This is a genomic window from Microbacterium hydrothermale, assembly GCF_004854025.1.
Classification (GTDB): domain Bacteria; phylum Actinomycetota; class Actinomycetes; order Actinomycetales; family Microbacteriaceae; genus Microbacterium; species Microbacterium hydrothermale.
On record NZ_STGM01000006.1, the window covers coordinates 1 to 56,518 of the forward strand.

The following is a 56,518-nucleotide window of genomic DNA, read 5'->3' on the forward strand; positions in this document are numbered from 1 at the left end:
GTCGACGATGGGCTTCTGCAGGGTGGGGTCGAACTTCTCGGGGCCCTGGGTGGTGACGGTGGCGCCTTCGGTCTTGGCTTCGGCTTCGATGCCGCACTGCATGGAGATGTAGAACTCATCCCCGGCGACGCCCTGCACGAACGCGATCTTGTAGCCCCCGTCGGAACCGCCCGACGCGCCGCCCGAGGCGGCTCCGCCCGAACAGCCCGCGAGGGTCAGGGTCGCCGCCATGCCGAAGACCGTCAGCGCGGTCGCCTTCTTGTTCCACTTCATTGTGATCACCGTTCTTGTTGTCGGGTTGGGTAAGGGGTTGTGAGGGAAGGATGCCGCCGCGGCTCAGCCGCGCCGACCTCCGCTGAGGAACTTGCGCCAGAGGCCTTGAGAGTTGCCGCGCGTGGCGGCGGTGCGGCGCACCTGGTCGACGTACACCGCCGTGATCAGCACCGCGCCCACAGCCACCTGCTGCCAGAACGGCTGCACGCCCGTGATGACGAAGCCGTTCTGCAGCACCGCCGGGATGAACAGGCCGACGACCGTGCCCATGATCGTGCCGACCCCGCCGAAGAGGGAGGTCCCGCCGATCACCACGGCCGCGATGACGTTGAGGTTGGTCTGCGACTGCCCCGCGATCGCCGTCGTGGAGAACTGCGAGAGAGACAGGATGCCGCCGAGCCCGGCCAGAGCGCCCGAGATCGTGTAGATCTTGATGAGCTGCGCGTCGACCTTGACGCCGACGCGGCGGGCGGCGATCTCGCTCGATCCGACCGCCAGCGTGTAGAGGCCGAAGCGCGTGTAGTGCAGCACGATCGCGCCGATCGCGACGACCACGAGGGCGATGACGCTGATGATCGGGACGCTGCCGAAGACGTTGCCGTAGCCGATCGAGACGGTCAGTACGGTGGGGACGTCGCGGATGTCGACGCCGCCGGTGAGGATCTGCGCGAGGCCGAGGGCCATGCCGAGCGATCCCAGGGTGACGATGAGCGGCGGGATCTTCGCCTTCGCGATGAGGAAGCCGTTCAGCAGACCCCAGCACACGCCGCTCAGGATCGCGACCAGGATGCCGACGACGGCCACGCCCCAGCCCTCTCCGCCGAGCGCCCGCATGACGATGGCCGCGACCACGCCCGAGAACACCAGGACCGACCCGACCGAGAGGTCGATGCCGGCGGTGATGATGACGTAGGTCATGCCCACCGCGAGGACCGCGAGGATCGAGGCGTTCTGAATGATGAGGCGGAAGTTGGTCCACTGCGCGAACGAGTCGGGCGCGATGATGCTGAAGACGATGATGATCGCCAGCAGGACGAGGAGGATCTGGAAGGCCTGCGTGCGGAGGATGCGGCGGACCGGGTTGACCTTCTGGTTGTCGTCGAACGTGCCGATCGCGACGGTCTCGGTGGGAGGGGTCGTGGTGCTCACTTCTGGTCGTCCTTCGTGACGGCGCCGGTCATGAGCCCGACGAGTTCTTCCATGGAGGTGTCCGCGGCCTGGATGTTCGCGACGCGGGTGCCCAGGCGCAGCACCTGGATGCGGTCGGAGACGTCGATGACGTGGGGCATCGAGTGCGAGATGAAGACCACGGCGATGCCCTTGTCGCGCACGCGCCGGATGGTCTCGAGCACGTTCTTGGTCTGACGCACGCCGAGGGCGGCGGTCGGTTCGTCGAGGAACACGACGCGCGAGGCCCAGTGCACCGCCCGGGCGATCGCGATCGCCTGACGCTGACCGCCCGACATCTCGCCGACGGGCGAGGTGAGGCTGCGCACCGTGGCGCCGAGTTCGTCGAACGCGGCACGGGAGGCCTTCGCCATGTCCTTCGTCTTCATGAAGCCGAGGGCCCCGGCGAGGCCGGGCCGGCGGATCTCGCGGCCCAGGTACATGTTCTGCACCGGGTCGAGGTGCGGGGCCAGCGCCAGATCCTGGTAGACCGTCTCGATGCCGAGGGAGGAGGCGACCTGCGGATTCGACATGTCGATCGGCTTGCCGTCGAAGCGGATCTCGCCCTCGTCGACCGCGAGGTTTCCCGACAGGGCTTTGACCAGCGTCGACTTGCCCGCGCCGTTGTCGCCGATCAGTGCGGTGACCTCGCCGGGGTAGACCTCGAAGTCGACGTTGTTCAGGGCGCGGACGGACCCGAACTGACGCGACAGGCCCCGCGCCTGCAGCACGGGCGTGGACGTGGTGGTGCTCATGAGGAAGCTCCTTCGTGGTGACCGGCGCCCCGGGCGGGGGCGTCGGAGAGGGTGACGACGAGGTCGGCCCGGTGGCGTCCGCGCTCGACGACGGCGGCGTTGCGCTCGTCGACCTCGCGGACCCAGGCGACGGCTTCGTCGTAGGGGTGGTCGTGGGAGAGGCGGCGGGCGACGAGGCGCTCGCGGCGCAGGTGCGCCTCGATGTCGAGGAACCAGACTTCGTCGAGGCGGGATGCCACGGCATCCCACCCGAAAGCGTCGTGCAGCAGGTAGTTGCCCTCGGTGATGACGAGCGGCACGTCGGCGGGCACGTGCACGGCCGAGCCGATCGACTCCTCCAGGGCGCGATCGAAGCGCGGGGCGTAGACCGCGTGACCGGCCCGGATGCGGTCGAGGAGGGCGATGTATCCGTCGACGTCGAAGGTGTCGGGGGCGCCCTTGCGGTCGCGGCGTCCGAGACGCACGAGCTCCTCGTTGGCGAGGTGGAAGCCGTCCATGCCCACCAGGACGGCATCGAAGCCGAGGGCGGCGAGCAGCGCGTCGCTGACGGTGGACTTGCCCGCGCCGGGGGTGCCGGCGAGTCCCAGAACGCGGCGCTCACCGGTCGCGACGAGAGTGCGCGCACGCTCGACGAGATCGTCGAGGTGCACGGTCGCGGCGGCGATCGGCCGAGCGTTCTGCGAGGTGCGGGTCACGGCGGTGTGGTCCTTCCGGGGACGCCGCACGTCGGAGTGCTGCGTCGATGAAGCGGTCCGGTGGAGGGCCCCACCGGTCGAACTCCGGTTACGGTAAGCCCACCGTGACACCGGTGTCAACACCCGTGACCAATTCGTCATGACACCGAAGTCATCCGCGTGATTCTGTGGTTATCATGGGCCGCGACGACACCGACGTCGTCCACGACACCGAGCCCGCGAAAGAGCCTCCCCATGACCGAATTCACCGACCGCACCATCCTCGTCACCGGCGCCGGTGGCGGGATCGGCGGCGCGACCGTCCGCCACCTCGTCGCCGCGGGAGCGACCGTCCTCGCCGCCGGGCGCACGGCCGACAGCGTCGAGGCGATCGCCGCCGAGACCGGGGCCGAGCCGGTCGTTTTCGACCTCGAGTCCGAGGACGAGATCCGCTCCGCGATCGAGGGCCGCGACCTCTACGGCGTCGTCAACTGCGGTGGCTGGGGCGGCGAGATCGCCACGCCCATGGACACCGACATCGACGTCTTCGACAAGGTCATGAGCATCAACGCGCGCGGCTCGCTGCTGGTCACCAAGTACGCGTCCCGAGAGATGATCCGCGTCGGCAAGGGCGGTGCGATCGTCAACGTCTCGAGCCAGGCGAGCCTCGTCGCCCTCACCGGACACATCTCGTACGGCTCGTCGAAGGCCGCCCTCGACAACATCACGCGCGTCTCGGCCCTCGAGCTCGGCGGATACGGCATTCGCGTCAACAGCGTCAACCCGACCGTCGTCATGACGCCGATGTCAGCGTGGTACTGGGGCCGCCCCGACATCGAGGGGCCCTTCCTCGAGGCGATGCCCCTGCACAAGTGGGCGACCGAGGACGACATCGCCGCCCCGATCGTGTTCCTGCTCAGCGACGGCGCCGGAATGATCTCGGGCGTCTCGCTCCCCATCGACGGCGGCTACTCGAGCCGCTGACCGGCGCGCCGGGAGGCTGGGTCGCCTCCCGGTCGTCGTGCTCCGCGGCGGGATCCAGGTGGATGCCGGGGCCGCGGGCCGGGCTACAGGCCCAGCGTGCGCTCCAGGAACGCGTTGCGGAAGACACCCCGCGGGTCGGCCTCGCGCGCGGTGGCGAGGAAGTCCTCGGCACGGGGGAGGGTGGCGCGGACGGCCTCGCCGGGCATGGTGAACGCCTTGCCCCAGTGCGGGCGCACGTCGAACGGTGCGAGGGCGGCCTCGATGTGCGGCAGCACCGCGAGCACGCCCTCGGTGTCGTTGCGCCAGGTGAAGTGGATCGCGAGCACGTCGCGCCGGTACGCGGGGCTCATCCACAGGTCGTCGGCGGCGACGGTGCGCAGCTCGGTCACCAGCAGCTGCGCGTCGAACGCGGGCGCGATCGCGCGGACCGCGGCGAGGGCGTCGCGCGCGGCGGTGAACGGCACGAAGTACTCGGACTGGATCTCGTCGCCGTCGCTCGGGAGCGCGTCGGCGCGGAAGTGCGGGAGCCGCGTGTGCCACGGCCCGGCCGACCCGCGCGGGGTCGTGTTGTCGACCGTGCGGATGCGACCGAGGTGGATGTCGTCACCGACCGGCCGGCCGCCGAGATCCTCGACCCAGGCCGGGGCCCCCGCGTCGTTCTTGGCCCACACCAGGTCGTGCGCCGGGTCGCCCCACGTCGTGAAGACGCTGACGCTGCGCGACCCGCCGAACACCCGCTCGGGGTCGCCCGCGATGTCGTCCCAGGCCACGCCGGTGTACGCCTGCTGGGTCACCTCGTACGTCGGCTCGGTCTGCAGCTCGACGGCGGTGACGACGCCGAGGGCGCCCAGGCTCAGGGCGGCCGCGCCGAACCACTCGTGCGTCTCGTCGATGCGGTGCGTGCGGCCGTCGGCATCCATGATCTCGACGGCCCGCACCGCGCTCGAGAGGTTTCCATTGCGCACGCCCGATCCGTGCGTTCCGGTCGCGGTGGCGCCCGCGGCCGAGATGTGCGGGAGCGAGCCGAGGTTGTGCAGCGCCCGGCCGTGCGCCTCGATCACCGGAGCGAGCTGCGCGAAGGTCACGAGTCCCTCGACCCGCACGCGATCGCCGACGAGGTCGACGCGCGTCGGCATCCGCTCGAGCGACACGAGAGCCGCCGCGGAATCGGCGATGTCGTTGAACGTGTGCCGGGTCGCCTGTACGCGCAGCGAATCGGCGGATGCCACGACCTCGGCGAGCTCGTCGAGGTCGGTGGGCAGCAGCACCTCGGTGGCGCGATAGCGATGGTTGCCCGACCAGGTGGCTCCGGCGGAACGCGTCTCGATCATGGAATCTCCTGGGGTGGGACGGGGCGGACGCCTCCATCCTGCCCCGTCCCACCGACATCGGGGCGGGCCGGCACCGGCTCCGCCGACCGCGGCCCGGGCCGACGCCTCTCCGCGCGCGGCCGGCCCCGGTCAGCGCGCGGGGAACAGTGCGGCCTCGAACACGGCCTCGGCCGCGCCGACGAGCAGGCGGTCCTCGCCCAGTTCGGCGACGGCCACGCGCAACCCCTCGGCGCACGCGGGGATCGTCTGCGCCCGCACGGCCCGATCGAGGCCGTCGAGGTCGAGTTCGGCGAGAGCGGCGAGGAAGCCTCCCAGCACGATCACCGCGGGGTTCATGACGTTCGCGGCATTGGCCAGGGCGGTCGCGAGGATCCGCCGCTGGCGCTCGGTCTCGGCGCGCACCGCGGCGTCGGAACTGCGGGCGAGGGCGTCGCGCAGGGCCGCGTCGTCGAGGGCGCCCGCTCCCACCGCGTCGAGCAGCAGGGCTCGGCTCACCTCGTCTTCGAGCACGCCGTCGGCGGCCCGACGGTCGCCGGGGTCGACGATGCCGGGACGGTTCTGGCCGAACTCGCCGGCGTACCCGCCTGCGCCGCCCAGGGGATTCCCGCCCACGATCACGGCCCCGCCGATACCGCTCGCGCCGCCGTTGAGGTAGACCACGTCGTGCACCCCGCGCGCGGCGCCGAACAGGTGCTCGGCCACCGCGCCGAGGGCGGCGTCGTTGGCGACGTGCGAGGGCAGGCCCGTGGCATCCGTCATCAATCCGGCGAGCGGCGCGTCGTGCCACCCGAGGTGCGGCGCCTCGCGGACGAGTCCGTCCCCGGCCCGCACAGGCCCCGGCACCGCCACGCCCACCCCGACCGGTCGCGCGTCGGCGAGGACGCCGCCCCGCCAGAGATCGAGATGGATGCCGACGAGCTCGGCGGTGCGCGCGGGGGTGAGCAGCGCGTCCTGGGCGAGGCGCTCGCGGACCACGATCGTGCCGTCGAGAGCGACCGCGCCGAGGTCGAGGGCGTCGACCTCGGGATTCACCGCGATCGCGACGACGCGCGGGTCGGGTTCGACGATCGGCGAGGGGCGTCCGACGCGTCCCTGCGTCTCGGACGCGCGCTCGACGACGAGGCCCGCCCGCTGCAGCTCTCCCACGAGATCGGCGATCGTCGAGCGGTTGAGGCCGGTCGCCTCGGTGAGGGCGGCGCGGGAGCGCGGGCCCTCGCGATGGACGGTGCGCAGCACGAGTGCCAGGTTGGCGCGGCGCATGCCGTCGCCCCGACTGCCCGCGGTGACCATCCGACCACTGTGCCATGCGCCGGACCGATTCCCACCCCGGGCAAAGCGCGCGGTGCCAGGATCGGAGCATGGACCTCTCCGGCATCCCCATCACGACCATCCGCGGCGAAGAGACGACCTTCGGCGACCTGACCGCCGGCAAGGCGGCGCTCGTCGTGAACGTCGCTTCGCGGTGCGGCCTCGCCCCGCAGTACGAGGCGCTCGAGGCGCTGCACAAGAAGTACGCCGACCGCGGGTTCACGGTGATCGGCTTCCCCAGCAACCAGTTCCTGCAGGAGCTCAGCGACGAGGACAAGATCGCCGAGTACTGCTCCGCCACGTGGGGCGTGACCTTCCCGATGTCGGAGAAGGTGAAGATCAACGGCCGCAACGCCCACCCGCTCTACAAGGAGCTCACGACGACCCCGGATGCCGAGGGCAAGACCGGTCGCATCTCGTGGAACTTCGAGAAGTTCGTCGTCGCCCCCGACGGTCGCGTGACGCGCTTCAGCCCGCGCACCCTGCCCGACGCCCCCGAGGTCGTCGCGGCGATCGAGGACGCGCTCCCGCGCTGAGGCCCGGCCCCGCCGCGCCCGGCCCCGCCCGCCTCCGCTCCTGCGGCTCCCGGCGCGCCCGGCCCCGGCCCCGGCCGCCGCTGCTCCGGCGGAGTCTCCCGACGCTCCGGAGCGGGCCGGGCCGGCGCGGTATGACGCGGACACGCGACCGGCCCGGGCCGCGGTCGGCCGGTGTCGGCGGTCTGCCCTATCCTGACCGGGATCCGACCCGAAGGAGTCCTCATGGCCGATGCCGTCGTCCTCGTCTCCGGTGGTGCCGCTGTCACCCCGTTCACCGACCCCGAGCGGGCGGCGGCGACGGGGTTCGCGGCCGGCAACACCATGACGGCGCTCCGTGCGCACCACCTCGACCGAGGGGTGCCCGTGTTCACGGCGCCCGCCCGCATCGGGGCGGGGACGGTCGAGCGGGATGCCGGGTGGCAGGGCTTCGACGACGTGCCTGTCGTGCTGTCGGACGCGGTCACGATCAACGCCGTCGGACGGATCGACGACGCCGGGGTCTCGCTCGCCGCCTTCCTGCGGTGGCTCGCCGGCGAGCAGGGGCTGGCGAGCATCGACCTCGTCGGTCACTCGATGGGCGGACTGTTCTCGCGCGCCGCGATCCGCGAGCTCGCGGGCGGCGGTCCGCGGGTGGAGCATCTCGTGACCCTGGGCACGCCCTGGGACGGATCGGTCCTCGGAGACCTGATCGACGGCGAGATCTCCGAGGCCGATGCCCAGGGCGACCCCGCCACCCTGCAGATCCTCGCCGAGGCCCGCCCGTACGCGGCCGCGAACTCCGAGGGGGCGGCCGCGGAGGTCTCGCGTCGGTACCTGCGCGGCTGGAACGACCGTCAGGTGGGCGTGCTCGACGGCATCCCGGTGACCGCCGTCGGTGCCGGGTACTTCGCCGCGTCGACCGCGCCGGCGCAGCTGTGGCCCCACGACGGCTTGGTCTCCCTCGCCAGCGGCCGTGCCGATCACGTGCCCTCCGCGGTGCTGCCGATCGTCGAGCGGCACGCGTTCGACGACCACGTGCACAGCATCTTCTTCGCCGAGGCGTTCGGTCTGCCGTGGGAGCGCGCGCTCACCTGGGACCCCGAGGTGTTCGCGGTGGTGGACGCGGCGCTCGGGCGCTGACGCGGGGGTGGACGCCGCGGCATCCGGGGTATATGTTGTGAGCACCAACAAAACCGACGGTGCGTCACCGCGCACCGGTGCGTCCATGCGAAGGAGCAGGAATGCCCACCCCCACCCGCGATGACAAGTTCTCGTTCGGCCTCTGGACCGTCGGATACAACGGCACCGACCCCTTCGGCGGTCCCACCCGCAAGCCGCTCGACGTCGTGCACGTCGTCGAGAAGCTCGCCGAGCTCGGCGCCTACGGCCTGACGTTCCACGACGACGACCTCTTCGCGTTCGGCTCGACCGACGCCGAGCGTCAGACCCAGATCGACCGCCTCAAGGGCGCGATGGAGGCCACCGGCATCGTGACGCCGATGGTCACGACCAACCTCTTCTCGGCCCCGGTCTTCAAGGACGGCGGCTTCACCTCGAACGACCGTCAGGTGCGCCGCTTCGCCCTGCGCAAGGTGCTGCGCAACCTCGACCTCGCCGCCGAGCTCGGCGCGAAGACGTTCGTCATGTGGGGCGGCCGCGAGGGTGCCGAGTACGACTCCGCGAAGGACATCCGTCAGGCGCTCGAGCGCTACCGCGAGGCCGTCAACCTGCTCGGCGACTACGTCACCGACAAGGGTTACGACATCCGCTTCGCCATCGAGCCCAAGCCCAACGAGCCCCGCGGCGACATCCTGCTGCCGACGCTCGGCCACGCGATCGCGTTCATCGACTCGCTCGAGCGCCCCGAGCTCGTCGGCCTGAACCCCGAGGTCGGCCACGAGCAGATGGCCGGTCTGAACTTCGCCGCCGGCATCGCCCAGGCGCTGTACCACGGCAAGCTCTTCCACATCGACCTCAACGGTCAGCGCGGCATCAAGTACGACCAGGACCTCGTCTTCGGTCACGGTGACCTGCACAACGCGTTCGCGCTGGTCGACCTGCTCGAGAACGGCGGCCCCGGCGGTGTGCCCGCGTACGACGGCCCCCGCCACTTCGACTACAAGCCCTCGCGCACCGAGGACGAGACCGGCGTCTGGGACTCCGTCTCGGCCAACATGAACACCTACCTGCTGCTCAAGGAGCGCGCCGCGGCCTTCCGCGCCGACCCCGAGGTGCAGGAGGCGCTCGAGGCCGCCAAGGTCGCCGAGCTCGCGAAGCCGACCCTGAACGAGGGCGAGTCGTACGACGACCTCCTCGCCGACCGCTCGGCGTACGAGGACTTCGACGTCGACGCCTACCTCGGCGGCAAGGGCTTCGGCTTCGTCCGCCTGCAGCAGCTCGCCACCGAGCACCTGCTCGGCGCGCGCTGAGCGTCGGAGGGACCCGGATGCCGCGGCATCCGGGCCCCTCTCCTCAGCGTTGAGTGTCCACGACACGCGGATGCGGTCGCGCGCGATTCGCGTGTCTTGGACACTGAACGGTGGTGGGGTGCCGACCCGGCGGGGCGGCGCTGACGGAACGGAGCGCCGGCCCAGAGTCGGGCGGCGCGGACAGAGGGAGTGAGCATGGCGCTCGTCATGGGAGTCGACTCGTCGACGCAGTCGTGCAAGGTGGTCGTCGTCGACGCCGAGACCGGGCGCGTGGTGCGCGAGGGGCGTGCGTCGCATCCCGCCGGCACCTCCGTCGACCCCGAGGCCTGGTGGAGCGCGCTTCAGGATGCCATCGCCCAGGCCGGTGGTCTCGACGACGTCGCCGCCGTCTCGATCGCGGGGCAGCAGCACGGCATGGTCGTGCTGGATGCCGAGGGGGCGGTCATCCGCGACGCCCTGCTCTGGAACGACACCCGGTCGGCGCCGGCCGCGCGCGACCTGATCGACGAGGTCGGAGCGGCGGAGTTCGCGGAGCGGACGGGGGCGGTGCCCGTGGCGTCGTTCACGGGCACGAAGCTGCGCTGGCTGCGCGACGCCGAGCCCGACAACGCCGCGCGCGTCGCGGCCGTTGCGCTGCCGCACGACTGGCTGACCTGGCGTCTGCGCGGCTTCGGCCCGGGGAATGCCGTGCTCGAGGAGCTCGTCACCGACCGCTCCGACGCCTCGGGTACCGCGTACTGGGGCGCGGACGGGTACGACGACGACCTGTTCGTGCGCGCCCTCGGCCACGACGCGGTGCGCCCGCGCGTGCTCGCGCCGTGGGAGAGCGCGGGCACGCTGCCCGGCGGGGCGCTCGTGGGACCGGGCGCCGGCGACAACGCCGGCGCGGCCCTGGGCCTCGGCGCGGGGGTCGGCGACGTGGTCGTCTCGCTCGGCACCTCGGGCACCGTCTTCGCCGTAGCCGACGCCCCCGCGCGCGACACCACCGGCACGGTGGCCGGGTTCGCCGACGCGACGGGAAAGTTCCTGCCGCTGGTCGCGACCCTCAACGCCGCGCGCGTGCTCGACGCCGTCGCGGGTCTGCTCGGCGTCACGCACGACGAACTCGGCGCCCTGGCGCTCGAGGCCGAACCCGGCGCCGACGGCGTGGTGCTGGTGCCGTGGTTCGAGGGCGAACGCACCCCGAACCTGCCGAACGCGACGGCGTCGCTGACGGGTCTGACCCTGGCATCCACCACTCGTCCGACGCTCGCGCGCGCTGCGATCGAGGGGATGCTGAGCGGTCTCGCGGTCGGCCTCGAGGCGATCCAGGCGCAGGGCGTCGAGGTTCGCCGCGTGCTGCTGATCGGCGGGGCGGCCGCGAACGACGCCGTGGCGCGCATCGCGGCGCAGGTGTTCGACGCCGAGATCGTCGTGCCGGCGGCGGGGGAGTACGTCGCTCTCGGTGCCGCGCGCCAGGCGGCGGGGGTGCTCGCGGGCGGTCCGGTGGACTGGACCGTGTCGACGACCCGCGCGGTCGATCCCGACCACCGCCCGATCATCCGCTCGCAGTACGACGCGGTCGCGGCGCTGCGCGCGACGGAGAGCTGACCGCGCGAATCGAGGTGGATTCGGCGAACCCGGATACGCCAGAGTAGGACAGGACCCGTCGACGCCTTGTAAGGGGGGCGTCGGCGGGTTCTTCGCGGGAGCGCTCCCTCAGGGTGTCGAGCGCCCCGATCAATCGCCGCGCGTTCGCGCATCCGTCCTCCCGGCGGGGGTCGCGACGACGGCGGTCCGCGCCCCCGCGTCTGCGCGCGTTCGCTCTTCCCCGAGGGGCTGAGTGAACCTCGGCGGCGTACTTCGAGCGCCGATGCGCTTCCCTGTCATCCATCTTGTACGTACAGACTGGACGATATGGACGTTACGCACTACGCTGACATCCAACGCGGAAGGGACCGCGGACGGATCGACCCGGGACGCCTCGCCGTCCCGCCTCCGTCACCACAACGGAGGGACTGCCCATGCCTTTGGTCAGCGGACACGACGTCATCCAGGAGTGCACGGCCCGCGGGCTCGTGGCGGGGGCGTTCAACACCACGAACATCGAGACGACCATGGGCATCATCGATGCGGTCGAGAAGGTCGGTGTGCCGACCTTCATCCAGGTCGCTCCGACGAACGTGAAGCTCTCCGGCTACGAGTACGTGTACGACATGGTCGCGCGGCGCCTGGCGGACACGACCGTGCCGGTCGCCCTGCACCTCGACCACGGCAAGTCGCTCGCGGCCGTCGAAGCGGCCCTGGCCGCCGATTTCACCTCGATCATGATCGACGCCTCGGAGGAGCCGCTGGCCGAGAACACCGCCACGTCGGCGACGGCGCGGCGCATGTGCGGTGCGTCGATCGCCCTCGAGGCGGAACTCGGCAGCATCGGCGGCAAAGAAGACGACGTCGCCCCGGAGTTCGCCAGCACGACGGACCCCGCGCAGGTGCCCGACTTCGTCGCCGCCGTCGGCTGCGACATGCTCGCGGTGTCGGTGGGCAATGTGCACGGGTACGCGCCGAACGCCCGCATCGACTTCGACCTCCTCGAGCGCGTGCGCGCGGCCAGTCCGGTCCCCCTCGTCATCCACGGCGGCTCGGGCCTGCCCGAGGAGCAGCTCGGCCGCCTGGCCGACTTCGGTGTGGTCAAGGTCAACGTCGCGAGCGACCTGCGCAACGCCATGATCCGCAGCTTCGGCGAGGCGTACGCCGCGAACCCGAACGAGAATTCCCTCATCCGGGTCTCCCTCGACGCGGTCGCGGCGATCTCCGACGTCGTCGAGCGCCGTATCCGCATGCTCAACCCCTCCCTCTGACGCGCATGACCCCCACGATCACGGTCGACATCGGCACGACGAGCATCAAGCTCTGCGTGTTCGACGGCGACGGCGCTCTCGTCGCCTCGCGACGCGTCGCGACGCCCACCGTCGGCGACGGGGTCGGCGAGGTCTACGACATCGAGGCGCTCCTCGACGCCGTCCGGGATTTCGTCGCGGGTCTGGAACCGGCTCTGCGTCGCGCGGTCCAGCGCATCGCGCTCACGGGCGTGGGTGAATCGGGAGGGCTCGTCGGCGCCGACCTCTCGCTGCGATCGCCCATGATCCTCTGGCACGATCAGCGCGGCGCCGCCCTGCTGCGAGACGTCACCCCCACCCAGCGGGAACGCGTCTACGCCGTCACCGGGTTGCCCGTCAACGCGAACTACGCGCTGTCCAAGGTCGCGTGGGCGCTGGCTCACGCCGAGGGCGACACCGGCGGCGCCCTGTGGCTCAACGTGTCGGAGTTCGTCGCCGCGCTGCTGACCGGGCGACGCTGGTCCGAGCCCTCGCTCGCCAGTCGCACCATGGCGCTCGACCTGCGCGAACGGCGCCCCTCGCGCGAGGTGTGCGCGCTCCTCGGCGTCGATCCGGCGATCTTTCCCCCGCTGCGTCCGGCGGCGCTCGGCGTCGCGATGGACCCCGCGATCGCGCGCACCTGGGGCCTCGACGAGGTGACGGTCCACGTCGCCGGCCACGATCACATGGTCGGGGGCGTCGGCGCCGACCTCCAGCCGGGGGAGATGCTCGATTCCACCGGGACCACCGAGGGGATCCTCACGCTCGTGCGCGATCCGCGGACGGATGCCGCCACCGCGGCCACCAAGATCGCGGGCGGTCTCGCCTGCGACGGCGAGTTCTTCACGCTCTTCGCCTCCATTCCGACGGGAGGCTCGGCCTTCGCGACGGTGCGCTCGCTCCTCGATCGCGACGAGGCGGAGGTGCTCGCGCTCATCGACCGCGCTCACCGTGCCTACCTCGACGACGAGATCGATCTCGGCCGGATTCCCCTGGTCCTCCCGCGTTTCCGCGGCAGCCCGCCCCCGGACAAGGATGCGAGCGCCCGCGGTGCGATCGCGGGCGTGGGCACCGACACCACCGCCGTCGAACTCGTGTTCGGGTGCTTCCTCGGGCTCGCCCGCCAATTCGCGGACGTCTGGGCCCTCTTCGGCGCGGAACTGGACCGCGTGAAGGTCATCGGGCCCGCGGCATCCAACCCCCTCTGGCTTCAGCTCAAAGCCGACCTGCTCGGCGCTCCGGTCAGCGCCGCCGGCGTCGACGAGATCGTCTCCCGCGGAGCGCAAGCGCTGGCGCACGGCATCCGCCGCCCCTGGGAGGACGCGCTCCCTCGCGAGATCGCTCCCGACCTGCGACGCCACCGGATGCTGCAGGACGGGGTCTCCTCCTCCGCCGCGCGCTGGGAACACCTGAAGGCGATGCCGGCGTGACCGCCGCACGCTCCTCCGAACGAAAGGCGCAGCGATGAGGCTCGTCGCGGGAATCGACTCGTCCACCCAGAGTTGCAAGGTCACCGTGCGCGACCTCGACACCGGGGCCTGCATCCGAGAGGGATCGGCGCCGCACCCCGCCGCGACGATCGTCGACCCGGACGTGTGGTGGTACGCCCTCCTCGACGCCGTGCACGCGGCGGGAGGACTCGACGACGTGCTCGCGGTGTCGGTGAGCGGGCAGCAGCACACGCCGATCTTCCTCGACGCGACCGGAACCCCCGTGACCGCGTCGCCCCTCTGGAACGATGTGGGCTCCCACCCGCACATGGTGGCGCTGAACGCCGAGCTGGGCCGGGACACCTGGATCCGGCGGACCGGTCTGCCCCTGACCCTGTCGGACACGGTCGTCAAGGCGCGCTGGTTGCGAGACGAGCTCCCGGATGCCGCCGCCCGCACCGCGGCCATCGCCGTGGTGCACGACTGGCTCACGTGGCGTCTGCGCGGATTCGGTCCCGGGACGGGGGGCATCGACAGCCTCGTCACGGACCGGTCGGAGGCGTCGGGGACCGGATACTGGTCCGGCGAGACGGGGGAGTACACCCCCGATCTTCTCGAGCACGCGTTCGGGCGCCAGGTCGTGCTGCCCGTCATCCTCGGCCCCCTCGATCGCGCCGGGGTGACGGCGGCCGGACTCCCCGGCATCCCCGCCGGCCTTCCGATCGGGGTCGGCAGCGGCGACAACGCCGCCGCGGCTCTCGCGCTGGGTCTCGAAGAGGGGGACGCCGTGCTGAGCCTGGGCACATCGGGCGTCGTCTACGCGCGGACGGCAGATCCGGTCCACGACTACGCCGGCTACGTCTGCAGCTACGCCGACGCCACCGGCGATCACCTGCCGATCGTCGCGACCCTGAACGCGGCGCGCAACCTGCAGGTCGGTGCAGAACTGCTGGGATGCACGCACGACGAGCTCGCCGAACTGGCGCTCGCGGCACCCCCCGGAGCGGAGGGACTGACGCTGCTGCCGTACTTCGAGGGGGAGCGCACGCCCGACCTCCCGCACGCGCGGGCGGCCGTGCTGGGCGCCAGCCTGTCGAACTTCACGCGCGCGAACATGGCGCGCGCGATCGTCGAGGGGACAGTGGCGAGCCAGGTCGCGATGCTGGACGCGCTCGCCGCGTGCGGCGTGCACTCGCGCAGGGTGCTGGTGATCGGCGGGGCGGCCAAGAACCGTGCCGTGCAGCGCGTGCTGGCCGAGCTCGTCGACCTGCCCCTCGCGGTGCCGTCGGCGGACGAGTACGTCGCCAAGGGCGCCGCGATGCAGGCGGCGGCCGCGCTCACCGGTTCCTTCCCCCGGTGGCCGGTGGAGACCTCTCCCGTGGCCCCCGCACCGCCCGCGCCCCAGGTCGTGCGGCAGCACCACGACGCGCAGATCGCCCTCGGCTACCTCGCGAGCGCTCCGTCCCCCACGCCCGCGCGCGTCTGAGTCGCGCCGCTAAGGTCGAGGGGAGGGCGCACGTCCTCGCTCCCCGGGAGGAATCGACGGTGACCCTGCGCGCACGCCTCCCCGTCGCGGTGGGCATCGACGTGGGCAGTACCAACACCAAGGTCGTCGCGGTGACCGCGGACGGCGCCGTCGTCGCTCGCGCCAGTCGTCCCACGCGGCGCGCCGGAACCGATCTCTCCGTCGACGCAGCCGCTCTGGTGCTCGCGATCGAGGACATGGTCGTCGAGGTCTGCGGCGACAGCCGCGTGATCCACGCCCTCTGCGTCGCCGGGATCGGGGAGGACGGCGTCCTCGTCGACGGGCTGCTGCGCCCGTTGACCCCCGCCCTGGCGTGGTTCGACCCGCGGCGTCACGCCGTCTTCGAGGCGCTGCGCCCCGACCTCGTCGACGACGACAGCTTCGACGTCGACACCGATCCGGTGCGCTCGCTCATCGGCTGGCGGTGGGCCCGGGCGCAGCCGGGTGTCGAGCGCGCCGCCGCGTGGATCGCCCTCACCGACCTCCCCGCCGTCGCCTGGACCGGCCGCGCCTTCCTCAGCGACACGCTCGCCCCGCGCACGGCGGCCTGGCGCAGCGGCGATCGAGCCTGGGATCGCGATCGCGTGGCCGTGTCCCTCGGCGACGACAGCCTGCTGCCGCCGGTCGTCCCCACCGGCGCGGTGGTCGGCGAGATCGTGTCGCCGGCGCTCCGCGCGGCGGGGGTGATGGCGGCGGATGCCATCGCCGTGGCCGGCGGCCACGATCACCCGATCGGAGGGTGGGGCGTGCAGCTCATGGTCCCGGGGGCGGTGCTCGATTCGATGGGCACGGCCGAGGTGGTGGTCGCTCAGTCGTCGTCCGCGCGGCGGCGGGGCGACGACCACGTCGATGTGGCCCCCGGCATCCGCGCCTCCGGCAGCACCCTGTTGCGCGTCGAGGAGTTGGCGCGCAACGTGCAATGGGCCTCGCGCGACGCCGAAGTGGGGCGCGCGATCCGGCACCTGTTGATCGGTCGCTCCGCGCCGCTGCCGCTGTGGGAGTCGGGCTGGTTCGTCCCCGGTCAGCGGGGCGGAGGGCAGCCGTCGTACTCCCCCGACGCGCCGAGCGATCCCCGGGCCCGCGCATCCGCGGTGCTGGGAGCTCTCGCGGTGGCTGGTCGCGACGCGGTGGACGCGGTGCGACGCGACGTCGGCGGCACGGCCGAGGTCCGCATGGCCGGGGGGTGGGTGCGCTCCCCGGGGTGGATCGCGCTGAAGGCCGCGGTGAACGGCGCGCCCGCGGTGCCCATCCTCGAGCCGGAGGTCACGGCCGTCGGAGCCGCGCTGCTCGCGGCGACCGCGCGCGGTTGGCGTCCCGACCCGGTCGACGCCCTCGGAGGCTTCGTCAGCGGGATGCTGGGGTGAGGCAGCTCAGCTCGCCGAGACGCTGACCTCGAGCGGGATGACGTCGGTGAGCACCCAGGTCTCGTAGTAATCGAACCGTGTTCCATCGGCCGCCCACGACGAGGAGCGCACGCGCAGCACGGGGTGGCCCGGCTCGACGTCGAGGTGCGCGGCGACCGCGTCCGGTGCGGCCAGGGCGTGGATGACCCGCTGCGCGCCGCTGCTGATGAAGCCCGCCGATCGGAGGTGACTGTTCAGCGAGGCCGAGCCGTCGAGCACGCCCGATTCGCTCGCGATCGTGCGTGCCACGTCGCGGGGGAACCAGTTCGTGCTGTACATGGCCCGGCGACCGTCGAGGGCCCGGACGCGCTCCAGCGCGAACACCTCGGTGTCGGGGCCGACGCGCAGGGCGTCCGCGACATGGGCCTCGGGCGTGACGTAGCCCGAGTGCACGACGGTGGTGGTGATGCCCGTGCGTCCGTGCCGCAACTGCGACTCGAGGAAGCCCTCCTGGACCGTCCACCCGGCCGTCTGGCCGGGGACGCTCGCGAACACCCCGCGCCGCGGGATGCGGTGCGCGTACCCGTCGTTCTCGAGCTTGGTCAGCGTCTGGCGCACCGTGGCCCGCGAGAGGCCGAACTCGCGGCAGAGTTCGAGCTCGCTGGGAAGGCGTTCCTCCTCGGCGATCTCGCCCTGGGAGATCTGCTCGCGCAGGATCTCGTACAGCTGCTCGTAATACGGCACGGGGGAGACCCGTTCGATCGTGTGCGCCACGTGATTCTCCTCGTCGTCGTGCGCATCGTCGCGCCTTCGTCGTACGTTTGGTTCTGACTGTACAGACGGTGCGGATACCCGATCCCGCGAACCCCCGAACCTTCGTCTGCTCGCATCTTCTGATTTGCGCTGTACATTCTGTACGTACAAGACGTACGATACGGGCAGGGCTTCGGTCCTGTACAGCGAAACCGCCATCTACCCCAGAGGCTTCTGCACTTCAGAGAGGAAGTACGCATGCGAACTTCACCCATCACCGGACTCGCCCTCCTCGGCGCCGGCGCGCTGCTGCTCGCCGGATGCGCGGGCGGTGCATCCGGCGACGCCGGCTCCGGATCCGGCGAGCCGGCCGACACCCCGCTGAGCTACTCGCAGCCCCACACCGACCCGTTCCAGAACGCTGAGAACGTCGGCTCCATGGAGCGCTTCGCCGAGCTCGGTTACGCCACCATCCCGGCGACCAACGCCGACCGCGACGCCGCCCAGCAGATCACCGACATCCAGACGCTCATCAACAAGGGCGCCAAGGGCCTGGTCATCTCCGTCGGCGACGCCGACGCGATCGTCCCGGCCATCGAGTACGCCAACGACTCGAGCGTCCCGATCGTCGCGATCGACGAAGCTCCCGCCTCCGGCAAGATCGCCATGATCGTCCGTGCCGACAACGTCCAGATGGGCGAGCTCGCCTGCGAGGAGATGGGCAAGCGCGTCGCGGCCGACGCGGTCGTCGTCACCCTCGACGGCGACCCGGTCACCTCGAACGGTCGCGATCGCACCAACGGGTTCAACGACTGCATGGCCTCGAAGTACCCGGGCGTCAAGCTCGTGAACGTCGCCACCGAGTGGGACCCCGCGAAGGCGGCATCCGGTATCGAAACCGCGCTGAACCAGTACGGCAACGTCGCGGGCATCTACAACCAGAGCGACGCGACGTTCTTCCCGACGATCCTCGACACGCTCAAGTCGGCAGGAAAGCTCGTGCCCGCGGGGCAGACGGGCCACATCGTGCAGGTCTCGGTCGACGCCAGCCCGATGGCGATGAACGCGATCCGCGACGGATGGCTGGATGCCGCCGTCGCCCAGCCGATGACCGACTACATCGACTACGGCGTCGACTACCTCACCCGCGCCATCAAGGGCGAGAGCTTCCAGCCGGGAGCCACCGACCACGGCAGCACGATCGAGGAGCGCAACGGCAACCTCGTCGACCTGCTGCCCACGCCCGTCGTCACCAAGGACAACGTCGAAGACCCGGAACTCTGGGGCAACAAGCAGTTCGCCCTCGACGCGTTCGGCGTCAGCAAGTAACCCGGCCATCCACCCCAGCGAGACGGAGACGTCATGACCATCCTCACGACCACCGTGCCCGCCATCCAGATCGACGGCGTGAGCAAGACCTACGGTGCGACGAAGGCTTTGCAAGACGTCTCCGTCTCGATCCTCCCCGGGCAGGTGCACGGCCTCATCGGGCGCAACGGTGCGGGTAAATCCACCCTGCTGCGCATGATCACGGGCCTCGAGACGCCCGACACGGGGACGGTGAGCTTCTTCGGAGAGGCGGCCCCGCCGGCATCCGACCCGAAGGCCTGGCAGCAGCGCGTGGCCTGCGTGTACCAGCGGCCCTCGGTCTTCGCGAATCTCACCATCGCCGAGAACCTCTTCGCGGGGCGCCTGCCCACCACCGGCGCCCGCGTCTCGTGGGCGAAGATGCAGTCCGAGGCCGAGCGGATCCTCGACGCGTGGAACATCCGCCTCGACCCGAAGCTGCTGCTCGCGGACGCTCCCATCGAGGAGCGTCAGATGCTCACGATCGCGAAGGCGCTCGAGGCGGGCACGCGCATCGTCCTGCTCGACGAGCCCACCGTCCAGCTCGAGGGCGCCGCCATCCGCCGCCTCTTCGACAAGGTGCAGGAGCTGCAGGAGGCGGGCGTCACCTTCGTGTTCGTCTCGCACTTCCTCCGGGAGGTCACCGCGATCTGCGACTCGGCGACCGTGCTGCGGGACGGGAAGCTGCTCTGGTCGCGCACCGGTGACGACATCCGCTCCGACGACCTCGTCGACGCCCTGCTCGCGGGCCAGGAGCAGCGTCGGCACCGTGCCGAGAACACCGCTCCGGCGCTCGACGCCCGACCCGCCGTGCAGCTGCGGGGCGCCACGGATCGGGAGGGGGCGTTCACGGACGTCACCCTCTCGGTCGCCCCCGGTGAGCTGGTCGCCATCGGCGGCGTGGGCGGATCGGGCAAGTACTCCGTGGGCGAGGCCATCGCGGGACTCCGGTCGCTCGGCAGCGGGGAGATCGTCGTCGCGGGGGATCCGATCCGCACCGGCGACGTCAAGGCGAGCCAGCGGGCGGGCATCGGCTTCGTCCCCGCCGACCGGCACAAGGACGGATACGTCCCCCAGCTCAGCGTCGCCGAGAACATGACCATGGGCGTCATGGACCAACTCGCCCCGCGCGGGTTCTTCTCGCCGCGAGCCCAGACCGAGATGTCGCGCACGCTCATCGCCGACGTGGCCCTCGTGCCGCCGGACCCGCGGCTCGCCGTGTCGGGTCTGAGCGGCGGCAACCAGCAGAAGGTCGTTCTGGCGCGGGCGCTCGCGCGCTCCCCGCGCGTGCTGGTGCTCATCTCGCCCACCGCGGGTGTCGACATCGCCGCGAAGGACGCCATCTACGCCCTGATGCTGCGGGCCCTGGCCGACGGCGTCGCGGTCATCCTCATCTCCGACGACGTCGAGGAGCTGCTCGTCAGCCCCCGCGTCCTCATCATGCGCGAGGGACGGATCTCGTCCGAACTCGCCGATCCCACCGAAGAAGACATCGTTCGAGCCATCGAAGGCCTGGAGTGAACACCGTGCGAACCACCGTCGTCCGAACCCCCGTCAGCACCCCGAACCCCGTGGTGCGCTCCGTCGTGAAGAACGTGCGCGAGCTGAGTGTCCTGCCGGGCCTCATCATCGTCGCGATCGTCGGAGCCCTCGTCAGCCCCGCGTTCCTGTCGGCCGCGAACCTCACGCTGATCCTGCGGCAGTCCGCCGAACTCGGCATCGTCGTGATCGGCCTGACCTTCATCCTCATCACCGGCAAGCTCGACATCTCCCTCGAGTCGACCGTGGGCCTGGCCCCGATGGTCGCCGCGTGGCTGATGGTGCCGGCCGCGATGGGCGGCCTGGGCTCCGAGATCGGGCCCGGGGTGGCCATCCTCGTCACCCTCGCGATCGGCGTCCTGATCGGGTTGATCAACGGCTTCCTCGTCGTGAAGGTCAAGCTCGATCCGTTCATCGTCACGCTCGCGATGCTGATCCTGCTGCGCGGCATCACGCTCGGCGTCAGCCAGGGCAAGACCCTCGCGGGCCTGCCCGAGGCCTTCCGCTACGTCGGTTCGGCGCGCTGGGTCGGCATCCCCGCGGCGATCTGGATCACCGGCATCCTGTTCCTCGTCGCCGGGCTCGTGCTGCGCTACACCGCGTGGGGCCGTGCGCTCTACGCGATCGGCGGCAACGCCGACGCGGCCCGCGCCGCCGGCATCCGGGTCGACGCCGTGCTCATCACCGCGTTCGTCGTGGCCAGCGCGCTCGCCGCCTTCGCCGGTCTCATGCTCGCGGGGCGTCTCGCCTCGGTCACCAGCGGCATGGGCGACAACCTCATCTTCAGCGCGCTCGCCGCGGCCGTCATCGGCGGCGTGCAGCTCAACGGCGGGCAGGGTCGCATCGTGGGGGCGCTCCTGGGCGTGCTGCTGCTCGGCACCCTGACGAACGTGCTCACGCTCGCCGGCGTCCCCACCTTCTGGATCAACGCCGTGTACGGTGCGGTCATCCTCCTGGCGCTGCTCGTCGGCCGCTGGGGCGCCCGCTCGAACGCGCACTGAGACCGAGCCCGCAGACGAAAGAAAGGACCGCGCACATGTCGGAATTCCAGGACATCAGTTCGACCGTCGTCGCCGAGTTGGGGGAGGTGTTCCGCCGCGTCCCGGAGGAGAACCTCGACGCCGCCCTCGACGCCCTCGAGAAGCACCAGCGCATCTTCGTGCTCGGCATCGGGCGGGAGGGGCTCGGCTCCAAGGCCTTCGCGATGCGCCTCACACACTTCGGCAAGACCGTGCACTGGGGATGGGACGACACCACGCCCGCGGTCACGGCGGACGACCTGTTCATCATGCCCACCGGGCCGGCGAACATCCCGCACCTGCACTACGTCGCGGAGCAGGTCAAGAAGACCGGGGCGACGCTGCTCGTCGCCACGGCCGTCCCCGACGGGCCGACCGCGCAGCTGGCCGACATCGTGCTGACGGTGCCCGCCCACACCTACGGTGCCGACGACCCGAGCGGTCTGGTCCCCACCATCCAGGCGATGGGGAGCCTGTTCGAGCAGTCGCTCTGGATCTTCTGGGACGTGCTGTATCTCATGCTCGTCCGGCGCACGGACGCGCAATTCGACGACCTGGTCGCGCGTCACCGCAACTTCGAGTGAACGATCCCGGATGCCCCGGTTCCGATCCCCACGGAGCCGGGGCATCCGGTCGTCCGGGGTGCGGGCGCGCGTGCCTTCGCCGAGGGGGATGTCGCGGATCCGGCCCGTGGCGCCCCTCCCGCGCCGCTACTGTGAGTCCTCATGAGCGGCGACACCGGCGGCAAGCGCATCGGCGTGCGGGACGTCGCCGTCGCCGCCGGGGTGTCGGCGCAGACGGTCTCGCGCGTCCTGAACGGGTACCCGGGCATCCGCGAGGCGACCAGGGAGCGCGTGCTCGACGCGGTCGCCGCCCTCGACTATCGCGTGAACAACGCCGCCCGCGCTCTCGGCACGAGCCTGACGCGAACGGTCGGGGTCGTGGCATCCGATGCCGTCCTGCATGGGCCGGCCGCGGGGATCGCCGCCCTCGAGCGGGCCGCGCGGGCGCGCGGTCGGTGGATCTCGACCGCCTACACCGACTCGGACGACCCCGCCGACATCGACGCCGCCGTGCGCCACCTCCTGGATCAGGGGGTCGACGGGATCGTGCTCGTCGCCGCGCACGGAGCCACCCCTCTCGAGGGATACGACGTGCCGATCGTGCCGCTGTACGGCGAGTCCGGGAGTCGCCAACGCGATGCGGCCGCCCTCGTCGTGGATCATCTCGCCGACCTCGGGCACCGTCGCATCGTCGAGGTGGCCGGCCCGTCGGATTGGCGCGAGGCCCTCGCGCGCACGGCCGGCGTCGCCGACGCCGTCGACCGCCGCGGCCTCGAACGCGCGGATCGGCTCGAGGGGGACTGGAGCGCCGCCTCGGGGGCCGCCGTCGCCGAGGCGGTCGCCGCCGGCCTCGCGGCGGGGGCCACGGCCGTCGCGGTCGCCAACGATCAGATGGCCCTCGGGCTCACGGCCGGTCTCGTGTCCCGAGGACTCCGGGTGCCGGCCGACGTCTCGGTCGCGGGTTTCGACGACAACCCGGATGCCGCGTTCTACACGCCGTCGCTCACGACGGTGCGCCTCGATGTCGAGGGTGAGGCGGAGTACGCCGTGGCCGCGGTGCTGGGCGACGCGGTCGTCGCGCCGGCGGCTCCCGTGCTGGTGGTCCGGGACTCCACCGCCCCGCCGGCCTGACGTCGCACAGCGTCCGCTTATCGTAGGTCGCGCGCTCGCCGCCCGGCGTGACAGCGCCTCGAGATCACACGATCGGCGCGAGGTCAGACGGTTCGGCCGCGCCGCAGCACGTCGTCTCGCGCCGATCGTGTGATCTCGGCGCAGGCGAGGCGGCGACCCGCGAAAGGCGCCCTCGCGGAAGAGGGATGTTACCGGTAACATTGCGGATCGAGGGCGCTCGCCCCGACCCCGAACCCGTCGAAGGAGACCGCGTGTCCGATGCCGCCACGTTCGCGCCCGAGGTGCAGGAGGCCATCGACGCCGTCCGCGCCGACGTCGCGCGACTGCACGCCGAGCTCGTGCGCTACAACCTCGTCATCTGGACCGGCGGCAACGTCTCGGGCCGCGTCCCCGGGGCCGACCTGTTCGTGATCAAGCCGTCCGGAGTCTCGTACGACGACCTCGCGCCCGAGAACATGATCCTGTGCGACCTCGACGGCAACGCCATCCCCGGCGCACCCGGCTCCGAGCGCAGCCCCTCCAGCGACACCGCGGCGCACGCCTACGTCTACCGCCACATGCCCGAGGTCGGCGGCGTCGTCCACACGCACTCCACCTTCGCTGTGGCGTGGGCGGCGCGCGGGGAGGAGATCCCCTGCGTCATCACCGGCATGGCCGACGAGTTCGGCGGTCCCATCCCCGTCGGTCCGTTCGCGATCATCGGCGACGACTCGATCGGGCGCGGCATCGTCGAGACCCTGAGCGGACACCGCAGCCGCGCCGTGCTCATGCAGAACCACGGCCCGTTCACGATCGGCGTCAGCGCGAAGGATGCCGTCAAGGCCGCCGTCATGTGCGAGGACGCCGCGCGCACCGTGCACTACGCCCGCGAGGCCGGCCCCCTCGTGCCGATCCCGCAGGACAGGATCGACGCGCTCTACAACCGCTACCAGAACGTCTACGGACAGAGCACGGACGACCGCCGATGAACGCCCTGATCACCGACGGCCGCGCCAGCCTGGGCATCGAGCTCGGCTCCACCCGGATCAAGGCATGCCTTATCGGCCCCGACGCCGAGGTCCTCGCCACGGGCTCCCACGAGTGGGAGAACGTCTACGCCGACAAGCTCTGGACCTATTCACTGGATGCCGTCTGGTCGGGCCTCCAGGCCGCCTACGCCGAGCTGGTCGAGGACGTCCGCCAGCAGCACGGCGTCACCCCCGAGCGCTACGCCGCGATGGGCGTGTCGGCGATGATGCACGGCTACCTCGCCTTCGACGCCGAGGGGGAGCTCCTCGCGCCTTTCCGCACGTGGCGCAACACCAACACCGGCGTCGCCGCGGCCGAGCTCACCGAGCTGCTGGGCGTGAACATCCCGCTGCGCTGGTCGATCGCGCACCTGCACCAGGCGGTTGTGGATGCCGAGCCCCACGTGCCCGAGATCCGCTTCCTCACCACGCTGGCCGGGTACGTCCACTGGAAGCTCACGGGCGAGAAAATCCTCGGCGTCGGCGACGCGTCGGGCATGTTCCCGATCGACTCCGCGACCCGCGACTACGACGCCGAGCTGGTCGCCCGCTACGACGGTCTGGCCGCCGGGCGCGTCCCGACGCTCTCCGACCTGCTGCCGCGCGTGCTCGTCGCGGGTGCCGCGGCCGGCAGCCTGACCGACGACGGGGCACGGCTGCTCGACCCGACCGGAACGCTGCGTCCCGGCATCCCGTTCGCCCCGCCCGAGGGCGACGCGGGCACGGGCATGGTCGCAACCTGCGCCGTGGCGCCCCGCACGGGCAACGTCAGCGCCGGCACGAGCATCTTCGCGATGGTCGTGCTCGAGCGCCCGCTCTCCGAGGTGCACCACGAGCTCGACCTCGTGACGACCCCCTCGGGCGACGCCGTGGCGATGGTGCACTGCAACAACGGCGCGAGCGAGCTGGCGGCCTGGGCGAACATGTTCACCGCCTTCTCGGCCGCGGCGGGCGTCGCCCAGTCCCCGGATGCCACCTACGCGGCGCTCTTCTCCGCCGCGCTCGAGGGCGAAGCCGACGCCGGTGGGCTGCTGGCGTACAACCACCTCGCCGGAGAACCCATCGCGGGTCTCGAGGAGGGCCGCCCGCTCGTCGTCCGCACGCCCGACAGCCGCCTGACGCTGCCGAACTTCATGCGCGCGCAGTTGTACGGCGTCTTCGGAACGCTCGCGCTCGGCATGGCGGTGCTGGACGCCGAGGGTGTCGGCCTCGACAAGATGTACGCGCACGGCGGCATGTTCCGCACCGCGGGGGTCGCGCAGCGCTTCCTCGCGGCGGCGCTCGACGCCCCCGTCGCGGTCGCCGAGACCGCGTCCGAGGGCGGCGCGTGGGGCATGGCCGTGCTCGCGGCGTACGTCGCCGACGGCGCCGGCCGCGAACTCGACACCTACCTCGCCGAGGTCGTCTTCGCCGACGCCCCCATCACCACCGCCGACCCCGACCCGGCGGATGTCGCCGGGTTCTCGGCCTACCTCGACCGTTACCGCGCCGGACTCGCCGTCGAGGCCGCTGCCGTGGCATCCCTCTGAACACTCGAAAAGGAACAGTCATGACCCGCACGAAGCTCAAGAACGACCTCGACGGCTACGAGGTCTGGTTCGTCACCGGCAGCCAGAACCTCTACGGCGAAGAGACGCTGAAGCAGGTCGCCGAGCAGTCGCAGGCCGTCGTCGAGGGTCTGAACGGCCTCCCGGTGAAGGTCGTCTGGAAGCCGGTGCTGAAGGACTCCGACAGCATCCGCCGCATGGCCCTCGAGATCAACGGTCGTGACGACGTCATCGGCGTGATCGCGTGGATGCACACCTTCAGCCCCGCGAAGATGTGGATCGCCGGCCTCGACGCCCTGCAGAAGCCCCTGCTGCACCTGCACACGCAGGCCAACGTCGAGCTGCCGTGGAACGACATCGACTTCGACTTCATGAACCTCAACCAGGCCGCCCACGGCGACCGCGAGTTCGGGTACATCCAGACGCGCCTCGGCGTCGCGCGCAAGACGGTCGTCGGCCACGTGTCGAACCCCGCCGTGCGCCAGCAGATCGAGGACTGGGAGCGCGCCGCCGCCGGCTGGACCGCCGCCCGCACCCTCAAGCTCGCTCGCTTCGGCGACAACATGCGCTTCGTCGCCGTCACCGAGGGCGACAAGACCGAGGCCGAGCTGCGTTTCGGCGTGCAGGTCAACACGTGGGGCGTCAACGAGCTCGTCGAGGCCGTCGAGAAGGCTTCGGATGCCGACATCGACGCGCTCGTGCAGGAGTACGTCGACAGCTACGAGGTCGTCGACGAGCTGCTCCCCGGCGGGGCGCGCCACCAGTCGCTGCGCGACGGCGCCGCGATCGAGCTGGGCCTGCGCTCGTTCCTCGAGGAGGGCGGCTTCGGCGCCTTCACCACCTCGTTCGAAGACCTCGGCGCGCTGAAGCAGCTCCCGGGTCTCGCGGTGCAGCGCCTCATGGCGGAGGGCTACGGCTTCGGCGCCGAGGGCGACTGGAAGACCGCGATCCTCGTGCGCGTCGCGAACGTCATGGGTGCGGGCCTCCCCGGCGGCGCCTCGCTCATGGAGGACTACACCTACGACCTCGTCCCGGGCAACGAGCGCATCCTCGGGGCTCACATGCTCGAGGTCTCGCCCTCGCTCACCACGAAGAAGCCGCGCCTCGAGATCCACGAGCTCGGCATCGGCGGCAAGGACGACCCGGTGCGCCTGGTCTTCACCGCCGACGCGGGCCCCGCTCTCGTCGTCGCGATGAGCGACATGCGCGACCGCTTCCGCCTGGTGGCCAACGTCGTCGAGAACGTCGACGCCCCCGACCTGCCGAAGCTCCCCGTCGGCCGCGCGGTGTGGAAGCCCGCCCCCGACTTCGCCACCTCGGCCGGCTGCTGGCTCGCCGCCGGTGCCGCGCACCACACCGTCATGACGACGGCCGTCGGCATCGAGGTGTTCCGCGACTTCGCGGAGATCGCCAAGACCGAGCTCGTCGTCATCGACGAGGACACGACGGTCCGCGGTTTCCAGAGCGAGCTGCGCTGGAACCAGGCGTACTACCGCCTGGCCCAGGGCCTGTAAGACCCGTCGCCCCGGGAGCCGCACTGCCCCGGGGCGACGCGGCACTCGCGCGCCTCGCTCTCTCGGGGCGCGTGCCGCAGCGCCGGTTCGTCCGGCGCGCGGATCGTGCCCCGGAACCTCCGCAGCGGTGGGCTGCGGCGGTTCCGGGGCATTTCCGCGTTGCGGGCGGGCGCGCCGGCGGTCGCCGCGCGAGGGGTTCCGGCATCCGGTGCGCCCTCGTCCCGCTTGTGGCGGTGCGTGTCCCATTTGTGGTGGGTTGAGGGGCGCTGGAGTGGCCATTTTTGGGACATGGGGGTCTTGGCATCCGGTGTGCGGGGGCGCCTGTGTCCCACTTGTGGCGGTGCATGTCCCACTCTTGGTGGGTTGGTGGGCGCTGGACTGGCCATTTTCGGGACATGGGGGTGTCCGTTCCGCGGCGCCGAGGCCGCGCGTCCCGTCGGCTCAGCCCTCCGCGTCGCCAGGTGCGGTCGTGCGGTGCCAGTACGCCGCGGTCTTGCTGCCCACGCGCACGATTCTGTCGGCGCGAAGCTCCGACTCCGGCCAGAAGCAGAGCTCGTAGCTGTCGGGGGCGGTCTCGTCGTCGAGGACGGTGTCCACCTCGTGGCCGGCGTCCATGGCCGTGACCGACCACCGTGCCCGGTAGGTGCCGAGCGGCAGCGTGATCTCCTCGCCGCCCTCGAAGCCCCCGAACCACAGCACCGCCTGGTCGGGACGGAAGGACACCTCGACGATGTCCTCCGCATCGTTGAGCGGGGGTTCGCTGTCGACGAGCACCACGCGCACGGGAACCGAACCGGTGTGCAGCCCGGTCCGCAGATCCAGGAGCCCCGGAATCGCCGCGCCGCAGAGTCCGTTCACCTGGTCGGCGAACGGACGCCCCGAGACAAAGTCGTCGTAGCGCTCCTCCGGATGCAGCCAGATGAATCCGTAATGCACATGCATCGGACCGTCGAAGATCACCGTCTCCGTCACAGCCGCTGCCCCAGAGCCCACAGCCGGTCCGCGCGACCCGAGATCGCCTCCGACAGGGCGAAGGCCTGCGAATCGGTGAGGGATGCCACGTAGTCGACGATTCCGCGGGATCGCGCGAGGCGCTCGGCCTCGGCATCCGACGGTCGCCGTTCGGCGGGCAGCTGAGCGTACTGCTCGCGCGCGAGCGCGATGAGCTCCCGCAGGCGCCGCGGGGTGCGGGCGCGGTCGAGGTCGTCGTCGAGCCACTCGCCGAGGGCCCGCACCGACCGGGCGAGGATGCGGCTCATGCCGCGCTGCTGGATGGCCAGGTCGGGGCGGCTGAGCACGAAGCGCTTGTGCACGAACTTCAGTACCTCGACGTGGTGCCAGGCCCATGGCGAGAGCACGACCGGTCCCGCGCGGGGCGTGTCGAGGGGACGCAGGCGTGCGGACTCCTGGAACCGGCGGATCCAGCGGTCGGTGAAGGCCGCGAGCCGGCGCTCGGCCGTCAGCGACCCGTCGAACGGTCGGGCGAGCAGGTCGGTGACCATCTCGGCATCCACGTCGCTGACGGCGGCGAGGAAGGCCTCGTCGTCGGCGATCCACGGGTCGTCGCGGCGCATCTTGCGGCGCAGGCGTTCGAGTCCGGCACCCGGTGCGAGCTCGGCACGCACCTCGGCGTCGTCGCGGTCGCGCCACTCGAGCACGTCGTCGAGCCAGCCGCGGAATTCCGCCGCGATCGGCGCGTGATCCAGGATGCCGGCGCGGTAGAAGTCGTCGACGTCGTGCACCGAGTACGCGATGTCGTCGGCGAGGTCCATCACGGCGCCCTCGATGCTCTGCCGCAGGGGCTCGGCATCCACCCCCTGACGCGCGTCGTCGAGGTCGGCGAGGTCGAGGTCGTACGCGGAGTACTTGTGCACCCGGTACGCCCCGTCGGGGGAGCGACGGATGCCGCGCGGCGGGCCGACCCGCTCGATGTCGGCGGCCGCGACCGACGGCGCCCACGGGTACTTCGCCGAGGCGGCGCGCACGGCGGCGGTGAGATTGAGCCCGCGCGGGGCGTTCTCGACCACGTCGAGCGAGGCGAGGATGCGGTAGGTCTGCGCGTTGCCCTCGAACCCGTCCGGGAGGCCGAGCTCCTCGCGCGCGAGGCGGTTGAGCGTCGACTCGCCGAGATGCCCGAACGGCGGGTGGCCGAGGTCGTGCGCGTAGGCCGCGGCCTCGACGACGGTGGCGTTGCAGACGTCGCCCTCGCCGGCCCGACGCGAGCTCGTGTTGAGCTGCAGGGCGACGACGCGCGCGATCGCGCTGACCTTGAGCGTGTGCGTGAGCCGGTTGTGGACCGGCGCGCCCGAGATCGACGGCGACACGACCTGCGTCACCGCCGACAGGCGCGAAAAATACGGCGAGAACTGGATGCGCTCGAGGTCGATCGACCAGGGATCGGCGCGCGCGTCGTCGCGATCGGGGAACACGCGGGATGCCGGGTTGCCGACGACGCGATCGAGGTGCGAGCCCGCGTCGGCGCCGCCGGAGACGGGGTGCACGGGCGCAGCGGCATCCGGGGGCGTGGTCTCGTCGTGCAGCGTCATCCGGTCCTCTCGCGGCCTCGGGCGATGGCGTGGGTCCACGCTAACGCGGATGGAGCGCGCCTTCGCCGCGCGGTCGCCGCGCGCGTGAGCGTCCGGAACACCCGGACGCTCGTGAAAGTCGTCCGGGTGTTCTGGACACTCGAAGGGGCTTCGCCCCCCGGGGGGCCACCTACGGCGAAGGCGCCCGCCGTACCTCCATGTCGACCACGCGCGCGTCGTCGACCGACACCTCGTACGTCGCCCCCGTCAGACGCAGCGCCACCGCCTCGTCGACCTCGGCGCACGACGGTCCCAGCCGCAGCTCCACCTCGCCCGGCTCGACCACCCGGCGCATCGCGCGATCGCTGTACGCGAGGCGCGACGCGGGCACGGTGAAGCGCACCTCGGCGCTCTCGCCCGGATCGAGCTCGACCCGCGCGTACGCGACGAGCTGGGCGAGGGGGCGCGTGACGCTGGCCCGCGTGCGGTGGGCGTAGACCTGCACGACGTCGGCGCCGCGCACCGCCCCGGTGTTGGTCACGCGCGCGGCGACGCAGAACGCGTCGCCCGCGCGCACCTCGGCCGTCGCGGATGCCGCGACCCCGTCGACCGCGAGACCCTCGCGGCGGAACGAGGTGTACGACAGCCCGAACCCGAACGGCCGCACGGGCGTCGGGTCGGTGCTGGTCACCCCCGACGGCCCGCCGAGCAGCGGATGCAGGTACGAATACGGCTGCGCGCCGGCCGAGCGGGGGAGCGACACCGGCAGGCGGCCCGAGGGAGCGGCATCCCCGGCGATGAGCGCCGCCAACGCGGGAGCGCCCTCTTCTCCCGGGAAGAACGCCTGCAGCACCGCCGCGGGGGCGTCGTCGCCGTCGAGCGCCCACCCCAGGGCGTACGGGCGGCCGGTCAGCAGCACGAGCACGACGGGCGTGCCGGTGGCGACGATCGCCTCGACGAGCTGCCGCTGCACACCGGGGAGCTCGAGCGAGTCGGCGTCGTTGCCCTCGCCGACGGTTCCGCGTCCGAACAGGCCCGCGCGGTCGCCGACGACGACGATCGCGACCTCGGCGTCGCGGGCGGCCGCTGCGGCCTCCGCGAAACCGGCGGTGTCGGAACCCTCGACCGCGCAGCCGGGGGCGTACGTCACCTCACCGAACCGGTCGGTCAGGGCGTCTCGCACCGTCGGCAGCGAGAAGCCCATCGGCACCCCCGGGTGATGCGCGAGCACGTGGTTCGCGAACGAGTAGCAGCCCATGAGCGCGTCGGTGCTGTCGGCGTTCGGGCCGATCACCGCGATCCGTCCGGGCTCCCGCAGCGGCAGCACGCCGTCGTTGCGCAGCAGCACCGCGCTCTCGAGCGCGAGCCGGTACGCCAGCGCGCGATGCTCGGCGTCGTCGAGGTCGACGCTCTGCGGGGGCGCGGAGAAGTCGGCATCCAGGAGTCCGAGGTCCTCCTTCTCGGCGAGCACGCGCGCGACCGCACGGTCGACGACGGCCTCGGGAAGATCCCCGGATGCCACCCGCTCAGCCAGGTGCGGATAGGCGTCGGGCCCGGGCAGCTCGACGTCGATCCCGGCCTCCAGCGCGAGCTGCGCCGCTTCGCCGAGAGAGTCGGCGATCCCGTGCATCGAGCGGAGGAACTCCACCGCGAAGTAGTCGGAGACGACCGTGCCGTCGAAGCCCCACCGGCGGCGGAGGAGGTCGGTGAGCAGCTCGCGCGACGAGGCGACGGGGACGCCGTCGATCTCGGTGTACGAGTTCATGACGCTGCGCACCCCGCCGTCGCGCACGGCCATCTCGAACGGCGGCAGGAAGACGTCCTGCAGCTCGCGCTGACCGGCCGAGACGGGCGCGTGATTACGGCCGGCTCGCGAGGCGGAGTACCCCACGAAGTGCTTGAGCGTCGCGTGGACGCCGGCGCCCTGCAGGCCCCGGACGTACGCCGTGCCGATCGTCGCGACCACGTACGGATCCTCGGCGATGCACTCGTCGACCCGGCCCCACCGCGCGTCGCGCACGACGTCGAGCACGGGGGCGAGGCCCTGGTGCACCCCGAGTTCGCTCATCGAGCGGCCGATCGCGGATGCCATGAGCTCCACGGCATCCGGGTCGAACGAGGCGCCCCAGGCCAACGGCGTCGGGAAGGTCGCGGCCTTCCACGCCGCGAAGCCCGTGAGGCACTCCTCGTGCACGAGCGCGGGGATGCCGAGCCGCGTCTCGGTCTGCAGGCGGCGCTGCTCGCCCCACAGCCACGCGGCGCGCTCGACGGGGTCGACGGGCCGCGTGCCGTACACGCGCGTGAGGTGGCCGAGCCCGTGCACCGTGGCATCCGTGTAGGCGGCGGTGGTGACCTTCTCGCCCGAGAGCGGGGCGACGACCTCGTCGCCCTGGTCGACCCAGTAGCCCACGAGCTGGGCGAGCTTCTCGTCGAGGGTCATCTCGGCGACGAGGGCCCGCACGCGCGGGGAGATGCCGGCCTCGAGGGCAGCGCCGACGTCGGTGTGATGGATGGTCATGATCGGGTCAGCCCTTCACGGCGCCGGTGAGGCCGCCGACGATCCGACGCTCGAACACGCTGAAGAACAGCAGAGCGGGGATCATCGACAGCGAGGTGAACGCGAGCACGCGCGCGGTGTCGACGGAGTACTGCGACGCGAACGCCTGGGTTCCGAGCGGCAGCGTGAAGGCGGCTTCGTTGTTGAGGATGAACAGCGGCAGCATGTACGAGTTCCAGCTGTTGACGAAGGCCAGGATGCCGACCGTCACGACCGCCGGGACGGCGAGCGGCAGCACCATGCGCCAGAAGAACCCCAGGCGGCCGAGGCCGTCGATCGAGGCGGCCTCCTGCAGCTCGTTCGGGATCGCGGCGAGGAACGGCGACAGGATGATGATCGTCAGGGGCAGCGCGAACGCGATCTGCGGCACGATGACACCGGCGAGGGAGTTCATCAGTCCGAGGTTGCGCACGAGGATGTACAGCGGCGTGATGGCGACGGTCATCGGGAACATCAGGCCCGCCGTGAACAGCGCGAACACCGCACCGCGGCCCCGGAAGCGGTAGCGCGAGAGCGCGTACGCGGCCATCAGGCCCAGGGCGACGACGAACACCGTGGTGGCCACCGCGGCAATCGCGGAGTTGCCGACCTGTCCCCAGAAGACGCCGCTGCCGAGGACGTCGGCGTAGTTCTGCCAGTTCCACACGGTCGGGAAGCCGGCCGGGTCGACGGTGATCTCGGCGTTCGAGCGGAAGCCGCCGAGGATGATGTAGATCACCGGGGCCAGCATCATGCCGATGAGCAGCAGCGCGACGAAGGCGACGACGACCGACGACGAGCGCTTCGATCCCGCGGCGACGCGACGCGGGGCCCGCGGGGTGACGAGGGTGGCGGTGGCGGTCATTTCGAGCCTCCGGTCAGGGCTCCGGCCGTGTCGCGTCGCAGCACGAACCGCTGGTAGACGAGCGCGACGGCGAGCGAGATGAGGAACATGACCACGGCCACGGCGCTGCCGTAGCCGAAGCTGCCCGCGTTGCGGCCGTTGGCGACCATGTACGTCGCCATGGTCGAGGTGCCCGCGGTCGAGGCGACGTACTGGCCCCAGATGATCCAGACGAGGTCGAACAGCTGCAGCGAGCCGATGATCGACAGGAACGCCCAGATGCGGATGGTCGGACCCATGAGCGGCAGCACGATGTGCCGCTGGATCTGCCAGTACGAGGCGCCGTCGATCGCGGCGGCCTCGCTGAGCTCCTCGGGGATGCCCTGGAGTCCGGCGAGGAAGAGGATGACGGCGAAGCCGATGTACTTCCAGGTGATGATGATCAACAGCGTCCAGATCGCCAGCGCCGGGTCGGAGATCCAGTCGGCGCGGAGGGCGCCCAGACCGATCTTCTCGAGGGCGCCGTTGAGGGCGCCGCCCGACTGCAGCATCAGTCCCCAGCCGAGGCCGACGACGACCTCGGAGATGACGTAGGGCACGAAGATCAGCACGCGGATGAGCGACTGCGCGCGCATTTTGCGGTTCAGCAGCAGCGCGAGGCCGAGGGCCAGCGGCCCCTGCAGCACGAGGGAGCCGACGACGATGAACGCGTTGTGGCCGAGGGCTTCGTGGAAGGCCGGGTCGGTGAGGATCGTGACGTAGTTGCGGATGCCGACGAAGTCGGTGGGGGTGCCGAAGCCCGACCACTTGTAGAAGCCGTAGTAGGCGGCCAGGGCGACGGGCAGGATGACGAACGACACGAACACCACCAGGGCGGGGCCCAGGAGGATCGCGAGTTCGCCGCGGATGCGCCAGGACTCGAGCCGCCGCCGCGCGGGCGGCCGCCCGGCCGAGGGGGCGCGGCGAGCGCCCTCCTCGACCGGGCGGCGAGACCCGGCGTCGGTCGCCGAGGTGGCGAGCTGGGTGGTCATGCGGGGGATCCTCAGCGCGAGGCGGCCGCGTTGACGGCGTCGACGATGCCCTGCGGCGACCCCTTGCCGGCGAACATGTCGACGACCGCGACGTTGAGCGCGTTACCGACGTTCTGGCCGTAGAGGGTGTCGAGCCACACCGAGACGTAGGGCGCCTTCGAGTAGGCCTCGAGCACCGACTTCAGCGCGGGGGTGGTCACGGCATCCGTCGCCTCGGACGAGGCGGGCAGGGTCTGGAAGGCCGTGGCGTACGCCTCCTGGTTCTCCTTGTTCACCAGGAAGTTCAAGAAGTCGGTGCACTGCGCGGGGGCGTTGACCCAGCACGAGTAGCCGTCGACGCCGCCCATCATCGCGCCCGGCTCGCCGTCGCCGCCCGACACCTCGGGGAAGGGGAACCAGCCGAGGTCGGCGAGAGGCTGCTCGTCGGGGGTGAGCGAGGCGATCACGCCCGGGTCCCACGCGCCCATGAGCTCCATCGCGGCCTGGTGGTTGGCCAGCAGACCGGCCGACGAGCCGGCGCCCTGCTGCGCGGCCGTGGTGAGGAAGCCCTCGTTGAACGGCTGCGTCGCCAGGAACGACTGCAGGTCCTCGCCCGCCTTCAGCCAGCAGGGGTCGTCGAAGCTGCGGCTCGCGGCGGCGGCGTCGAGGACGTCCTTCGCGCACGCGCGCAGGGCGAAGTTGTAGTACCAGTGCGCGGCGGGCCAGGCGTCCTTCGCGCCGACGGCGATGGGGGCGACGCCGGTCGCCTTGATCTTGGCGTTGGCGGCCTCGAGCTCGTCGATCGTGGTCGGCGCCGAGGTCACCCCGGCGGCGGTCAGCAGGTCCTGCGACGTGAAGATTCCGGAGGGGAGCACGGCCACCGGCATCCCGTAGTTCTTGCCGTCGATCTCGAACGCCGACAGCGACGAGCCGAGGGCGGTCTTGGCGTCGGCCGAGATCTTGTCGGTGAGGTCCATCGCCTGACCCGCGGTGACGATGTCGGCGAGCTTGCCGCCGCCGCGCGCCATGAAGAGGTCGGGGGCGTCGCCGGAGTTGAGGGCGGTCTGGAGCTTGCCGTCCATCTCCTCGTTCTGCACGGCCTGGATCTCGATGGTCACGCCGGGGTTGGCCGCCTCGAACGCGGCGGCGGTGTCTTCCCAGTACTTCTTGCCGTCGCCCGTGGTGGAGTTGTGCCAAAGGGTCAGCGTGACGCTCCCGTCGGCGTTCTGACCGCTGCCGCCGCCCGCGGCGCAGCCGCCGAGGGCCAGGGTGCCGGCGACGGCGAGGGCCGCTCCGGCAAGGATCTTGCGCGTGTTCATGTGATGTCCCGTTTCTCTTCGTCGAGGTGCGTCGTGGCGACGCGTCGGTTGCGGCTGCTGTGCCGTTCGTTCACCACCCCGGGGTCTGCGGCCCGCTGAGGTGTCAGAAGTGTCACCCGCGAAAAGAGAGTCGTCAAACGTTTTCGAAAATGATTTCCACGCTAGGGTCGGATGCCATGAAGCGCGCGACCATCCACGACGTCGCCGCGGCGGCCGGGGTGTCGGTGGCCACGGTCTCGAAGGCGGTGAACGGCCGGTACGGGGTCTCTCCCGAGACGGTCGGACGCGTGCTCGATGCCGTGAAGACGCTCGGCTACGAGTCGAGCCTGGTGGCCAGCAGCATGCGATCGCGGCGCACGGGAGTGATCGGCGTGCTCGTGGCCGATATCGAACCGTTCTCGGCCGAGATCCTCAAGGGCGTGGCCGGGGCGCTGTCCGATACGGGCTACGACCTGCTCGCCTACACGGGCGCGCGTCGCGACGGCGAGGGGTGGGAGCGGCGATCGCTCAGCCGGCTGAGCGGAACCCTCATCGACGCTGCGATCATCGTCACCCCCACGGTGGTCAACGTCTCGAGCGAGGTCCCGATCGTCGCGATCGACCCCCACACCGGGCGCGGAGACGTCCCCACCGTCGAATCCGACAGCTACACCGGCGCCCAGCAGGCCGTTCACTACCTCGCGCAGCTCGGCCACCGTCGCATCGGGTTCATCGCGGGGCGCCCCGACCTGCGCTCGGCGGTGGCGCGCGCCTCGGGATACCGCGCGGGGCTCGCGGCGGCCGGCATCCCCTTCGATCCGGCGCTCGTGGGCGTGGGGCGGTACGAGCAGGACGTCGCGCGCGAAGCCGCACACGCGATGCTCGCCCTCGCCGACCCGCCCACCGCGGTGTTCGCCGCGAACGACCTGTCGGCCCTGTCGATCGTCGAGGTGGCCGGCGAGCGCGGCCTGCGCGTGCCCGACGACCTGTCGGTGGTCGGCTTCGACGACGTGCCCGAGGCGGCGCGCGCCCAGCCCGCCCTCACCACCGTCCGTCAGCCGATGAAGCGGTTGGGCGCCGAGGCGGTGCGCATGGTGCGGGCGCTGCTGGCGGGGGAGCACCTGGACGAGACGCACATCGAGCTGCCGACCCGTCTCGTCGCCCGCGGCACGACCGCCCCGCCGCCCGCGCGCTAACCGGGCGTGCCGGCGCGATAGGCGGTGCCGGTGGGGCCGGCGCGGCGCGCGGTGGCTCAGCGCGCGGCCAGGCGGTACAGCACCTCGGGGCGGCCGCGGGCGCCGAAGCGGTGCGAGACGTCGACCTCTCCGCGGGCGACGAGCACGTCGAGATATCGACGCACCGTCGCGCGGGAGGCGCCCGAGGCGGTGGCGATGTCGCGGGCGCTCGCCGGGGTCACGGGGTGCAGCGCCGAGCGGACGGTGTGCATGGTGGATTCCGCGAGGCCCTTGGGGAGGAGGGCTTCGGATGCCGCGACGGCGCGCACCGGAGCGGTCGCCGGACCGACCAGTCGGTCGATGTCGCCCTGGCCCATGCTGACGGGCACCTCGGCGGGGCGGTCCGCGCGACCCCGCCGGTACTCCTCGAGACGCCGCACGAAGGCCTCGCGCGTGAACGGTTTCGCGAGGTAGCCGACGACGTGCGCGGCCGCCGCCTGACGGATGGTGAGGGTGTCGCGCGCCGAGCTGATGACGAGCACGTCGACGTCCCACTCGCGCACGAGGCGCAGTCGGTGCAGCACCTCGACACCGCTGAAATCCGGGAGGTTCATGTCGAGCAGCACGAGGTCGACGTCGCTGCCGCCCGCGAGCGCCGCGCCCGCCGCCCCCGTGCGCGCGGTGCCCACGAGCCGGAACCCGGGCAGTGCCTCGAGGTACGCGGTGTGCAGCCGCACCACGGCGGGGTCGTCGTCGACGATGATCGTGCGGATCGTGGCATCCGGGGTCATCCGCGCCTCCCGTGCCGCGGTCCCGGCGTGCTCCGCCGCCGTCGCGCGCCCCGGCCGCCGCGTCGAGTGTCCACGGCATCCGGACGCCTCGGGAAATTCTCCGGGTGTTCCGGACACTCGACCCCGGGAGCGGCCCCGGTCACGACGGCACCCCCGCGTACGGAAGCTCGACGGTGAAACGCGCTCCGCCCGCGGCCGACCGGCCGACCGTGACCGAGCCTCCGCGCGCTCCGGCGATCCGGCGCACGAGGTCGAGACCCACGCCCCGCCCCGCGGCGGCCTTCGAACTCACGCCGCGGTCGAAGATGCGCGCCCGATCCGCGGGGGCGACGCCGGGTCCGTCGTCGGCCACGTCGACGGTGAGCCGCTCGTCGCCCGCGAGCACGAGCACCTCCACGCGCCCGTCCGCTCCGGCGGCCTCGACCGCGTTGCGCACGAGGTTGCCGACCACCGTCAGCACGTCGTCGTCGATGCCTCCGCGGGGGACAAGGCTCGCCGGGTCGACGCGCACGCCGGGGTGCTCCGCCGACAGCCCCTCGAGCAGCGACCGCAGCGCGGGGTCGTCGATCGAGAGACCGGATGCCACGGGCGCGAGCCTTCCGATGTAGGTCATCGCCTCGCCCGTCTCGCCCTCCGCGACGAGGCCGCGGATGACGTGCAGGCGCGTGTGGAACTCGTGCGTCTGATCGCGCAGCGCGCCCGCGATGCGTCGCTGCGTCTCCATCTCGCGGGCGTCGGCCTCGAGCCTGCGCACGCGCCGACGCAGGGCGGCGGTCAGCAGGCCGCTCAGCACGACGCCGAGCACGATGGAGCCCGCCACCCAGGGCAGCATCCCGCCCACCGCTTCGTCGAAGCTGCGCGAGATCTCCGTCTCGAGCACACCCACCGACGCCGTCCCGACGACGTCGCCGCCCGCGCGCACGGGCACCTTGGCCCGCAGGCTGGGGCCGATGGTGCCGGTCTCGGTCCCGAGGAAGGTCTCGCCGGCCAGCACGGCCGTGGCATCTGTCGACACCGTCCGTCCGCGTTCGGCGGGATTCGGGTGGGTGAGTCGGATGCCGCGGGCATCGGTGACCACGACGTAGTCGACCCCGGATGCCGCGGCGACGACGTCGGCGAGAGGCTGCAGGTCCGCGGTGGCGAGGTCGGTGTCGAGCAGGACGGCGTTCTGCACCTGGTCGAGCTCGACGAGGCTGCGCGCCACGTCGAGCACCCGTTCCTCGGTCGCGGCGCGGATGCTGCGCTCCTGCACCGACATCGCCACGACCGTCGTGGCGAGCACGCACACGAGGACGACGACGCTCTGCAGGGCGAGGAGCACGGCGAGACGCACGCGCACGGGGGGACGCTCGGGGCGGGCGGTCGACATCGGCACCTCCTCGTGCACGGCGGTCGTGAGCATCAAAGAGCGCAAAGCGCTGCGGGAGCGCCTCCGGGGGCGGGGCGCTGTCAACCTAGCTTCTCATCCGGCAACGACGATGTCCCGGGAGGGTTCGATGCAGCATCCGACGCCACCAGAGGCGCAGCACCCCGTGCGTCCGCCCCGACGCCGACGCGTGACGGGGGTCGTCGTGGGCGTGGTCGCCGCGGCGCTGTTCGTCACGGCGGGGCTCAGCGCGGCCGCGACGGGCGGGGTCGCCAACCCCCGCACGAAGCTCACGATCGTCGCCCCGGCGGCCCCCGGCGGCGGCTGGGACACCTTCGGGCGCGAGGCCCAGCAGGTGATGCGCGAGGAGGGGATCGCCGGTGCCGTGCAGGTGATGAACATCCCCGGCGCCGCCGGAACGATCGGTCTCGGCGCGGTCGCCGAGATGGGCGACCGGCACGACATCATGCTCGTCACCGGGGGAGTGATGGTGGGCGGGGTGATCGTCAACCGCTCGCCCGTGAGCCTCGAGGACGTGCGTCCCATCGTGCGCCTCGCCGACGACTACAACGTGCTCGTCGTGCCGGGGGACTCGCCCTTCCGGACGCTCGACGACTTCATGGCGGCCTTCCTCGCCGACCCCGAGGGGACGGCCATCGCGGGAGGGTCGCTCGGCGGCATCGACCACCTGCTCGCGGGGATGCTCGCGCAGCAGGGCGGCATCGACCCGCAGCGCGTGAACTACCTCGCCTATCCGGGCGGCGGCGAGGTGGTGACCTCGCTGCTGTCGCACACCACGCAGGCGGGGCTCTCGGGGTACAACGACTTCCGCGACCAGATCGAGTCGGGCAACCTCCGCGCCCTCGCCCTCTCCTCCGAGCAACCGCTCGACGACGTCGAGGTGCCCACCTTCCGCGAGCAGGGCGTCGAGGTGTCGATGTCGAACTGGCGCGGGCTCGTGGCGCCGCCCGGCATCGACGACGAGGTGCACGCCGAGCTGGTGGCCATGGCATCCGAGATGCGCGAGACCGAGGCCTGGCAGGAGGTGCTCGCCCGCAACAGCTGGCAGGACAGCTTCCTCGCCGGCGACGAGTTCGCGGCGTACCTGGCGGACGAGACCGAACGCACCACCGCGATCATGAAGGAGCTGGGTCTGTGACCGAACCGTCCACCCTCACCACGGGGTCGCTGCGCGTACAGCGCACGCCCCGCTGGTACACCGGCCGCAGCGAGCTGGTGGTCGTCGCGGGGGTCTTCATCCTCGCCGCGTTCATGACGTACGGCACCGCGACCATGCAGGTGCCCGCCGACGTCGCCTTCCCGGGGCCGCAGTTCTTCCCGATGCTCGTCAGCGGCTTCCTCTGGCTCGCCGGCATCGGTCTGCTCGTCGAGGTGCTGCGCACCTCGCGCCGCTCGCACGTCGCCGACGATCCCGTCGAGATCTCGAACGAGATGCTCGAAGACCTCGGTGCGATCGACGCCACCGGCGAGATCCGCGTCGTCTCTCCGGAGGACGTGGCGTCACCGTCGAAGCCGGCTCCGGTGGATTGGCGCACGCTGGGCATCACCGTGGCGGGTCTCGCCGGCTTCATCGTCGTGCTCCCCGTGCTCGGCTGGATCCTGTCGGCCGCCGCCCTCTTCTGGGTCATCTCGTGGGCGTTCGGCAGTCGCCGACCCCTGCTCGACATCGGTGTGAGCGTCATCGTGTCGTCGCTCGTCCAGCTCGCGTTCGGCGCGGGTCTGGGCCTGTCGCTCCCCGCCGGCATCCTGGAAGGACTCTCGCCGTGGATCAGTTGATCGACCTCGCGGGCGGTTTCGCGGTCGCCTTCACCCCGCAGAACCTCCTCTTCCTCGTCATCGGGGCCGTGCTCGGCACCGCCGTGGGCGTGCTTCCGGGTCTCGGCTCGGCGATGGCGGTCGCTCTGCTGCTGCCGGTCACCTTCAGCCTCGACCCGACCGGCGCGTTCATCATGTTCGCCTCGATCTACTTCGGGGGTCTGTTCGGGGACTCCACCGCCGGCATCCTGCTCAACACCCCCGGCAACTCCTCCGCGATCGCGACGACGTTCGAGGGTCATCGCATGGCGAAGGACGGCAGAGCGGCCAAGGCGCTCGGCACCTCGGCGATCGGCGCCTTCCTCGGCGGCACGATCGCGTGCGTGCTGGTGGTGTTCTTCGCCCCGTACATCGTCGAGCTCGCCAAGGTGTTCGGGCCCGCGGAGTACTTCGCGCTCGCCGTGTTCGCGTTCGTGGCGATCTCGGCCGTCGTCGCCGACTCGATCGTGCGCGGCCTCGTCGCCCTCGGTCTCGGCTTCGCCCTCGCCCTCGTCGGTATCGACGGGATGACCGGGGCCGAGCGCTTCACGGGTGGGAGCCCCGTGTTCTTCGACGGCATCTCGATCATCGTCGTCACCGTGGGTCTGCTCGCGATCGGCGAGGTGCTGCACGTTTCGGGCCACATCCGCCGCGCGGGCGGCCCCGGCCGGCTCGTCGCCCCGAGCGGCTCGCCGCTGCTGTCGAAGCGCGAGTGGCGGCAGGCCCTGCCCGCGTTCCTGCGCGGCACGGCGTTCGGGGTGCCCTTCGGCGCGATCCCGGTCGGCGGGTCGGAGGTGCCGACCTTCCTCGCCTACGGCACCGAGAAGCGCCTCGCCCGCCGCCGCGGCGACACCGATTTCGGCTCGCGCGGAGCGATCCAGGGTGTGGCCGCCCCCGAGGCCGCGGGCAACGCCACGGCCGGATCGGCGATGGGCGCGCTGCTGGGTCTCGGGCTTCCGACCTCGGCGACGGCCGCGATGATGATCGCCGCGTTCCAGCAGTACGGGATGCAGCCCGGCCCCCTGCTGTTCGAGCGCTCCGGCGATCTCGTGTGGCCGCTTCTGGCGAGCCTGTTCCTCGGCCTGATCATCCTGCTCATCATCAACCTGCCCTTCGCGGCGGTGTGGGCGAAGCTGCTGCTGATCCCGCGTCACTACCTCTACGCGGGCATCACGGTCGTCGCGATGCTCGGCGTCTACGCGATCGCCTCGCGCGTGGTCGACCTGTGGCTCGCGCTCGCGATCGGCGTGGTCGGCTTCGTCATGCGGCGGTTCTCGATCCCGCTCGCCCCGGTGCTGATCGCCGCGATCCTCGGACCCATGGCCGAGACGCAGATGCGTCGGGCTCTCGCGGTGTCGGAGGGCGACCCGTCGATCTTCGTCTCGTCGCCGCTGACGGTGGTGCTGTACGCGCTGCTCGCGATCATCGTCGCGGTGAGCATCCTGCAGCACGCCCGCCACGCCCGTCGCGAGCGGCTCGGCGCGACCGAGCGCGGAGAGGTCGCGGTTCCCGCCGGGCGTCGCTGATCCGCATCCCCCGGCCCGGGGTCCGCCGGCGACGGCGGGCTCCGGGTCTTCGGCGTCGGCGCGCGGGTCGCCGGGCACCCGTCGCACGGGGAGCGACGGCACCGAGCGGCCGAGCACCCTACGCCACCCCGCGCCACACCGGCCGCCGCGCGCCGCACCACCCTGCGGCTCCGGTACCGTCGAAGGGTGACGAGTGCCAGCAGCAAGGACGACGAGGTCGACCTCCTCATCGACGCGTGGTCCCAGCTGCTGCCCGAGGTCGACCTCACCCCCCTCGACGTGATGTCGCGCCTGCGCCGCGCGGCCTTCCACCTGTCGAAGCTGCGCGCCAAGGCGTTCGCGAGCGCCGGGATCGCCGTGTGGGAGTTCGACGTGCTCGCCGTCCTCCGCCGCGCCGGCACCGAGCTCAGCGCCACGCGACTGATCACCGCGACGATGATCGGCAGCGCGGCCATGACGAACCGCCTCGACAAGCTCGCCGATCGCGGCCTCGTGCACCGACGCCCCAACCCCTCCGACGGGCGGGCGATCCTCGTGGCGATCACCCCCGAGGGCATCGAACGGGTGGATGCCGCGATGACCGAGCTCGTGCGCCTCGAGGCCGAGGCGCTGCGCGACGTCAGCCGCGCCGATCAGGCGCTTCTCGCGAGCGCCCTGCGCGTGCTCGCCGCCGGCGAGACGCACGAGGCGTGATAGACCTCGCCGCCACTCTCGCCCGTCGTCCGGTCGTGCTCGACGGCGGCCTCGGCACGCTGCTCGAGTCGCGCGGCAACGACGTGACGAGCGACCTCTGGTCGGCGCGCGTGCTCCGCGACGACCCCGACGAGGTGCGCGCCGCGCACGCGGCGTTCGTCGACGCGGGCGCCGAGGTCGTCATCACCGCCTCCTACCAGCTGGGCTTCGGGGGAGCGATCCCGGATGCCGAGCTCGACCTGCTCCTGCGCCGATCGGTGTCGGTCGCGCGCGACGCCGGCGACGCGGTGGTCGCGGCATCCGTGGGCCCGATCGGGGCCCTGCGCGCCGACGGCAGCGAATACACCGGCGCCTACGACCTCACCCTCGCCGAGCTGCGCGAGGCCCATCGCCGTCGTCTGCACGTGCTCGCGGCGGCGGGGGCCGACCTGTTGGCCGTCGAGACCATCCCCTCCCCGCTCGAGGCGGAGGCCCTCGCCCTCGAGCTCGCCGCCCTCGACGTCCCCGCCTTCGTCAGCTTCTCGGCCGACAGCACCGGTTTCTCCGCCGCCGGATCGCTCGGCGCGGCCCTGCGCACCGCGGCATCCGTTCCGTCCGTCCTCGCGGTCGGGGTGAACTGCTGCGCGCCCGGAAGCGTTCCCGGCGCGCTCGCCGGTGCGCCCGGCATCCCGCTCGTGGTCTACCCCAACACGGGGGAGACGTGGGATGCCGCCACCCGCACCTGGCACGGCGGGGCGGCTCCGCTCGCCGACGACGCCCCCGCCTGGGTGGCCGCGGGCGCGCGCCTCGTGGGCGGATGCTGCCGGTCGACCCCCGACGACATCGCGCGGATCGCCGCGGCGGTGCGCTGACGCCCGCGCCTCCGTCGCGCCCCCGTCACCCGGCGTCGGGAGAGGCGGACGGGTCGCCGTCCTCCACCAGCAGGGCGACCTCTTCGGGGGCCCAGCCGTAGGAGTTCTGCATCTGATCCGTGAGCGTGTCCAGCGCGGACGGGAGGGAGGTCGCGACGCCGTGGCGGACGTTCACGGCGCGATCGTCGAGGGCGTGGGCCGCCGCGCGGAGCTCGGCGACCAGGCGGCGCAAGCGCTCTCCGCCGGACGCGGCGGCCAGCAGCTTCGCGTCGCCGATCACGACGACGCCGAGCTCGCGAGGTCCCGTCGCGGTCGCGCGCGCCGACGGCCGCAGCGACAGGATGACCGCCGCGCCGCAGACGAGCACGATGACCATCGCGACGGCGGAGCCGACGTCCATCGAGCGGAACAGGGCGCCCACCGCTCCCGACCATCCGGTCGTCACGGCGACGAGGACGCGGGCGGCGGTGTACAGGGCGTAGGCGCCCATCGCGGCGGCGAGCAACAGGGCCGGGACGCGGTCGAGCGTCGACGAGAGGCCGGCGACGAGCGCACAGGAAGCGCAGATCAGCGCGAGCACGGCGGCCTTGATCGCCAGCGACCCGTCCTCGGGAAGGATCGCGGTGCATCCGCCGACCGCGGTGGCAGCGGCGGAGACGACCCCGACGACGACCCCCCTCTTCCGGTCGGTGAGCGCCGCGACCGCGACCAGCATGAAGCCCGGCGCCATCACCATCGTCGCGTCGGCCACGACGAGCGCCGGCTTCCCGCCCCCGTACGCGTGCACGAGGTACATCACCGTCGAACCCATCGCGAAGAGGCCCGCCATCGCGGCGAACTGCACGTAGGTCGTGAACGGGACGGGCGCGCTCGTGCGGGGGAAGGCCGTGCACAGGATGCCGACAACGATGCCGAGGCACATGGCGGCGAGGCCGATGGTCAGCAGCACGACTCCCCCCGGGTGCTCCGCGTTCGCTCCGGCCACGATATCGGCCCGTTCCGGCTCGGCGTGCTCCGGGGCGGCTCGGCGGGCTCTCTTTCGGAACGGCATGTTCCGCGGTGGGGCGCGCTCGCGGTCCGCGCATCGCCGCGTTCGCCCCGCCCGTGGAATCCCGCACGTATGTCGCCGCTACTCAGCCCGCGGCGCGCGGGGCATCCCGCGCACGGAGGGCGCGGGTCGCGGGCGCGCGGCGTCTCCCGATGCGCCCAGCAGGGCCAGCTGGGCGGGCCGCCAGCCGTAGGCGTCGCGCAGTCGCGCCCGGATCGCGGGGAGAGCGGCGGAGCGGCGCATCTCCACTCCGCGGTACACGTCGACCGCCGAGGGATCGAGCTCGCGCGCGGCCAGGCGCAGTTCGGTGAGCAGGGCGAGCAGGCCGTCGGTGCCGAGCTCGCGGCGTCCACGCTGCCAGTCGGCGAGAGCGACGCGAGACCACTCCGACGACGCGTCCCGAGCGCGGGCCGTCGGCGAGCGACGGATGAGCACCACCGCGAGCCCGACGAGCAGGACGCACACGGTGGCCGCGGCGGCGGCCGCCCCCGCGGAGAAGAACATCCGGTCGACGGCCGATCCGGCCGCGGGGGTCGCGCCGACGACCAGTCGTACGAGGGAGTAGAGGCCGTAGGCGCCGTTCGTCGCGCTCAGGATCCACGCCGATCGACGCGGGAGGGTGCGCGACCGCGAGCTGAGCACCGCGCACAGCAGGCAGGCCAGGGCGACGGCGCAGAGCCGGACGTTCAGCGCCGCGGGATCGGGGAGGAGGGCGGCGGAGGCGCCCACCGCCGCGGCGAGCACGATCGCGAGCGCGACCAGGGGGCGGATCCGTCGCGAGCGGGGCGGGGTGACCGCGATGCAGAGCAGGGCGGGCGCGAGCACCATGCCCATCGCCGCGAGCGCGAGCGGCAGGGGCCCGCCGCCCTGGAACGCCAGGATGAACATCGCGGTGGACCCGACCGACAGCACGCCCGCGACCGTGGCGACGCGCAGGAAGAAATGCAGCGGACCGCGGCTGCCCAATTGCGGGAGGATCACCGCGATCACGCAGACGCCCAGCGTCGCGCACATGACCGCGAGTCCGATCGACAGCACCATGGCGTCCTCCACGCTCATCCTCCCGGTCCGGCCCGCGTCCGCGGCATCCGCGGTCCGGGCTTGACGCGGGTGGTCGGCGGGGGGAGTGTTCGCCGTCGGGGCCGGGCGGGGCCGGGCGAGCGCCTGCCCGCTCAGTCGAAGTCGGCCGCGAGGGCGTTGCGGTGGTACTCGAAGATGATGCTCGTGCGGGTGGAGGCCACGCTGTGCCGGGCCGAGAGGTGGTCGACGACGAAGCGGCGCACCGCGGAGGAGTCGTCGACGGCGATGTGCACGAGGAAGTCGTCGGCGCCGCCGAGGAAGAACAGCTGGATCACATCGGGGTGCCGCCGGATCTCGTGGGCGAACGCGCGGATGCTCTCGTGCCGCTGCCCGGGACGCAGGGTGACCCCGACGATCGCCTGCAGACCGCGGCCGAGGCGGCTCTGGTCGACGGCAGCGTGGAAGCCGGTGATGAGGCCTCGGTCGACGAGGCCGCGCAGACGGGCGTGAGCGGTGGATGCCGCGACCCCGAGCTCCTCGGCGAGAGCCGCGTTCGTCATCCGCGCGTCGGCCGACAGCAGATCGATGATGCGCGCGTCCAGGGGGTGCAGGTCGTCGTCGGTCACCGTAGATCCTTCGCCTCGAGCGGGCGCGTGAGCCCGCGGCATCCGACGATATCTCCTCCAGAGATCGGAGAGGCGAAGGATCTACGGCGAAACACCACCGAAACCCTGTTTTCTGCGATCCTTCCGGCATCGCTCATCCGCTCGAGGAGGAACCCATGCGCGTGTCCGTGCCCACCGAGATCAAGAACAACGAGAACCGCGTCGCGATGACGCCGGCCGGGGTCGACGCACTCGTCCACCGCGGCCACGAGGTCTTCGTGCAGGCCGGGGCGGGCGAGGGCAGCGGCTTCTCCGACGAGCAGTACCGCGCGGCCGGAGCGGAGATCACCGACACGGCCGAGCAGACGTGGGCGCGCGCCGAGCTCCTCGTGAAGGTCAAGGAGCCGATCGCGCCCGAGTACGGCTTCCTGCGCGACGACCTCACCCTCTTCACCTATCTGCACCTCGCCGCCGACCGCCCGCTGACCGACGCCCTCATGGCCGCGGGCACCACGGCCGTGGCCTACGAGACCGTGCAGACCGCGGACCGCGCGCTGCCGTTGCTCGCCCCCATGAGCGAGGTCGCGGGGCGCCTGTCGATCATCGAGGGCGCCCACCACCTCCTGCGCGCCTCGGGCGGTCGGGGTCTGCTCCCCGGCGGGGTGCCCGGCACGCCCCGGGCCAAGGTCGTCGTGATCGGCGGCGGCGTCGCGGGAGAGCACGCGGCGGCCAACGCCCTCGGCCTCGGCGCCCGCGTGACGGTCGTCGACGTCTCGCTGCCCAAGCTCCGCCAGATCGAGGAGCGCTTCGGCGGCGCGATCGAGACCCGCGCCTCGACCCGCCTCGAGATCGCCGAGCAGCTCGCCGACGCCGATCTCGTGATCGGATCGGTGCTCATCCCCGGTGCCGCCGCCCCCAAGCTCGTCACCGACGACATGGTCGCCGCGATGAAGCCCGGCTCCGTGCTCGTCGACATCGCGATCGACCAGGGCGGATGCTTCGAGGGCTCACGCCCGACCACCCACGACGCGCCCACGTTCCGCGTGCACGATTCGCTCTACTACTGCGTGGCGAACATGCCCGGCGCGGTGCCGCACACGTCGACCCGCGCGCTGTCGAACGCCACCCTGCCCTACATCACGCGCATCGCGGATCAGGGCTGGGATGCCGCGGCATCCGCCGACCCCGCTCTCGCGAAGGGCCTGAACGTGCGCGCCGGCGAGGTCACGAACGAGGGCGTGCGCGCCGCTTTCGCTCTCTGAGCTCCCGCGGGTGCAGCGCGCGCCGCTCTCCTCATCGAGTGTCCGAGACGCCCGGACGGGTTCCGAGAGCGTCCGGGTGTTTCGGACACTCGGCGACGTCAGGCGCACGCCCCGACCACTCCGGATGCCGCGCCCTCAGCCCCGCACCCACGCGTAGGTGATCTCGGGTCGGCCCTGGCCGCCGTAGCGCGGCTCGCGGCGCACGCGCCCCGCGTCGGCGAGGTGCTCGAGGTAGCGGCGGGCGGTGACCCGCGACATCCCCTCGCTCTCGCCGACCTCGGTGGACGACACCGCGGTCGGCGCCGTGCGCACCCGCTCGGCGACGGCCGACAGGGTCGTGTCGCTGAGTCCCTTCGGCAGGCCGGGGGAGCCGACCGTGCGCAGCGACCCGAGCAGCGCGTCGACCTCCGACTGCGTGGCCTCGCCCGCCGCCCGATCCAGTCCCTCGACGTACGCGCGGTACGCCTCGAGCCGCTCGCGGAACGCCGCGAACGCGAAGGGCTTGATGAGGTACTGCACCACCCCGATCGATACGGCCGCCCGCACAGTGTCGGCGTCGCGCACGGCCGTGACGGCGATGATGTCGACGCGCGAGCCCATGGCGCGCGCCCGCCGCGCGACGTCGAGGCCCGCCCCGTCGGGCATGGTCATGTCGAGCAGCACGAGGTCGATGCGGCGATCCGCGTCGCTCAGCGCGGTGAGGGCGGCGCGGGCGCCGGCGGCCTGGCCGACCACCTCGAAGCCCGGGATCCGGCCGACGTAGGCGCTGTGCAGCTCGAGCGCGAGAGCGTCGTCGTCGACGACCAGCACCCGGATCATCCGGTCACCGCCTCGGCGACCGCGGGGAGGAAGATCCGCACCGTCGTGGGGTCTGAACTCACCTGCAGCGTCCCGCCGCGCGCCGCGACGATGTCGCTCACGAGGGCCAGACCGACGCCGCGACCGCCCGGGCCGCGGGGAGTCTTCGTCGAGCTGCCGAACGCGAACGGATCGGCGAGGTGCGGGTCGAACCCCGCGCCTCCGTCCGACACCTCGATGACCACGTCGTCGCCGTTCTCCCGCAGGGCCGCCCGCACCCATCGCGGCTCGGCGCCCGCGGCGGCGGCGTCGAGGGCGTTGTCGACGAGGTTGCCCACGACGGTCACGGCCTCCGCCGGGGCGAGGGGGAGGGCGGGGGTGGGCTCGGCGACGTCGAGGTCGAGGCGCACGCCGCGCTCCGCGGCCTCGTCGAGCTTTCCGAGCAGGAGGGCGACGACGATCGTGCCCTCGTCGTGCGACACGAGACGATCGGCGAGTTCCTGGCGTTCTCCGGTGGATGCCACGATCAGCCGCCGCGCGTCGTCGACACGGCCCAGCTCGAGCAGCGCCAGCAGCGCGTGCAGGCGGTTGCCGTGCTCGTGCGTCTGCGAGCGCAGGGTCTCGCTGAGGGTGCGCACACCCTCGAGCTCGCCGAGCAGCGCCTGCAGCTCGGAGCGGTCGCGCAGGGTCATGACGTGGCCGCGCGCGGGGGCGCGGCGCCCCGTGAGGTCCCGCGCCTCCTCCTGGTTGACCAGGAGCACGCGGTCGCCGTTGACCACGGTCTCCTCGACCATGCGGCGCCCCGTCGCGATGGCCTCGGCGAGGGCGGCATCCATCTCCGCCTCCCGCGGGTCGAGCGAGACCTGGCCCGACGACGCCGGCGGCAGGCCCAGCAGGTCGGCCGCCTCGTCGTTGTAGAGCACGATCCGTCCCGACCGATCGGTGACGACGAGCCCCTCGCGCAGGGAGTGCAGCACGGTCTCGTAGCTCTCGACGAGACGCGACAGCTCCTCGGGCGTGTACGACCCGGTCACCCGGCGCGCGCTGCGGCGCACGTACAGCGCGCCCAGCACCCCGAGGCCCACGATGGCGGCGGATGCCAGCACGATGAGCGGGGCGCGGGCCGCGATGTCCTGCTGCACGGCGCCGAGGGTGACCCCCACGGACACGAGGGCGACGATGGCGCCGGCTTCGTCGCCGCCCTGACGGATCGGGGCGATGGTGCGCACCGAGGGGCCGAGCGTGCCCTCGTACACCTCGGTGAAGGTGCGTCCGGCGAGGGCCTCGTCGCGCGAACCGATGTAGGGGAGCCCGATCTCCGCCCGATTCGGATGCGTCAGACGGATGCCGTCGGGCGTCATGATCGTGACGAACGAGACGTCCGTCTCGCCGAGGATCTGCTCGACCATCGGCTGCAGGCGGTCGGAGTCGCCCGCCGCGGCGAGGGCCGCCACGTCGGGTTCGTGGGCGAGCGTCTCGGCCACCGAGCGCGTGACCTTCTCGGCCTCGCGCTGTCCGGAGTCGCTGAGCTGCACCGACAAGAGCGCGGCGAGCACGCCGGCCACGAGCACGACGACGCCGAGAGAGACCAGCGCCAGTCGTCCACCCACGCTCAACCGCATGCCCACCGCCCTTCGTCGCGCCTGCCGTGAACAATACGACCACAAATCGCGGGCCGGTCCGCCCTCGACCACAGTCGACTCATCCACTCCGGCGCTCCCGCCGGACAACGAAGACGTTAGGAAAGGGATAGGCGCTGATGGCTCTCTCACTCCGCACCACTCGCGACGGTCGACCGCGTAAGAAGATCGACCGCAACCACTGGCTCTACATCGCCGTCATCGTCGCCGTCGTGGCGGGCGTGATCGTCGGCCTCGCCGCCCCGCAGTTCGCGCAGGGTCTCGAACCCGTCGGCAAGGGTTTCGTCAACCTGATCAAGATGATGATCGCCCCGGTCATCTTCTGCACGATCGTCGTGGGCATCGGCTCGATCGCGAAGGCCTCGACGGTCGGCAAGATCGGCGGCCTGGCCCTGGGCTACTTCCTCGTGATGTCGACCTTCGCTCTCGGCATCGGCCTGCTCGTCGGCAACATCATCCACCCCGGCGAGGGTCTCAACATCGGCAGCGCCTCGTACGACGCCGTCCCCGAGGCCACCACCACGCAGGACTTCGTGCTCGGCATCATCCCGACGACGTTCTTCTCGGCGTTCACCGGCGGCAGCATCCTGCAGGTGCTCTTCATCGCGCTGCTCTCCGGCTTCGCGCTGCAGGGCATGGGCGAGCGCGGTGCGCGCATGGTCGAGGGCATCCGCAACTTCCAGGTGCTCGTCTTCCGCATCCTCGGCATGATCCTGTGGCTGGCCCCGATCGGCGCGTTCGGCGCGATCGCCGCGGTGGTCGGCAAGACCGGCTTCGGCGCCGTCATCAGCCTCGGCATCCTGATGGGCTCGTTCTACCTGACGTGCTTCCTGTTCATCGCGGTGGTGCTGGGCGGTCTGCTCTACGCCGTCACGCGGGTCAACATCTTCTCGCTCATGAAGTACCTCGGCCGCGAGTACCTCCTGATCGTCGGCACCTCGTCGTCGGAGGCCGCTCTGCCCCGCCTCATCGCCAAGATGGAGCACCTCGGCGTCTCGAAGCCCGTGGTCGGCATCACCGTGCCGACCGGGTATTCGTTCAACCTCGACGGCACCGCGATCTACCTGACGATGGCGTCGCTGTTCATCGCCACGGCGATGGGCGCGCCGATGTCGATCCCCGAGCAGATCGGTCTGCTGATCTTCATGATCATCGCCTCCAAGGGCGCGGCCGGTGTCACCGGTGCGGGCCTGGCGACCCTCGCCGGCGGCCTGTCGGCCTACCGCCCCGACCTCGTCAACGGCGTCGGCGTCATCGTCGGCATCGACCGGTTCATGTCGGAGGCCCGCGCGGTCACCAACTTCACCGGCAACGCCGTGGCGACCCTGCTCATCGGAGCCTGGACGAAGCAGTACGACGGCCAGCGGGTGCGCGAGGTGCTCGCGGGGCAGATCCCCTTCGACGAGACCCTCCTGACCGGCCACGACCACTCGGCCACTCCGGCGGCGGATGCCAAGGAGCAGGCCTCGACCGGAGCGGGCACCGGCCCCTCCGCCGTCGACACGCAGGCGCTCAACGCCTTCCGCGCTCAGGCGGAAGCGGAGGCGGCGGCGCGGAGCCGCTCGTGACCCTGGCGCACACCTCGGCGGGGGCGGCTTCGGCCGCCCCCGCCCCCGCGCGCGTCGGCCTCGCCCGCACGTGGATGCTGCGTTCGCCGCTCGCGGGCGACCTCGACACCGCGGCGGACGTGCTCGTGCTCGACCTCGAAGACGGACTCCCCGCCGCGCGCAAGACCGAGGGCCGCGAGCGCGCGCGCCGCGCGGCCGCGCAGGCGCCGGTCTGGCTGCGCATCAGCGCCGCGGGAACCCGCGACGGACAGGCCGACCTCGTGCTCGGCCGTCAGCTCGACGACCGCCTCGCCGGAGTGGTCCTCGCCATGTGCGCGGGGCCGGCCGACGTGGCCCACGTCGCCGCCTCGCTCCCGGCGGGCACGCCGATCGTCGCGATGATCGAGTCGGCCGCGGCGCTGCTGGCGGCCCCGGCGATCGCCGCGCACCCCGCGACCCGTCGTCTCGCGTTCGGCACGGGCGACTTCCGGCGCGACACGGGGATGTCGGCCGACCGCATCGCCCTGTCGTGGCCGCGCGCGCAGCTCGTCGTCGCGTCGGCGGCGGCGGGGATCCCGGGCCCGATCGACGGACCGTGCGGACCGGTCGACCAGGCGCTCGACGCCGCCCGCCACGCGGTCGCGATGGGCTTCACCGGCACGCTGGCGCTTCAGGATGCCGCGATCCCCGGCGCCCACGCGGGCTTCACGCCGGCGCCGGCCGAGGTCGAGGCCGCCCGGTCACTGCTGTCGACCACGCCCGACGGCCCGGTCGACGGCTCCTACGCGCCGACGCTCGCGCGCGCCCGGGCCCTCGTCGAACGCGCCGAGGCGCTGGCCGCGCTCTGACGGCGGCGCCGTCGTGACCCGCGAAATCACACGATCGGCGCGAGGTCGCACGGTGCGCGCGGCGGCGAAGGGGTGAGGTCGCGCCGATCGTGTGATCTCGTCGCCGGTCAGGAGCGCCGGAACCACCGGCGCCGCGGCGGGGGAGCGGCGACCGCCGCCGCCTCCGCGCGCGCCCGACGTCGCTCGATCCACGCCGCCACCTCGGCATCCACGTCGACCGTCGGGGTCACCACCGGCGGTCCGCCCTGCAGCTGCCGTCGCGCTTCGATCACGCGGCGGTTGAAGTCGATCACCGCCTCGCGCACCTCGGACTCGTGCGCGAGCGCGTCCAACCGCGCCGCCATCTCCGCGTGCTCGACGCGCAGCGTGAGGGCGGGAGGGCCGAGACCGGTGAGCTGTTCGGTCTCGATCTTGCGGCGGATCCACCAGTCGGGGTCGTGCGAGGCCCCCAGGTCGGGGAGGGGTTTGCCCGCACCGGGCAGGTTGTCGAACTCGCCGCGACGGATCGCCTGCTGGATCGACGTCTCGACGAAGGCGGCCCTCTCCGCCGCGGTCGACCCGCGCGCAGGACCCGACGAGTCGGTCGTCTCGGTCTCGAGGCCCGCCTCGCGCAGCCGCCGGTCGAGGCGGTAGCGCTCCGCGGCCTGCCGCGCATCGTCGCTCACGCGGCCTCCCGTCCGTCACGCTCCAGGCGGGCGAGGCGCTGCCGGGCCATGTCCTGGGCCCGCGGGCCCGAGCCGAGGGCGCGTTCGGTCACGCGCAGGACGACGCGGGTGAGGGCGAGCACCGGCAGGGGCCACCGGCGCACCCCGAGCATCTTGCGGTAGCGGCGCGGGATCGTGGCCACGGCGGCGGCGAACAGCACGCGGTACGACAGGCCCATCAGCCCGGGGAACGGTGGTCGGCGCAGGAAGCGCACCACATCGGCCACCCTCTCGTCGCCGCGCAGTTCGCCACGCTCCCAGAACCCGTCGATCTCCGCTCGCAGGGCCGCTCGGGTGAGGGGAGGGTCGACGACCCGCATGAGGCGCCCCGCGGTCGCCCAGTCGGCGACGTACGCGTCGGGGCCGCCCGGAATGGGCTTCCTCGACACCTCGTGACCCGCGAGGAACGCGTCGGTGAAGGCCAGGTGCACCCACCGCACGAGGTCGGCCGCCTCGGCGGTGTAAGCGCGCTCGCTGCCGTCGCCGGCGCGGTACTCGCCCTTCACGCGCTGGTGGAAGCGTCCCACGCGTCGGGTCTCGGCATCCGCCTGCGTCCGCGAACCGTAGGTGAGGGTGATCACCCAGCGCACCGTGCCGGTGAGACGGCCGATGGGATCCTCGCGGTAGCGCGACCAGTCGTGCACACCCGCGAGGGCGCCCGGGTGCAGCGCCTGCAGCAGGAGGGCCCGGATGCCGGCCACCAGCGTTCCCATTCCGGCGTGGACGGTCCACGCAGGACCGTTCTCGACGAAGTAGCCGGTGTCGTCGCCGTCGGCGATCGCCCGCACGTATGGCGCCATGCCGGTGGGGTCCCCCGCGAGGGCGACGAGGATCTTGCCGCGCAGCGTCGCGATCCAGCCGGGGACGGTGGGGTAGGGCGCGTCGGTCACCCTTCCAGCGTGCCACCGTCTGAGCGGGCGGGCTCGGGATGAGTTCGACGTCGATGATCTTCCGCGTCGGGCGGCGATCAGTGCCCCTCGTGGGTGACGACGGGGACGGTGCCGTCGTCGCGGAGGAGGACGGCGTCCTGCGTCGCGCCGAGGGCGGGGGTGACGAGCACGGCGATCACGGCCGCGGCGACGAGCAGTCCGGTGACGCTCATCGGCTGGGCGGTGCGGTCGGCTCGCCGGCCGTGGCGGCGCAGGTGCACCGCGGCGGTCGCGCCCACGACGACGAGCAGCACCGCGGCTGCGGCCACACCGATGATGCTGGTGTGCGCCGGAGCGACGAACATCAGCGCGGTGGTGAGCACGAGTGCCGCCAGGGCACCCGCGAGGGCGAGCCGGGGGACGACGAGGCGTCCGGTCGACAGGGTCGCGGCTCCCCATGCGAGGGAGGCGAGGCCCAGGATGACCATCCCGATCCCGAGGCCCGTTGCCGGGACCCCGGAATCGGGACGGACGATCGCGCCCGCGCCGAGGGCGGCGACGATGAGTCCGGCCCCCCACGCGGATACGGAGGGCCACGACCGCACGAAGGTCGCGGCTTTCATGCTCAGACCGCCGCGGTGCGGGGGACGTTGCGCTCGGTGCCGAGACCGACGCCCAGCAGCACGACCGCGCTGGCGAGGTGCAGGAAGTGGTCGGCCGTGTTCAGCGCGAGGATGTTGGCCGCGGTGCCGACCAGGAAGAAGCCGACGATACCGAGGAGCAGGTAGACCGCGCCGACGGTGGTGTTGACGCCCTTGGCCGCGCGGGCGTTCGCCAGGCCCGCGACCAGCAGCGCGCCACCGATGAGCAGGTGCGCGATGTTGTGCAGCGGGTTGACGGCGAAGATGCCGAGCAGCAGCCCGCCCTCGGTCGCGATGAAACCGACGCCGCCGGTGACGGCGAAGCCGAGAAGGCCGACGAGAAGGTAGACAGCGCCGAAGACGGTGGCCACGATGCGGTTGGGTGACGAGCTCATGATGAACCTCCCAGGTTGTTGGCAGCGACCGTCCGGCCGCTTCTCCACATCTTCGGAGATGAGGGGCGTGTCGGATTGGCCTTTGCCAAGAGAGGCTCCCAGGGAGTAAGGCCCCTGGATACGACAGAAGGCCCCCGAGTACTCTCCGAGGCCCTCCGCAACAGAGTCGACCATAGGTCGGCGGTGATCACGATGGACGGGGATTGCAATTCCCACGATGTTCACGTACCCCCGTCTCTGCCACACTCCCCGTATGCGATTCGAGACGACCCTGGCGCAGATGGGCAACAACACCGGTATCGAGGTTCCCCCGGAGGTGGTCGACGCCCTGGGCGGCGGCAAGCGCGCCGCCGTCGTGGTGGACGTCAACGGGTACGTCTACGCGAGCACCATCGGCGTCATGGGCGGTCGTCTGCTGATCCCCTTCTCCGCCGACAAGCGCAGGGCGACGGGGCTCTCCGGGGGCGATGCCCTCACCGTCGACCTGACGCTCGACACGGCGCCCCGCGCGGTCGAGGTACCCGACGACCTCGCGGCCGCTCTCTCCGAGGCCGAGGTGCGCCCCGCGTTCGACGCGCTCGCCCCCAGCGCCCGGAAGGCCCACGTCGTCGCCGTCGAGACCGCGAAGGCCGCCGAGACCCGCGCGCGCCGCATCGCCGCGATCGTCGCGAAGCTCTCCTGAGGGCCGGCGGCCCGGCCGGCGCCGCACCGCGCGCGCCCGCGGACGATAGCCTGGAGCGGGAGGTCCCGTGGGGCGCACGAAAGAGGCCATCGCCGAAGGGCTGTCGATCGCGACGGCCGCGGCTCGACTGACCGTGCGCAACCGCATCCTCGTCGAGACGATCGCCCGCGGCGGGCAGTTCGACAACGAGCTCTTCGCCGAGTTCGCCCGTGCCACGCTGAGTTCCCTCGCCGACGAGCAGGACCAGGCGGCCGACCGGGTTACCCACCAGCGCAAGCGCGCGTGGGGGCGCTTCTCTGACTCCTCGGGCACGCACGACTACCGCGATCGCGACACGCGCAACCTGCGCCGTCGCGCGAAGCAGTCCCGCGGGGTCGCGAAAGAACTGCGGGCGCTCGCCGACGATCCCGATCGGGTCAAGACTCTCGTCGCGGACGCGCGCATCGCCGCGTGGGGCGACGTCGAGGCCAACCTGCGCCAGCGGCTCGACGTGGAGGGCATGACCGCCGACGCCGACCCCGAGTACGCCCAGATGCGGAAGGCGCGGATGGACGCGTTGCGCATGGTCGACCTGGCCCGCCTCGCCTCGCAGGCGAAGCGCCGGGCGAAAGAGCGGGCCGCGTCCGACGACGTCGCCGCGCGCGACGACGAGGAAGCAGTGACGGGCGGCAAGAAGAAGAAGTCCTCCGCGCGCTGACCGCCCTCCCGCCCCGTCGCGCGATAGCCTCGGCGGCGAGCGAGGGGGATGCCATGACGCGACGAGGATTCGGACGTACCGCGCGCACGGCGCGGCCCGGCTACGCGCTGGTCTCCGTGAGCGCGCGCGACGCGAACGGGTTCGTGCACCACTACGACGACATCGAGGCGCCGCTCGGCTCGCTGCACGAGGCTGTGGCCATCCTGCAACTGCACTCCACCGCGACCGACGCGGCGCACCACGGCGACGCGTCGGCGTCGGTTTAGACCGGCGGGCCCGTCGCGGGCGTTCGTCGCGTGCGGGCCGGCCAGGGTGCCCGG

The 56,518-nt window shown here is 72.1% G+C and carries 52 protein-coding genes and 1 pseudogene; 29 read left to right on the top strand and 24 right to left on the bottom strand.

Going from position 1 to position 56,518, the window contains the following annotated elements:
* From FB047_RS17105 to FB047_RS12070, 4 genes and pseudogenes are all read right to left on the bottom strand, one after another.
* A pseudogene (locus tag FB047_RS17105) lies at positions 1-273 on the bottom strand (hypothetical protein); the annotation flags it as partial.
* Between the two features lie 63 nt (positions 274-336).
* The gene (locus tag FB047_RS12060; RefSeq protein WP_136587459.1) at positions 337-1,422 is read right to left on the bottom strand and encodes an ABC transporter permease; all 1,086 of its coding nucleotides are present in this window, start codon (positions 1,420-1,422) and stop codon (positions 337-339) included.
* On the bottom strand, positions 1,419-2,195 hold the full coding sequence (locus FB047_RS12065) for an ATP-binding cassette domain-containing protein (protein WP_136587460.1): 777 nt from the start codon (positions 2,193-2,195) through the stop codon (positions 1,419-1,421). The genes FB047_RS12060 and FB047_RS12065 overlap by 4 nt, the downstream gene beginning before the upstream one ends.
* A complete protein-coding gene (locus FB047_RS12070) occupies positions 2,192-2,890 on the bottom strand; it encodes a nucleoside/nucleotide kinase family protein (protein WP_240752779.1) in 699 nt (232 codons plus the stop codon). The genes FB047_RS12065 and FB047_RS12070 overlap by 4 nt, the downstream gene beginning before the upstream one ends.
* A gap of 234 nt (positions 2,891-3,124) precedes the next feature.
* On the opposite strand from FB047_RS12070, the gene FB047_RS12075 reads away from it, so the two are divergent.
* The gene (locus FB047_RS12075; protein ID WP_136587462.1) at positions 3,125-3,853 is read left to right on the top strand and encodes an SDR family oxidoreductase; all 729 of its coding nucleotides are present in this window, start codon (positions 3,125-3,127) and stop codon (positions 3,851-3,853) included.
* An 83-nt stretch (positions 3,854-3,936) separates the two neighbouring features.
* Here the strand turns inward: FB047_RS12075 and FB047_RS12080 are convergent, their stop codons facing one another.
* Positions 3,937-5,184: a D-arabinono-1,4-lactone oxidase gene (locus FB047_RS12080; protein ID WP_136587463.1), complete on the bottom strand. Its 1,248-nt coding sequence runs from the start codon at positions 5,182-5,184 to the stop codon at positions 3,937-3,939.
* A gap of 129 nt (positions 5,185-5,313) precedes the next feature.
* Positions 5,314-6,474, bottom strand: coding sequence for an ROK family transcriptional regulator (locus tag FB047_RS12085; protein WP_136587464.1), 1,161 nt, complete (start codon positions 6,472-6,474; stop codon positions 5,314-5,316).
* A gap of 68 nt (positions 6,475-6,542) precedes the next feature.
* On the opposite strand from FB047_RS12085, the gene FB047_RS12090 reads away from it, so the two are divergent.
* The 8 genes from FB047_RS12090 to FB047_RS12125 all read left to right on the top strand — a co-directional run bounded on the left by FB047_RS12090 (position 6,543) and on the right by FB047_RS12125 (position 16,613).
* The gene (locus FB047_RS12090) at positions 6,543-7,028 is read left to right on the top strand and encodes a glutathione peroxidase (protein WP_136587465.1); all 486 of its coding nucleotides are present in this window, start codon (positions 6,543-6,545) and stop codon (positions 7,026-7,028) included.
* Positions 7,029-7,250: 222 nt separating this feature from the next.
* Positions 7,251-8,147 (top strand): esterase/lipase family protein, encoded by an 897-nt coding sequence (locus FB047_RS12095; RefSeq protein WP_136587466.1) that lies wholly within the window; start codon positions 7,251-7,253, stop codon positions 8,145-8,147.
* A gap of 101 nt (positions 8,148-8,248) precedes the next feature.
* Entirely contained in the window at positions 8,249-9,436 is a 1,188-nt protein-coding gene (gene xylA, locus FB047_RS12100; RefSeq protein ID WP_136587467.1) for a xylose isomerase, read from the top strand.
* A gap of 195 nt (positions 9,437-9,631) precedes the next feature.
* Positions 9,632-11,026, top strand: coding sequence for a xylulokinase (gene xylB / locus FB047_RS12105; protein ID WP_136587468.1), 1,395 nt, complete (start codon positions 9,632-9,634; stop codon positions 11,024-11,026).
* A 413-nt stretch (positions 11,027-11,439) separates the two neighbouring features.
* Positions 11,440-12,276, top strand: coding sequence for a class II fructose-bisphosphate aldolase (locus FB047_RS12110; protein WP_136587469.1), 837 nt, complete (start codon positions 11,440-11,442; stop codon positions 12,274-12,276).
* Between the two features lie 5 nt (positions 12,277-12,281).
* Entirely contained in the window at positions 12,282-13,724 is a 1,443-nt protein-coding gene (locus FB047_RS12115) for an FGGY-family carbohydrate kinase (protein ID WP_136587470.1), read from the top strand.
* Positions 13,725-13,758: 34 nt separating this feature from the next.
* Positions 13,759-15,210, top strand: coding sequence for an FGGY family carbohydrate kinase (locus FB047_RS12120; RefSeq protein WP_136587471.1), 1,452 nt, complete (start codon positions 13,759-13,761; stop codon positions 15,208-15,210).
* Between the two features lie 59 nt (positions 15,211-15,269).
* Complete coding sequence (locus tag FB047_RS12125) at positions 15,270-16,613, top strand: FGGY-family carbohydrate kinase (protein WP_167494231.1); 1,344 nt, start codon at positions 15,270-15,272, stop codon at positions 16,611-16,613.
* Between the two features lie 6 nt (positions 16,614-16,619).
* On the opposite strand, the gene FB047_RS12130 is transcribed toward FB047_RS12125, so the two are convergent.
* Complete coding sequence (locus FB047_RS12130; RefSeq protein ID WP_167494232.1) at positions 16,620-17,366, bottom strand: GntR family transcriptional regulator; 747 nt, start codon at positions 17,364-17,366, stop codon at positions 16,620-16,622.
* Positions 17,367-17,603: 237 nt separating this feature from the next.
* On the opposite strand from FB047_RS12130, the gene FB047_RS12135 reads away from it, so the two are divergent.
* From FB047_RS12135 to araA, 8 genes are all read left to right on the top strand, one after another.
* Positions 17,604-18,674, top strand: a complete 1,071-nt coding sequence (locus tag FB047_RS12135; protein WP_136587474.1) for a sugar ABC transporter substrate-binding protein — start codon at positions 17,604-17,606, stop codon at positions 18,672-18,674.
* Positions 18,675-18,707: 33 nt separating this feature from the next.
* The gene (locus FB047_RS12140; protein WP_136587475.1) at positions 18,708-20,213 is read left to right on the top strand and encodes a sugar ABC transporter ATP-binding protein; all 1,506 of its coding nucleotides are present in this window, start codon (positions 18,708-18,710) and stop codon (positions 20,211-20,213) included.
* The gene (locus FB047_RS12145; protein ID WP_136587476.1) at positions 20,210-21,232 is read left to right on the top strand and encodes an ABC transporter permease; all 1,023 of its coding nucleotides are present in this window, start codon (positions 20,210-20,212) and stop codon (positions 21,230-21,232) included. The genes FB047_RS12140 and FB047_RS12145 overlap by 4 nt, the downstream gene beginning before the upstream one ends.
* Positions 21,233-21,267: 35 nt before the next feature.
* Positions 21,268-21,834, top strand: a complete 567-nt coding sequence (locus FB047_RS12150) for an SIS domain-containing protein (protein ID WP_136587477.1) — start codon at positions 21,268-21,270, stop codon at positions 21,832-21,834.
* Between the two features lie 141 nt (positions 21,835-21,975).
* Positions 21,976-22,944: a LacI family DNA-binding transcriptional regulator gene (locus FB047_RS12155; protein ID WP_136587478.1), complete on the top strand. Its 969-nt coding sequence runs from the start codon at positions 21,976-21,978 to the stop codon at positions 22,942-22,944.
* Between the two features lie 251 nt (positions 22,945-23,195).
* Positions 23,196-23,912: an L-ribulose-5-phosphate 4-epimerase gene (locus FB047_RS12160; protein WP_136587479.1), complete on the top strand. Its 717-nt coding sequence runs from the start codon at positions 23,196-23,198 to the stop codon at positions 23,910-23,912.
* Positions 23,909-25,480: a xylulokinase gene (locus tag FB047_RS12165; protein ID WP_136587480.1), complete on the top strand. Its 1,572-nt coding sequence runs from the start codon at positions 23,909-23,911 to the stop codon at positions 25,478-25,480. The genes FB047_RS12160 and FB047_RS12165 overlap by 4 nt, the downstream gene beginning before the upstream one ends.
* Positions 25,481-25,500: 20 nt before the next feature.
* Complete coding sequence (gene araA, locus FB047_RS12170) at positions 25,501-27,012, top strand: L-arabinose isomerase (RefSeq protein WP_136587481.1); 1,512 nt, start codon at positions 25,501-25,503, stop codon at positions 27,010-27,012.
* 441 nt (positions 27,013-27,453) lie between these two features.
* Here araA and FB047_RS12175 read toward each other — a convergent pair whose 3' ends face one another.
* From FB047_RS12175 to FB047_RS12200, 6 genes are all read right to left on the bottom strand, one after another.
* Complete coding sequence (locus tag FB047_RS12175; protein WP_136587482.1) at positions 27,454-27,984, bottom strand: hypothetical protein; 531 nt, start codon at positions 27,982-27,984, stop codon at positions 27,454-27,456.
* On the bottom strand, positions 27,981-29,558 hold the full coding sequence (locus FB047_RS12180) for a deoxyguanosinetriphosphate triphosphohydrolase family protein (RefSeq protein ID WP_136587483.1): 1,578 nt from the start codon (positions 29,556-29,558) through the stop codon (positions 27,981-27,983). The genes FB047_RS12175 and FB047_RS12180 overlap by 4 nt, the downstream gene beginning before the upstream one ends.
* Before the next feature lie 169 nt (positions 29,559-29,727).
* On the bottom strand, positions 29,728-32,055 hold the full coding sequence (locus tag FB047_RS12185; RefSeq protein ID WP_136587484.1) for a beta-xylosidase/alpha-l-arabinosidase: 2,328 nt from the start codon (positions 32,053-32,055) through the stop codon (positions 29,728-29,730).
* Between the two features lie 7 nt (positions 32,056-32,062).
* The gene (locus tag FB047_RS12190; protein WP_136587485.1) at positions 32,063-32,938 is read right to left on the bottom strand and encodes a carbohydrate ABC transporter permease; all 876 of its coding nucleotides are present in this window, start codon (positions 32,936-32,938) and stop codon (positions 32,063-32,065) included.
* Complete coding sequence (locus FB047_RS12195; protein WP_136587486.1) at positions 32,935-33,948, bottom strand: carbohydrate ABC transporter permease; 1,014 nt, start codon at positions 33,946-33,948, stop codon at positions 32,935-32,937. The genes FB047_RS12190 and FB047_RS12195 overlap by 4 nt, the downstream gene beginning before the upstream one ends.
* A gap of 11 nt (positions 33,949-33,959) precedes the next feature.
* Positions 33,960-35,246, bottom strand: a complete 1,287-nt coding sequence (locus FB047_RS12200; RefSeq protein ID WP_136587487.1) for an extracellular solute-binding protein — start codon at positions 35,244-35,246, stop codon at positions 33,960-33,962.
* A gap of 176 nt (positions 35,247-35,422) precedes the next feature.
* Between FB047_RS12200 and FB047_RS12205 the strand changes: the two genes are divergently transcribed.
* Positions 35,423-36,421, top strand: a complete 999-nt coding sequence (locus tag FB047_RS12205; protein WP_136587488.1) for a LacI family DNA-binding transcriptional regulator — start codon at positions 35,423-35,425, stop codon at positions 36,419-36,421.
* A 56-nt stretch (positions 36,422-36,477) separates the two neighbouring features.
* Here FB047_RS12205 and FB047_RS12210 read toward each other — a convergent pair whose 3' ends face one another.
* Together FB047_RS12210 and FB047_RS12215 are read right to left on the bottom strand one after the other, a co-directional pair.
* Positions 36,478-37,191 (bottom strand): response regulator, encoded by a 714-nt coding sequence (locus tag FB047_RS12210; RefSeq protein ID WP_136587489.1) that lies wholly within the window; start codon positions 37,189-37,191, stop codon positions 36,478-36,480.
* A 139-nt stretch (positions 37,192-37,330) separates the two neighbouring features.
* On the bottom strand, positions 37,331-38,560 hold the full coding sequence (locus FB047_RS12215; protein WP_136587490.1) for a sensor histidine kinase: 1,230 nt from the start codon (positions 38,558-38,560) through the stop codon (positions 37,331-37,333).
* 187 nt (positions 38,561-38,747) lie between these two features.
* Between FB047_RS12215 and FB047_RS12220 the strand changes: the two genes are divergently transcribed.
* The 5 genes from FB047_RS12220 to mmuM all read left to right on the top strand — a co-directional run bounded on the left by FB047_RS12220 (position 38,748) and on the right by mmuM (position 43,442).
* Positions 38,748-39,716, top strand: coding sequence for a Bug family tripartite tricarboxylate transporter substrate binding protein (locus FB047_RS12220; RefSeq protein WP_240752781.1), 969 nt, complete (start codon positions 38,748-38,750; stop codon positions 39,714-39,716).
* Positions 39,713-40,354, top strand: coding sequence for a tripartite tricarboxylate transporter TctB family protein (locus tag FB047_RS12225; RefSeq protein WP_136587492.1), 642 nt, complete (start codon positions 39,713-39,715; stop codon positions 40,352-40,354). The genes FB047_RS12220 and FB047_RS12225 overlap by 4 nt, the downstream gene beginning before the upstream one ends.
* On the top strand, positions 40,342-41,898 hold the full coding sequence (locus FB047_RS12230; RefSeq protein WP_136587493.1) for a tripartite tricarboxylate transporter permease: 1,557 nt from the start codon (positions 40,342-40,344) through the stop codon (positions 41,896-41,898). Before FB047_RS12225 ends, FB047_RS12230 begins: the two co-directional genes overlap by 13 nt.
* Before the next feature lie 186 nt (positions 41,899-42,084).
* Positions 42,085-42,591 carry a MarR family winged helix-turn-helix transcriptional regulator gene (locus FB047_RS12235; protein WP_136587494.1) on the top strand — a complete coding sequence of 169 codons (507 nt, stop codon included), beginning with the start codon at positions 42,085-42,087 and terminating at the stop codon, positions 42,589-42,591.
* Complete coding sequence (gene mmuM / locus FB047_RS12240) at positions 42,588-43,442, top strand: homocysteine S-methyltransferase (RefSeq protein ID WP_136587495.1); 855 nt, start codon at positions 42,588-42,590, stop codon at positions 43,440-43,442. The genes FB047_RS12235 and mmuM overlap by 4 nt, the downstream gene beginning before the upstream one ends.
* A gap of 25 nt (positions 43,443-43,467) precedes the next feature.
* Here the strand turns inward: mmuM and FB047_RS12245 are convergent, their stop codons facing one another.
* The 3 genes from FB047_RS12245 to FB047_RS12255 form a co-directional block, all read right to left on the bottom strand.
* On the bottom strand, positions 43,468-44,427 hold the full coding sequence (locus tag FB047_RS12245; protein ID WP_136587496.1) for a hypothetical protein: 960 nt from the start codon (positions 44,425-44,427) through the stop codon (positions 43,468-43,470).
* 144 nt (positions 44,428-44,571) lie between these two features.
* The gene (locus FB047_RS12250; protein ID WP_167494233.1) at positions 44,572-45,543 is read right to left on the bottom strand and encodes a hypothetical protein; all 972 of its coding nucleotides are present in this window, start codon (positions 45,541-45,543) and stop codon (positions 44,572-44,574) included.
* A gap of 119 nt (positions 45,544-45,662) precedes the next feature.
* Positions 45,663-46,136: an Lrp/AsnC family transcriptional regulator gene (locus tag FB047_RS12255; RefSeq protein WP_205822979.1), complete on the bottom strand. Its 474-nt coding sequence runs from the start codon at positions 46,134-46,136 to the stop codon at positions 45,663-45,665.
* 155 nt (positions 46,137-46,291) lie between these two features.
* On the opposite strand from FB047_RS12255, the gene ald reads away from it, so the two are divergent.
* Entirely contained in the window at positions 46,292-47,377 is a 1,086-nt protein-coding gene (ald, locus tag FB047_RS12260) for an alanine dehydrogenase (protein WP_136587499.1), read from the top strand.
* A 135-nt stretch (positions 47,378-47,512) separates the two neighbouring features.
* On the opposite strand, the gene FB047_RS12265 is transcribed toward ald, so the two are convergent.
* Both FB047_RS12265 and FB047_RS12270 read right to left on the bottom strand, forming a co-directional pair.
* Positions 47,513-48,196: a response regulator gene (locus FB047_RS12265; protein ID WP_136587500.1), complete on the bottom strand. Its 684-nt coding sequence runs from the start codon at positions 48,194-48,196 to the stop codon at positions 47,513-47,515.
* A complete protein-coding gene (locus tag FB047_RS12270; protein ID WP_136587501.1) occupies positions 48,193-49,797 on the bottom strand; it encodes a sensor histidine kinase in 1,605 nt (534 codons plus the stop codon). Before FB047_RS12270 ends, FB047_RS12265 begins: the two co-directional genes overlap by 4 nt.
* Positions 49,798-49,934: 137 nt before the next feature.
* On the opposite strand from FB047_RS12270, the gene FB047_RS12275 reads away from it, so the two are divergent.
* Together FB047_RS12275 and FB047_RS12280 are read left to right on the top strand one after the other, a co-directional pair.
* Entirely contained in the window at positions 49,935-51,383 is a 1,449-nt protein-coding gene (locus tag FB047_RS12275) for a cation:dicarboxylate symporter family transporter (RefSeq protein ID WP_136587502.1), read from the top strand.
* Positions 51,380-52,210 (top strand): aldolase/citrate lyase family protein, encoded by an 831-nt coding sequence (locus FB047_RS12280; RefSeq protein ID WP_136587503.1) that lies wholly within the window; start codon positions 51,380-51,382, stop codon positions 52,208-52,210. The genes FB047_RS12275 and FB047_RS12280 overlap by 4 nt, the downstream gene beginning before the upstream one ends.
* 107 nt (positions 52,211-52,317) lie before the next feature.
* Here FB047_RS12280 and FB047_RS12285 read toward each other — a convergent pair whose 3' ends face one another.
* The 4 genes from FB047_RS12285 to FB047_RS12300 all read right to left on the bottom strand — a co-directional run bounded on the left by FB047_RS12285 (position 52,318) and on the right by FB047_RS12300 (position 54,819).
* Entirely contained in the window at positions 52,318-52,875 is a 558-nt protein-coding gene (locus FB047_RS12285) for a DnaJ family domain-containing protein (RefSeq protein ID WP_136587504.1), read from the bottom strand.
* Positions 52,872-53,804 carry an oxygenase MpaB family protein gene (locus FB047_RS12290; RefSeq protein ID WP_240752782.1) on the bottom strand — a complete coding sequence of 311 codons (933 nt, stop codon included), beginning with the start codon at positions 53,802-53,804 and terminating at the stop codon, positions 52,872-52,874. Before FB047_RS12290 ends, FB047_RS12285 begins: the two co-directional genes overlap by 4 nt.
* A 77-nt stretch (positions 53,805-53,881) precedes the next feature.
* Complete coding sequence (locus tag FB047_RS12295) at positions 53,882-54,406, bottom strand: hypothetical protein (protein ID WP_136587505.1); 525 nt, start codon at positions 54,404-54,406, stop codon at positions 53,882-53,884.
* Positions 54,407-54,408: 2 nt separating this feature from the next.
* Positions 54,409-54,819, bottom strand: a complete 411-nt coding sequence (locus tag FB047_RS12300) for a DUF4383 domain-containing protein (protein WP_136587506.1) — start codon at positions 54,817-54,819, stop codon at positions 54,409-54,411.
* Between the two features lie 253 nt (positions 54,820-55,072).
* Here FB047_RS12300 and FB047_RS12305 point away from each other — a divergent pair, with 253 nt between their 5' ends.
* From FB047_RS12305 to FB047_RS12315, 3 genes are all read left to right on the top strand, one after another.
* Positions 55,073-55,501 (top strand): YdeI/OmpD-associated family protein, encoded by a 429-nt coding sequence (locus FB047_RS12305; protein WP_136587507.1) that lies wholly within the window; start codon positions 55,073-55,075, stop codon positions 55,499-55,501.
* A 67-nt stretch (positions 55,502-55,568) separates the two neighbouring features.
* Positions 55,569-56,198, top strand: a complete 630-nt coding sequence (locus FB047_RS12310) for an asparagine synthase (RefSeq protein ID WP_136587508.1) — start codon at positions 55,569-55,571, stop codon at positions 56,196-56,198.
* A 53-nt stretch (positions 56,199-56,251) separates the two neighbouring features.
* Positions 56,252-56,464 (top strand): hypothetical protein, encoded by a 213-nt coding sequence (locus FB047_RS12315; RefSeq protein WP_136587509.1) that lies wholly within the window; start codon positions 56,252-56,254, stop codon positions 56,462-56,464.
* The last annotated feature ends 54 nt before the right edge of the window (positions 56,465-56,518 follow it).

What these genes read in the sequence shown, in the direction of transcription:
- FB047_RS12210 (WP_136587489.1), bottom strand. Translation starts at nt 37,191, where the DNA reads ATGACCCCGGATGCCACGATCCGCACGATCATCGTCGACGACGACCCC.
- xylA (WP_136587467.1), top strand. Translation starts at nt 8,249, where the DNA reads ATGCCCACCCCCACCCGCGATGACAAGTTCTCGTTCGGCCTCTGGACC.
- FB047_RS12315 (WP_136587509.1), top strand. Translation starts at nt 56,252, where the DNA reads ATGACGCGACGAGGATTCGGACGTACCGCGCGCACGGCGCGGCCCGGC.
- FB047_RS12300 (WP_136587506.1), bottom strand. Translation starts at nt 54,819, where the DNA reads ATGAGCTCGTCACCCAACCGCATCGTGGCCACCGTCTTCGGCGCTGTC.
- FB047_RS12295 (WP_136587505.1), bottom strand. Translation starts at nt 54,406, where the DNA reads ATGAAAGCCGCGACCTTCGTGCGGTCGTGGCCCTCCGTATCCGCGTGG.
- FB047_RS12090 (WP_136587465.1), top strand. Translation starts at nt 6,543, where the DNA reads ATGGACCTCTCCGGCATCCCCATCACGACCATCCGCGGCGAAGAGACG.
- FB047_RS12115 (WP_136587470.1), top strand. Translation starts at nt 12,282, where the DNA reads ATGACCCCCACGATCACGGTCGACATCGGCACGACGAGCATCAAGCTC.
- ald (WP_136587499.1), top strand. Translation starts at nt 46,292, where the DNA reads ATGCGCGTGTCCGTGCCCACCGAGATCAAGAACAACGAGAACCGCGTC.
- FB047_RS12305 (WP_136587507.1), top strand. Translation starts at nt 55,073, where the DNA reads ATGCGATTCGAGACGACCCTGGCGCAGATGGGCAACAACACCGGTATC.
- FB047_RS12265 (WP_136587500.1), bottom strand. Translation starts at nt 48,196, where the DNA reads ATGATCCGGGTGCTGGTCGTCGACGACGACGCTCTCGCGCTCGAGCTG.
- FB047_RS12135 (WP_136587474.1), top strand. Translation starts at nt 17,604, where the DNA reads ATGCGAACTTCACCCATCACCGGACTCGCCCTCCTCGGCGCCGGCGCG.
- FB047_RS12190 (WP_136587485.1), bottom strand. Translation starts at nt 32,938, where the DNA reads ATGACCGCCACCGCCACCCTCGTCACCCCGCGGGCCCCGCGTCGCGTC.
- FB047_RS12275 (WP_136587502.1), top strand. Translation starts at nt 49,935, where the DNA reads ATGGCTCTCTCACTCCGCACCACTCGCGACGGTCGACCGCGTAAGAAG.
- FB047_RS12205 (WP_136587488.1), top strand. Translation starts at nt 35,423, where the DNA reads ATGAAGCGCGCGACCATCCACGACGTCGCCGCGGCGGCCGGGGTGTCG.
- FB047_RS12065 (WP_136587460.1), bottom strand. Translation starts at nt 2,195, where the DNA reads ATGAGCACCACCACGTCCACGCCCGTGCTGCAGGCGCGGGGCCTGTCG.
- FB047_RS12075 (WP_136587462.1), top strand. Translation starts at nt 3,125, where the DNA reads ATGACCGAATTCACCGACCGCACCATCCTCGTCACCGGCGCCGGTGGC.
- FB047_RS12270 (WP_136587501.1), bottom strand. Translation starts at nt 49,797, where the DNA reads ATGCGGTTGAGCGTGGGTGGACGACTGGCGCTGGTCTCTCTCGGCGTC.
- FB047_RS12150 (WP_136587477.1), top strand. Translation starts at nt 21,268, where the DNA reads ATGTCGGAATTCCAGGACATCAGTTCGACCGTCGTCGCCGAGTTGGGG.
- FB047_RS12200 (WP_136587487.1), bottom strand. Translation starts at nt 35,246, where the DNA reads ATGAACACGCGCAAGATCCTTGCCGGAGCGGCCCTCGCCGTCGCCGGC.
- FB047_RS12195 (WP_136587486.1), bottom strand. Translation starts at nt 33,948, where the DNA reads ATGACCACCCAGCTCGCCACCTCGGCGACCGACGCCGGGTCTCGCCGC.
- FB047_RS12140 (WP_136587475.1), top strand. Translation starts at nt 18,708, where the DNA reads ATGACCATCCTCACGACCACCGTGCCCGCCATCCAGATCGACGGCGTG.
- FB047_RS12095 (WP_136587466.1), top strand. Translation starts at nt 7,251, where the DNA reads ATGGCCGATGCCGTCGTCCTCGTCTCCGGTGGTGCCGCTGTCACCCCG.
- FB047_RS12185 (WP_136587484.1), bottom strand. Translation starts at nt 32,055, where the DNA reads ATGACCATCCATCACACCGACGTCGGCGCTGCCCTCGAGGCCGGCATC.
- FB047_RS12110 (WP_136587469.1), top strand. Translation starts at nt 11,440, where the DNA reads ATGCCTTTGGTCAGCGGACACGACGTCATCCAGGAGTGCACGGCCCGC.
- FB047_RS12080 (WP_136587463.1), bottom strand. Translation starts at nt 5,184, where the DNA reads ATGATCGAGACGCGTTCCGCCGGAGCCACCTGGTCGGGCAACCATCGC.
- FB047_RS12155 (WP_136587478.1), top strand. Translation starts at nt 21,976, where the DNA reads ATGAGCGGCGACACCGGCGGCAAGCGCATCGGCGTGCGGGACGTCGCC.
- xylB (WP_136587468.1), top strand. Translation starts at nt 9,632, where the DNA reads ATGGCGCTCGTCATGGGAGTCGACTCGTCGACGCAGTCGTGCAAGGTG.
- FB047_RS12120 (WP_136587471.1), top strand. Translation starts at nt 13,759, where the DNA reads ATGAGGCTCGTCGCGGGAATCGACTCGTCCACCCAGAGTTGCAAGGTC.
- FB047_RS12215 (WP_136587490.1), bottom strand. Translation starts at nt 38,560, where the DNA reads ATGTCGACCGCCCGCCCCGAGCGTCCCCCCGTGCGCGTGCGTCTCGCC.
- FB047_RS12180 (WP_136587483.1), bottom strand. Translation starts at nt 29,558, where the DNA reads ATGACGCTGCACGACGAGACCACGCCCCCGGATGCCGCTGCGCCCGTG.
- araA (WP_136587481.1), top strand. Translation starts at nt 25,501, where the DNA reads ATGACCCGCACGAAGCTCAAGAACGACCTCGACGGCTACGAGGTCTGG.
- FB047_RS12165 (WP_136587480.1), top strand. Translation starts at nt 23,909, where the DNA reads ATGAACGCCCTGATCACCGACGGCCGCGCCAGCCTGGGCATCGAGCTC.
- FB047_RS12085 (WP_136587464.1), bottom strand. Translation starts at nt 6,474, where the DNA reads ATGGTCACCGCGGGCAGTCGGGGCGACGGCATGCGCCGCGCCAACCTG.